58 protein-coding genes (1 of these 58 only partly in view) are annotated in these 54,606 nt (G+C 51.8%); 33 read left to right on the top strand and 25 right to left on the bottom strand.

The features are described from left to right. The 3 genes from QJQ48_RS01280 to QJQ48_RS01290 form a co-directional block, all read left to right on the top strand. On the top strand, positions 1-127 hold the 3' end of the coding sequence (locus QJQ48_RS01280) for an ATP-dependent Clp protease proteolytic subunit (protein WP_346289467.1). 554 nt of this gene lie to the left of the window's left edge; 127 of the gene's 681 nt are visible here — the last part of the coding sequence; the start codon falls outside the window, past its left edge; the stop codon is at positions 125-127. A gap of 81 nt (positions 128-208) precedes the next feature. Then, a complete protein-coding gene (locus tag QJQ48_RS01285; protein ID WP_346289362.1) occupies positions 209-826 on the top strand; it encodes an ATP-dependent Clp protease proteolytic subunit in 618 nt (205 codons plus the stop codon). A gap of 89 nt (positions 827-915) precedes the next feature. Next, positions 916-1,527 (top strand): J domain-containing protein, encoded by a 612-nt coding sequence (locus QJQ48_RS01290; protein ID WP_346289363.1) that lies wholly within the window; start codon positions 916-918, stop codon positions 1,525-1,527. A gap of 54 nt (positions 1,528-1,581) precedes the next feature. Here QJQ48_RS01290 and QJQ48_RS01295 read toward each other — a convergent pair whose 3' ends face one another. From QJQ48_RS01295 to QJQ48_RS01315, 5 genes are all read right to left on the bottom strand, one after another. Continuing rightward, on the bottom strand, positions 1,582-2,175 hold the full coding sequence (locus QJQ48_RS01295; RefSeq protein ID WP_346289364.1) for an RNA polymerase sigma factor: 594 nt from the start codon (positions 2,173-2,175) through the stop codon (positions 1,582-1,584). Between the two features lie 391 nt (positions 2,176-2,566). After that, positions 2,567-5,827, bottom strand: a complete 3,261-nt coding sequence (locus QJQ48_RS01300) for a PAS domain S-box protein (RefSeq protein WP_346289365.1) — start codon at positions 5,825-5,827, stop codon at positions 2,567-2,569. A 302-nt stretch (positions 5,828-6,129) separates the two neighbouring features. Beyond that, positions 6,130-7,119 carry an NAD(P)/FAD-dependent oxidoreductase gene (locus QJQ48_RS01305; RefSeq protein ID WP_346289366.1) on the bottom strand — a complete coding sequence of 330 codons (990 nt, stop codon included), beginning with the start codon at positions 7,117-7,119 and terminating at the stop codon, positions 6,130-6,132. A gap of 92 nt (positions 7,120-7,211) precedes the next feature. After that, positions 7,212-7,796, bottom strand: coding sequence for a TetR/AcrR family transcriptional regulator (locus tag QJQ48_RS01310; protein ID WP_346289367.1), 585 nt, complete (start codon positions 7,794-7,796; stop codon positions 7,212-7,214). Positions 7,797-7,872: 76 nt separating this feature from the next. Continuing rightward, the gene (locus QJQ48_RS01315) at positions 7,873-9,072 is read right to left on the bottom strand and encodes a sensor histidine kinase (protein WP_346289368.1); all 1,200 of its coding nucleotides are present in this window, start codon (positions 9,070-9,072) and stop codon (positions 7,873-7,875) included. 282 nt (positions 9,073-9,354) lie between these two features. Here QJQ48_RS01315 and glmS point away from each other — a divergent pair, with 282 nt between their 5' ends. From glmS to QJQ48_RS01330, 3 genes are all read left to right on the top strand, one after another. After that, positions 9,355-11,259: a glutamine--fructose-6-phosphate transaminase (isomerizing) gene (gene glmS, locus QJQ48_RS01320; protein ID WP_346289369.1), complete on the top strand. Its 1,905-nt coding sequence runs from the start codon at positions 9,355-9,357 to the stop codon at positions 11,257-11,259. A 185-nt stretch (positions 11,260-11,444) separates the two neighbouring features. Beyond that, positions 11,445-11,651 carry a Uma2 family endonuclease gene (locus QJQ48_RS01325; RefSeq protein ID WP_346289468.1) on the top strand — a complete coding sequence of 69 codons (207 nt, stop codon included), beginning with the start codon at positions 11,445-11,447 and terminating at the stop codon, positions 11,649-11,651. A 2-nt stretch (positions 11,652-11,653) separates the two neighbouring features. After that, positions 11,654-11,779 (top strand): hypothetical protein, encoded by a 126-nt coding sequence (locus QJQ48_RS01330; RefSeq protein WP_346289370.1) that lies wholly within the window; start codon positions 11,654-11,656, stop codon positions 11,777-11,779. Here the strand turns inward: QJQ48_RS01330 and QJQ48_RS01335 are convergent. After that, positions 11,733-12,362 (bottom strand): Uma2 family endonuclease, encoded by a 630-nt coding sequence (locus QJQ48_RS01335; protein ID WP_346289371.1) that lies wholly within the window; start codon positions 12,360-12,362, stop codon positions 11,733-11,735. The two genes, QJQ48_RS01330 and QJQ48_RS01335, sit on opposite strands and share 47 nt — an antisense overlap. Before the next feature lie 118 nt (positions 12,363-12,480). Here QJQ48_RS01335 and QJQ48_RS01340 point away from each other — a divergent pair, with 118 nt between their 5' ends. Both QJQ48_RS01340 and QJQ48_RS01345 read left to right on the top strand, forming a co-directional pair. Further along, positions 12,481-12,903, top strand: coding sequence for a hypothetical protein (locus QJQ48_RS01340; protein ID WP_346289372.1), 423 nt, complete (start codon positions 12,481-12,483; stop codon positions 12,901-12,903). A 141-nt stretch (positions 12,904-13,044) separates the two neighbouring features. Continuing rightward, positions 13,045-13,239: a hypothetical protein gene (locus QJQ48_RS01345; RefSeq protein ID WP_346289373.1), complete on the top strand. Its 195-nt coding sequence runs from the start codon at positions 13,045-13,047 to the stop codon at positions 13,237-13,239. 202 nt (positions 13,240-13,441) lie between these two features. Here QJQ48_RS01345 and QJQ48_RS01350 read toward each other — a convergent pair whose 3' ends face one another. Continuing rightward, on the bottom strand, positions 13,442-15,058 hold the full coding sequence (locus QJQ48_RS01350; protein ID WP_428843007.1) for an alanine/glycine:cation symporter family protein: 1,617 nt from the start codon (positions 15,056-15,058) through the stop codon (positions 13,442-13,444). A gap of 468 nt (positions 15,059-15,526) precedes the next feature. Between QJQ48_RS01350 and QJQ48_RS01355 the strand changes: the two genes are divergently transcribed. Further along, the gene (locus QJQ48_RS01355; protein ID WP_346289374.1) at positions 15,527-16,564 is read left to right on the top strand and encodes a fatty acid desaturase; all 1,038 of its coding nucleotides are present in this window, start codon (positions 15,527-15,529) and stop codon (positions 16,562-16,564) included. 133 nt (positions 16,565-16,697) lie between these two features. On the opposite strand, the gene QJQ48_RS01360 is transcribed toward QJQ48_RS01355, so the two are convergent. The 3 genes from QJQ48_RS01360 to queA form a co-directional block, all read right to left on the bottom strand. Beyond that, positions 16,698-17,054, bottom strand: a complete 357-nt coding sequence (locus QJQ48_RS01360; protein ID WP_346289375.1) for a hypothetical protein — start codon at positions 17,052-17,054, stop codon at positions 16,698-16,700. A gap of 111 nt (positions 17,055-17,165) precedes the next feature. Then, positions 17,166-17,729: a pentapeptide repeat-containing protein gene (locus QJQ48_RS01365; RefSeq protein ID WP_346289376.1), complete on the bottom strand. Its 564-nt coding sequence runs from the start codon at positions 17,727-17,729 to the stop codon at positions 17,166-17,168. Positions 17,730-18,022: 293 nt separating this feature from the next. Continuing rightward, positions 18,023-19,105 (bottom strand): tRNA preQ1(34) S-adenosylmethionine ribosyltransferase-isomerase QueA, encoded by a 1,083-nt coding sequence (gene queA, locus QJQ48_RS01370; protein ID WP_346289377.1) that lies wholly within the window; start codon positions 19,103-19,105, stop codon positions 18,023-18,025. Positions 19,106-19,291: 186 nt separating this feature from the next. Here queA and QJQ48_RS01375 point away from each other — a divergent pair, with 186 nt between their 5' ends. Next, entirely contained in the window at positions 19,292-19,684 is a 393-nt protein-coding gene (locus QJQ48_RS01375; protein WP_346289378.1) for a hypothetical protein, read from the top strand. A 138-nt stretch (positions 19,685-19,822) separates the two neighbouring features. Here the strand turns inward: QJQ48_RS01375 and QJQ48_RS01380 are convergent, their stop codons facing one another. After that, a complete protein-coding gene (locus tag QJQ48_RS01380; RefSeq protein ID WP_346289379.1) occupies positions 19,823-20,323 on the bottom strand; it encodes a TM2 domain-containing protein in 501 nt (166 codons plus the stop codon). A 110-nt stretch (positions 20,324-20,433) separates the two neighbouring features. On the opposite strand from QJQ48_RS01380, the gene QJQ48_RS01385 reads away from it, so the two are divergent. Continuing rightward, positions 20,434-20,850, top strand: coding sequence for a DUF4332 domain-containing protein (locus tag QJQ48_RS01385; RefSeq protein ID WP_346289380.1), 417 nt, complete (start codon positions 20,434-20,436; stop codon positions 20,848-20,850). A gap of 27 nt (positions 20,851-20,877) precedes the next feature. Here QJQ48_RS01385 and QJQ48_RS01390 read toward each other — a convergent pair whose 3' ends face one another. After that, positions 20,878-21,411, bottom strand: a complete 534-nt coding sequence (locus QJQ48_RS01390) for a GNAT family N-acetyltransferase (RefSeq protein ID WP_346289381.1) — start codon at positions 21,409-21,411, stop codon at positions 20,878-20,880. A gap of 265 nt (positions 21,412-21,676) precedes the next feature. Here QJQ48_RS01390 and QJQ48_RS01395 point away from each other — a divergent pair, with 265 nt between their 5' ends. Both QJQ48_RS01395 and QJQ48_RS01400 read left to right on the top strand, forming a co-directional pair. Beyond that, positions 21,677-22,402, top strand: coding sequence for a hypothetical protein (locus QJQ48_RS01395; protein ID WP_346289382.1), 726 nt, complete (start codon positions 21,677-21,679; stop codon positions 22,400-22,402). A gap of 35 nt (positions 22,403-22,437) precedes the next feature. Further along, on the top strand, positions 22,438-23,343 hold the full coding sequence (locus tag QJQ48_RS01400) for an alpha/beta fold hydrolase (protein WP_346289383.1): 906 nt from the start codon (positions 22,438-22,440) through the stop codon (positions 23,341-23,343). On the opposite strand, the gene tsaD is transcribed toward QJQ48_RS01400, so the two are convergent. Further along, entirely contained in the window at positions 23,315-24,355 is a 1,041-nt protein-coding gene (gene tsaD / locus QJQ48_RS01405; RefSeq protein WP_346289384.1) for a tRNA (adenosine(37)-N6)-threonylcarbamoyltransferase complex transferase subunit TsaD, read from the bottom strand. The two genes, QJQ48_RS01400 and tsaD, sit on opposite strands and share 29 nt — an antisense overlap. 159 nt (positions 24,356-24,514) lie before the next feature. On the opposite strand from tsaD, the gene QJQ48_RS01410 reads away from it, so the two are divergent. From QJQ48_RS01410 to QJQ48_RS01420, 3 genes are read left to right on the top strand one after another with little or no spacing between them, the layout of a single operon-like run. After that, complete coding sequence (locus QJQ48_RS01410) at positions 24,515-25,015, top strand: Photosystem I reaction center subunit III (protein WP_346289385.1); 501 nt, start codon at positions 24,515-24,517, stop codon at positions 25,013-25,015. Positions 25,016-25,054: 39 nt separating this feature from the next. Continuing rightward, entirely contained in the window at positions 25,055-25,177 is a 123-nt protein-coding gene (psaJ, locus tag QJQ48_RS01415) for a photosystem I reaction center subunit IX (RefSeq protein ID WP_346289386.1), read from the top strand. Positions 25,178-25,231: 54 nt separating this feature from the next. Next, on the top strand, positions 25,232-25,729 hold the full coding sequence (locus tag QJQ48_RS01420) for a photosystem I reaction center subunit XI (RefSeq protein WP_346289387.1): 498 nt from the start codon (positions 25,232-25,234) through the stop codon (positions 25,727-25,729). 78 nt (positions 25,730-25,807) lie between these two features. Here QJQ48_RS01420 and QJQ48_RS01425 read toward each other — a convergent pair whose 3' ends face one another. Both QJQ48_RS01425 and QJQ48_RS01430 read right to left on the bottom strand, forming a co-directional pair. Further along, positions 25,808-26,917, bottom strand: coding sequence for an ABC transporter ATP-binding protein (locus QJQ48_RS01425; RefSeq protein WP_346289388.1), 1,110 nt, complete (start codon positions 26,915-26,917; stop codon positions 25,808-25,810). Between the two features lie 142 nt (positions 26,918-27,059). After that, a complete protein-coding gene (locus tag QJQ48_RS01430; RefSeq protein WP_346289389.1) occupies positions 27,060-28,073 on the bottom strand; it encodes a type I glyceraldehyde-3-phosphate dehydrogenase in 1,014 nt (337 codons plus the stop codon). Between the two features lie 531 nt (positions 28,074-28,604). Between QJQ48_RS01430 and murC the strand changes: the two genes are divergently transcribed. From murC to QJQ48_RS01465, 7 genes are all read left to right on the top strand, one after another. Next, entirely contained in the window at positions 28,605-30,158 is a 1,554-nt protein-coding gene (murC, locus tag QJQ48_RS01435) for a UDP-N-acetylmuramate--L-alanine ligase (protein ID WP_346289390.1), read from the top strand. A 27-nt stretch (positions 30,159-30,185) separates the two neighbouring features. After that, a complete protein-coding gene (gene murB / locus QJQ48_RS01440; RefSeq protein WP_428843008.1) occupies positions 30,186-31,124 on the top strand; it encodes a UDP-N-acetylmuramate dehydrogenase in 939 nt (312 codons plus the stop codon). A gap of 79 nt (positions 31,125-31,203) precedes the next feature. Then, positions 31,204-31,548 (top strand): YbaB/EbfC family nucleoid-associated protein, encoded by a 345-nt coding sequence (locus tag QJQ48_RS01445; RefSeq protein WP_346289391.1) that lies wholly within the window; start codon positions 31,204-31,206, stop codon positions 31,546-31,548. An 11-nt stretch (positions 31,549-31,559) separates the two neighbouring features. Further along, positions 31,560-32,039 carry a low molecular weight protein-tyrosine-phosphatase gene (locus tag QJQ48_RS01450; protein WP_346289392.1) on the top strand — a complete coding sequence of 160 codons (480 nt, stop codon included), beginning with the start codon at positions 31,560-31,562 and terminating at the stop codon, positions 32,037-32,039. 163 nt (positions 32,040-32,202) lie between these two features. Beyond that, a complete protein-coding gene (locus QJQ48_RS01455) occupies positions 32,203-34,635 on the top strand; it encodes an ATP-binding protein (protein WP_346289393.1) in 2,433 nt (810 codons plus the stop codon). Between the two features lie 128 nt (positions 34,636-34,763). Continuing rightward, entirely contained in the window at positions 34,764-36,488 is a 1,725-nt protein-coding gene (locus QJQ48_RS01460) for a response regulator (protein ID WP_346289394.1), read from the top strand. 17 nt (positions 36,489-36,505) lie between these two features. After that, complete coding sequence (locus tag QJQ48_RS01465) at positions 36,506-38,299, top strand: GGDEF/EAL domain-containing response regulator (protein ID WP_346289395.1); 1,794 nt, start codon at positions 36,506-36,508, stop codon at positions 38,297-38,299. A gap of 13 nt (positions 38,300-38,312) precedes the next feature. On the opposite strand, the gene QJQ48_RS01470 is transcribed toward QJQ48_RS01465, so the two are convergent. Further along, the gene (locus QJQ48_RS01470) at positions 38,313-38,714 is read right to left on the bottom strand and encodes a 23S rRNA (pseudouridine(1915)-N(3))-methyltransferase RlmH (RefSeq protein WP_346289396.1); all 402 of its coding nucleotides are present in this window, start codon (positions 38,712-38,714) and stop codon (positions 38,313-38,315) included. 5 nt (positions 38,715-38,719) lie between these two features. Continuing rightward, complete coding sequence (locus tag QJQ48_RS01475) at positions 38,720-39,682, bottom strand: DNA-methyltransferase (RefSeq protein WP_346289397.1); 963 nt, start codon at positions 39,680-39,682, stop codon at positions 38,720-38,722. Positions 39,683-39,804: 122 nt separating this feature from the next. Between QJQ48_RS01475 and QJQ48_RS01480 the strand changes: the two genes are divergently transcribed. The 5 genes from QJQ48_RS01480 to QJQ48_RS01500 all read left to right on the top strand — a co-directional run bounded on the left by QJQ48_RS01480 (position 39,805) and on the right by QJQ48_RS01500 (position 43,518). Beyond that, positions 39,805-40,344 (top strand): hypothetical protein, encoded by a 540-nt coding sequence (locus QJQ48_RS01480; RefSeq protein ID WP_346289398.1) that lies wholly within the window; start codon positions 39,805-39,807, stop codon positions 40,342-40,344. A gap of 113 nt (positions 40,345-40,457) precedes the next feature. Continuing rightward, positions 40,458-40,898 carry a DM13 domain-containing protein gene (locus QJQ48_RS01485; protein WP_346289399.1) on the top strand — a complete coding sequence of 147 codons (441 nt, stop codon included), beginning with the start codon at positions 40,458-40,460 and terminating at the stop codon, positions 40,896-40,898. A 1,009-nt stretch (positions 40,899-41,907) separates the two neighbouring features. Beyond that, positions 41,908-42,606 (top strand): hypothetical protein, encoded by a 699-nt coding sequence (locus tag QJQ48_RS01490; RefSeq protein WP_346289400.1) that lies wholly within the window; start codon positions 41,908-41,910, stop codon positions 42,604-42,606. A 275-nt stretch (positions 42,607-42,881) separates the two neighbouring features. Continuing rightward, entirely contained in the window at positions 42,882-43,208 is a 327-nt protein-coding gene (locus QJQ48_RS01495; protein WP_346289401.1) for a hypothetical protein, read from the top strand. Positions 43,209-43,335: 127 nt separating this feature from the next. Then, positions 43,336-43,518 carry a hypothetical protein gene (locus QJQ48_RS01500; protein WP_346289402.1) on the top strand — a complete coding sequence of 61 codons (183 nt, stop codon included), beginning with the start codon at positions 43,336-43,338 and terminating at the stop codon, positions 43,516-43,518. 121 nt (positions 43,519-43,639) lie between these two features. On the opposite strand, the gene QJQ48_RS01505 is transcribed toward QJQ48_RS01500, so the two are convergent. Next, positions 43,640-44,383 carry a carbonic anhydrase gene (locus QJQ48_RS01505; RefSeq protein ID WP_346289403.1) on the bottom strand — a complete coding sequence of 248 codons (744 nt, stop codon included), beginning with the start codon at positions 44,381-44,383 and terminating at the stop codon, positions 43,640-43,642. A 213-nt stretch (positions 44,384-44,596) separates the two neighbouring features. Here QJQ48_RS01505 and QJQ48_RS01510 point away from each other — a divergent pair, with 213 nt between their 5' ends. Then, the gene (locus tag QJQ48_RS01510) at positions 44,597-45,073 is read left to right on the top strand and encodes a hypothetical protein (protein WP_346289404.1); all 477 of its coding nucleotides are present in this window, start codon (positions 44,597-44,599) and stop codon (positions 45,071-45,073) included. A gap of 20 nt (positions 45,074-45,093) precedes the next feature. Here QJQ48_RS01510 and QJQ48_RS01515 read toward each other — a convergent pair whose 3' ends face one another. From QJQ48_RS01515 to QJQ48_RS01525, 3 genes are all read right to left on the bottom strand, one after another. Beyond that, positions 45,094-45,711, bottom strand: coding sequence for a class I SAM-dependent methyltransferase (locus QJQ48_RS01515; RefSeq protein ID WP_346289405.1), 618 nt, complete (start codon positions 45,709-45,711; stop codon positions 45,094-45,096). A gap of 150 nt (positions 45,712-45,861) precedes the next feature. Beyond that, entirely contained in the window at positions 45,862-47,370 is a 1,509-nt protein-coding gene (locus QJQ48_RS01520) for an iron uptake porin (protein ID WP_346289406.1), read from the bottom strand. Positions 47,371-47,818: 448 nt separating this feature from the next. Beyond that, positions 47,819-48,100 carry a 4a-hydroxytetrahydrobiopterin dehydratase gene (locus QJQ48_RS01525; RefSeq protein ID WP_346289407.1) on the bottom strand — a complete coding sequence of 94 codons (282 nt, stop codon included), beginning with the start codon at positions 48,098-48,100 and terminating at the stop codon, positions 47,819-47,821. Between the two features lie 209 nt (positions 48,101-48,309). Here QJQ48_RS01525 and QJQ48_RS01530 point away from each other — a divergent pair, with 209 nt between their 5' ends. From QJQ48_RS01530 to QJQ48_RS01545, 4 genes are all read left to right on the top strand, one after another. Continuing rightward, positions 48,310-48,975, top strand: a complete 666-nt coding sequence (locus QJQ48_RS01530) for a response regulator transcription factor (RefSeq protein ID WP_346289408.1) — start codon at positions 48,310-48,312, stop codon at positions 48,973-48,975. Between the two features lie 62 nt (positions 48,976-49,037). Further along, the gene (locus tag QJQ48_RS01535) at positions 49,038-49,505 is read left to right on the top strand and encodes a CYTH domain-containing protein (protein WP_346289409.1); all 468 of its coding nucleotides are present in this window, start codon (positions 49,038-49,040) and stop codon (positions 49,503-49,505) included. Positions 49,506-49,639: 134 nt separating this feature from the next. Then, positions 49,640-50,308, top strand: a complete 669-nt coding sequence (locus tag QJQ48_RS01540; protein WP_346289410.1) for an HAD family hydrolase — start codon at positions 49,640-49,642, stop codon at positions 50,306-50,308. Beyond that, complete coding sequence (locus QJQ48_RS01545; RefSeq protein WP_346289411.1) at positions 50,308-51,717, top strand: MFS transporter; 1,410 nt, start codon at positions 50,308-50,310, stop codon at positions 51,715-51,717. Before QJQ48_RS01540 ends, QJQ48_RS01545 begins: the two co-directional genes overlap by 1 nt. Positions 51,718-51,763: 46 nt before the next feature. Here the strand turns inward: QJQ48_RS01545 and QJQ48_RS01550 are convergent, their stop codons facing one another. From QJQ48_RS01550 to QJQ48_RS01565, 4 genes are all read right to left on the bottom strand, one after another. Continuing rightward, the gene (locus QJQ48_RS01550; protein WP_346289412.1) at positions 51,764-52,003 is read right to left on the bottom strand and encodes a NifU family protein; all 240 of its coding nucleotides are present in this window, start codon (positions 52,001-52,003) and stop codon (positions 51,764-51,766) included. A 42-nt stretch (positions 52,004-52,045) separates the two neighbouring features. Continuing rightward, entirely contained in the window at positions 52,046-52,594 is a 549-nt protein-coding gene (locus QJQ48_RS01555) for a peroxiredoxin (RefSeq protein ID WP_428843011.1), read from the bottom strand. A gap of 74 nt (positions 52,595-52,668) precedes the next feature. Next, the gene (locus QJQ48_RS01560) at positions 52,669-52,869 is read right to left on the bottom strand and encodes a hypothetical protein (RefSeq protein WP_346289413.1); all 201 of its coding nucleotides are present in this window, start codon (positions 52,867-52,869) and stop codon (positions 52,669-52,671) included. A gap of 272 nt (positions 52,870-53,141) precedes the next feature. Continuing rightward, positions 53,142-54,581: a PP2C family protein-serine/threonine phosphatase gene (locus QJQ48_RS01565; protein ID WP_346289414.1), complete on the bottom strand. Its 1,440-nt coding sequence runs from the start codon at positions 54,579-54,581 to the stop codon at positions 53,142-53,144. Positions 54,582-54,606 lie beyond the last annotated feature (25 nt).

Genomic DNA, 54,606 nt, shown 5'->3' on the forward strand with positions numbered 1-54,606 from the left:
GCAGGTAATGAAAGATTCTGACCGCATGTTTTACATGAATGCGCATGAGGCTAAAGACTATGGCATCATTGACCGCATTCTAGAGAGTCCTTCAGAACTGCCGAAAACGCCTGCTGCTATCAGCTAGAAGCGGTTGCGGCAAAGTTTTCCGCCAGCTGCCTTTTCAACTTTCATTCTTGCTAACTCAGACAATTAAGAGAGAATAGCCATGCCTATCGGCACTCCCAAAGTTCCTTATCGTCTGCCGGGCAGTCAGTATACCCAGTGGATTGATATCTATACTCGTCTCAACCAAGAGCGCATCATTTTTCTCGGACAAGAGGTGACAGATTCGCTCGCCAACTCTATCGTGGCGGCCATGCTGTACCTCGATTCAGACGATCCCTCCAAGCCGATTTACCTGTACATTAATTCTCCTGGTGGCTCTGTCACCGCCGGGATGGCCATTTACGACACGATGCAGTACATCAAGTCCGAGGTCATTACTATTTGTGTGGGCTTAGCGGCTTCTATGGGAGCGTTCTTGCTGGCAGCCGGAACCAAAGGCAAGCGCCTAGCCCTGCCCCATGCTCGCATCATGATTCACCAGCCAATGGGCGGTACCGGGCAGCAGCGGATGCAGGCTACCGATATTGCGATTGAAGCCAGGGAAATTCTCCGCGTCAAGCGTGAGCTGAATGAGATGCTGGGCGATCGCACCGGCAAGTCCATTGAGCAAATTGAAAAAGACACCGATCGCGACTATTTCATGTCAGCGGCGGAGGCGATGGAGTACGGGCTAATCGATCGCGTGATTGAAGAAAAGAGCGAAGAAAAAGCTGTCTAGTTCAAACTGGGCAAAAACTGTAGCGAACGACTAACGAGTTGCTAAAGTGAATGGCAGAGTTATTTAGAATTCTGCCATCCTTCTAACGGATGACGCTTGCAGACGACTACCGAGTTTTGGGTTTAAGAGAGGGGGCCGCCTTTGCTGATGTCAAGGCGGCCTATCGGCGTTTGGCCCGGCGGTATCATCCAGACGCCAATGCCAATAATCCGCAGGCAAAAGAAAAATTTATTCAGGTGACAGAGGCTTACCGGGCGATCGCTCGTATCGTGCAGCCAGAGGCCATACCGGATAGTTCTGAGACGGACCTGCCTGTCGCCCAGGCTGAGCCTGCTATTCGGGTGAAGGCCCATCCCAGCCTGACACCGCAGGAGCAGGCTTTGAAGCAAACTTCCTTTGATCAGCTACAGATTCTTTTCAAGCAGCAAAAGCTGCCAAGAGCGATCGCTTTAGTAGAGGGCTTAGCCCAGCGTATGCCCCTTGATCCAGAGGTGAAGCAGTGGCAGGCCATCACCTATCAGCGCTGGGCCCATAATTTGACCGGCCAAAAAGAGTTTAGTAAAGCCCGCATTTATCTGAAAAAAGCGCTGCGCACCGATCCCCATAACCGGGCTTTGTGGCAAGCGATTAAACAAGATTTTGAACAGCTAGAGCGGGCTGCTGTGGGATCTCAGGCTGTTAACTCTAATCCTGAGGCTTGAGTTTTGAGAAAACGGTTCTAGACTGGCAGACCGATTGACAAACTAGCTAGAAATTTAAGCTTGGGCCTCACAGGTGTGATATAACTGCCGCAGCCGCTTTTTGGCGCGGCAGACTCGCTGCCGCAGGGCCACGTTGCTAGGTAAATCGTTAGCTTGAATCCAAAAATAGCTGCGAATTTCTTCCCAACTGAGCTGCTCAATAAATCTCAGCCGCAAAAGTTCGGCAGCAGCGGGATCGCTTTGGGCAAGGGTTTCCAGCGCCTGCCATAGAGCGCGGAGCTGAATTGAGAGATCGCTTGATTCAAAGGCATCTTCTTCCAAAGTCTGTGCCACTAGATCGAGACAGTCGGCATCCATCGTTAAGACGCGCTGGGCTTGACGATGGTGTTCACGAATAATATTGAGCGCCGTCCCCTTTAACCAGGCATGGGGATTGCTGATTTGCTTTCCCTGGCGGAGGGCTTTTCGACCACGCAAATAAGCCAGAGCTAAAATTTCAGCCGGTTCTGTGAATCGGTTTAGATGAAACTGGCGCAGATAGCGTTCGATTGTAGTCAATGTGGAATAGGCATAGGGATTTCCAGTTTCGAGGATTTCAGCAACGGCGATGTCTAGCGAATCATAAGACGGTGGAAAGATTTTTTTCATCGTCGTAGGGGGGCAAGCACCACTTTATAGTGGCAATCCTGACAAATTTGTGACAGGCTTGCTCAAATCACTATCCAGGTGATAAGTCGCTGATGTTGCGGCAACCCTACAATAGACCCATTCATCAGCCTTCTTCTCACGTATAGACCGGCCTATCTCCAAAAAGCTGGCATTGAACTGCGTTGCTTTACAAGCGTCGAGCCGTCAAAGCCATAGATTTTAGATAAAGTTATGGCCTCTCCCTTTCCTGGAATGGATCCGTAATTGGAAATACTTGGAAAATCCTGACCTTTGGCCGGAAGTGCAGAGTTGACTGACTTTGGCGATCGCTGATGTCTTCAGTTAGCGATCGCAGCTTCCTCTCTAACCGCGATCGCCAAATATTTCACCGTTATTCTGGAGCTGTGCTGGTAGGCCCTTGGCCCAGCATGGCAACCGCCTGAATTAGGGCTTGAGGTTCGATGGGTTTAGAGAGGTGCTGTTGAAAGCCAGCCTGCAATGCTCGCTGCCGATCGACATCTCTGGCGTAAGCGGTGAGGGCGATCGCGGGCACCCGACCGCCTTGATTTTGAGGGCGCGAGCGAATCTGCTGAATTAGCCTATAGCCATCCATTTTCGCCATACCCACGTCGCTCACCAGCACGTCGGGAATAGATCGATCGAGAACCTGCAGTGCTTCAAATCCAGAAGCAACAGCAGTTACCTGGGCACCGCTTTGTTCCAGCAGAAATGCCTGAAACTCACGAGTATCCGCATCATCGTCTACTACCAGAATTTTTAGGTTAATCAAAGAAGCCTCTGCTATGGCATGGTCATGCCGCGATTCTAACTCGCTGGACTGCGTAGGCCAGCTGAAGGGCAACTGTACGGTAAAGACTGCACCCTGGCCTTCTCCTTCACTCTCGGCCCGAACGGTACCCCCATGCATTTCCACAATTTGCCGTACGATGGCTAGCCCCAAGCCCAAGCCGCCGAACTGCCGGGTTGTTTTGGAATCTGCCTGACGGAAATAATCAAATACGTAGGGTAAAAACTGCCGTTCGATCCCTTTGCCAGTATCAGAGACTTGAATCTGAGCGAACTGATCAAGTTGCCGTAGTCCAATGGTCACTTGTCCCCCTTTTGGCGTGAACTTGACAGCGTTTGTCAGCAAGTTCCAAAGGACTTGTTGTAAGCGGGCGGCATCGCCGGAAACGGGAGTGATCTGAGTCGTTAAGTCGAGTGAGATTTGAATGTTTTTAGCTTCGGCTGCCAGCTTCACTGTTTCCACTGCTGCCGCAATCACCAATGTTAAATTGACAGGGGCGGCTGTTAAGCTCAGCTTGCCCTGCATAATGCGCGAGATGTCGAGCAGATCGTCAATCAGCTGCGTCTGTAATTTGGCGTTGCGCTCAATTGTTGTCAGGGCTTTGCGTTGACGCTCGGCGTTGAGATTGCCGTTTTGCAGCAAGTGCGTCCAGCCGAGGATCGGGTTAAGGGGCGATCGCAGCTCATGAGATAGCACCGTAAGAAACTCATCTTTGAGCCGATTTGCTCGTTCGGCTTCTTCTCTAGCAGCCTGTTCTTTGCGCAGCATCTCTTTGCGATCGCTTAAGTCAATCGCGAAGAAAAAGCCCCCCTCTGGGTTATTTGTAAAGCCTGCTCCACCCAGCAAAATGGGGACACGATGCCCCCGTTTATGAATGAAATCTTTCTCAAAAGGCGAGCAAATCCCGCGCAAGTCAATCTCAGCGATGGCTCGTTGGTCGCGCTCAGCCTGCTCTGGCGGAGTCAGTTCTTGCCAGCTGAGCCGCCCCTCGTTCAGGTCTTGTCGGGTGTAGCCGATAATATCGAGTAAGGCATCGTTGGCATCGGTAATGCAGCCCAATCGGGTCCAGATACCCATGCCAATCATATTGCACTCAAAGATGCGGCGAAACTGAGCTTCACTGAGACGCAATGCTTCCTCAGCTTGAATCTGTTCGGTGACGTTCCTGAAGTAGATCGTAATGCCATTGATAGCCGGATAAGCACGAGCTTCGTACCACCGATCATGATCGGAATAAAATGTCGTCAGCGATTCAGCTACGCGATCGCGCATAACGCGGCGGTGCATCTGCTCAAACTCACTGCCCTGTAACCCCGGAAATTCTTCCCAGAGATCTTTACCAATTAAATCGCCTGGCGTGCGATTGAATAACCGGTGAGCGGTCTGGTTCACATAGGTAAATCGCCAATCGTCATCGAGGGCAAAAAAGGCATCCGTAATGCTCTCTAAAATATCGCGGCTCTGCTTCTCGCTGACTCGCAGTGCCGCTTCTGCTTGCTTACGTTCGGTGATATCAATCGCCGCCCCATAAACAATTTGATCTTGTGGATAGAGATGAGCGTTCCATAGCAGCCAGCGATAAGAGCCATCTTTGTGGCGATATCGATTTTCAAACGCCAAAGTTGGACTACCAGAAAACAGGCTGTCGGTTTCTGACACCGATGAGTTGATGTCATCGGGATGAACAAAGGATCTCCAGGGACGAGAGGTCATTTCCTCTATCGTCCAACCGAGCAATCGTTCAAACGTGGGACTCACCCACTGAAAGTAGCCGTCTGTTCCAGCAACTACTTGTAAATCTGACGCGACAGCCAAGAATCGCTCTCGCTCTCGCTCAACCTGCTGTCGCTCCAGCTCAGTGGCAATTCGATCGGCAAAGACCGTTAGCAAAGACTCTACTAAATAGACCTGCTCCAGTGGTTTGCCGTCCATCACGCCCAATACACCTAAAGGCGTGCCGCTGGAGTCAAAAAAGGGAATCGCCATATAGCTTTCAATGGCAAGTTGCTGCAGCAGCGAATCGCGGGGAAAGTGAGCTTGCACATGGCGCGGATAGCAGCAAATTTGACGCTGCATAATCACTTCCCAACACGGTGTCCCCTGCAGCGGGTACTCCAGGTTTGCACTGGCTTGACCGTGGGCATGGAGGGCGATCGTTCGGAATACTTTAGGAACATCACCTTCTATGACGCTGATATAGGCATAGTTGACGTCCAAAACTTGGGCAAAGTGCTGCACTAGCGCCTTTAGAAAGTCCCCTCCTGTGGCCCTTGCGACGCCTTGGGTGATTGATCGCAAGGCAACATCGATTTGAGCGATTTGATGGGCTGCCAGTCTCAGTTCCAATTCATCGACCACCATAGCGGCCAAGTCAACTAGCGTGGCTTGCTGCTCTGGCGTTAGGGGGGCGCGAGGTTGGCTGTCGAGCAGGCAGAGGGTGCCCAGATTGAAGCCGTCATGACTGAGCAAGGGCGCACCGGCATAAAATCGTACGCCCGGCTCGGCCTGAACAAAGGGATTGCAGGCAAAGCGCTCGTCCAGCCGGGTATCAGGAACAATCAGCGGCTCATCAGTTAAGACCGCAAAACTACATAAAGTGGCATCCCGTGGCACTTCACTAGCCCCAAAACCAACACAAGATTTAAACCAGGCTCTCGATTCATCTACTAAGGAAATGAGGGCAATGGGACTGTCAAATAAACGCGCCGCCAACCGGGTAATGCGGTCAAAGGCTACTTCAGGAGGCGTATCGAGAATCTGGTAGCGGTGCAGCGCCGCTAACCGCTCAGTCTCATTTGCGGGGACAGGTGTAGTCAATGGCTTTGGCGGCAAAGTGTTGGACATCTTTAACCAGAGCGTGAATCAAAAACGAAGCGGGAACGAGGCATCGATAATCTTGATTGATTCGTGTTTTCATCATATAGCGGTGATGAATGTTATCGAGCTATGGACCTCGATCGAACTACGCTATGGCTCCGCTTCACACCCAAAACGCCAGTTGGGCAATGGGCAACTCCATTGGGCCCCTAGAACAGCCTCAAAGCCCAGGCTGCTCTAGGAAGCGCGATCGCAAAATCAGGTCTCAGCCCGTTCGACAATCACGGTCTAAATCGAGCTGCCAGCCAGCGGCGATCGCCCATCTTGCCTCAAGCGGCAGCATCAACGCGTGGGCGCCGCGTCCCCTCTACCCGGCGGATGTCGCGCCAGATTTGCGTCGCCGCCAGCGCCCCGTCAGATGCCGCCACCACCACCTGATTTAACCCTGCCTTGAGATCGCCAATGGCAAAGATGCGGGGATGAGAGGTGCGGCGCATCTCGTCTGTAACCAGGTTATTTCCCTGCTTTTCTAAACTCAGGCCCTCTAGATAGTCGGCATGGTAGCGCGACCCCATAGAAATTAGCCCCGCATCAAGTGACACGGTAGAACCGTCCGTCAGCTCAACCCCCGTCATCTGATGATTCCGGCCTAGGAACTGCTGAATGGGGGTTTCTACCAGGGTGAAGCCAAGATTTTCATAGTGCTGGCGCTTCTCTGGGCTGACAGAGAACTGGCCGTGGGTGAACAGGGTGATATAGGGCGTAAACCAGCGCAGTGGCTCAGCTACGCCTAGAGCGCCTTCAGAACTGGCAAAAACTCCTACCTGCTGGTCGGCAATCTCATAACCATCACAGATGAGACAAACGTGCAGATTGTAGCCCGCGTAGTCAAACACGTTTTGCATGTTGCTGAGCTGAGGCAGATTGTCGATGATGCCGCTGCCCGCAATTAGATAGCGCGTGCGGAATGTCTGTTCAACGCTATTTTTCCGCCCAATTTTCACTTTGACCAGAAAAGTTTCGCCCTCGTCAATCACCTCTTCTACAAAGGCGTTGAGATAGTCGCCGCCGACTGAGAGGTAATGCTCTTTGCCCTGTTTTAGTAAGTCTCGACCTGGCGTATCAGGGGGCAGTCCGAGATAGTTGTGCAGTTCCTGCATCCAAAACGAGCGGGCTTTCCCCTTGTCGATAATCAGGCTGTCAAGCAGATAGCGCTGCAGGTAGATACCAGCGGAAAGTCCGCCAGCTCCCCCACCAACTACGACGGCGTCATAAATGCGATCGCTGCGATCGGCAACTGTTTTCTTCGTTAAAAGCATTGTTAACCTCGAAATTGACTTTAACTAATTGACTACAAACTAATTGACTACAAAAACAAACCTTCTAGATGATAGGCAGGCAAACAAAATTTTTAGGCTCTCACACCCACCATCAGCATCATCTGCCGAATAATCGTCTCGTAGTAGGGCACACCGCCCTGAGCCCGGGCAATCAGCATACCGCCCTCTAACAGAGAGAACATCAGCTTGGCCATTGCTTCAATATCGCCCAAAAAAGCTAGCTCTCCCGCCTGTCGCCCCTGGGCCAAAATTTGAGCTAGCTGCCGCTCATTAGCCTGATAAAAGCCTGATACCCGCTGGGCCAAAGGGCTTTTCAGCGTCTCTAGCTCGGCCCCCAACATACTGCAAAGACAAGCCTGAGTTTGATCCCCGCATTCGAGCTTGGCGACAAATAGCTGACAGTATCGCTGCAGCTTTTCGACAGAACCGACATCAGCGCTCAAAATCGCCTCTAACCGCTTTAGAAAGCTTTCGTTATAGCGATCGAGCAGGGCTGCTACTAAATCGTCTTTAGTGGGGAAATGGTAGTGAATGCTGGCCTTGCGAATACTGATGGCTTTGCTGATGTCCTGGTAGCTCATAGCGTTGACGCCAACGCGCTCAATCAGCGCCTGAGCTGTGTCCAGGATTTGGGTTTTAGTATCGATTGCCTCCATGTCGCCATTCTACTAGAAGGTAGGTGAACAGATCAACCCTAATTTACCCTGCGGGCTGCAAGTAGCTCTTAAAGCATTAAGCCTGATTCAGCGATCGCGGAAAAGTTAGGGTGAAGGTAGAACCTTGATTAGGAACTGATGTTAGCTCAATCTGCCCCTGCAGCAGCACTACCAAGCGATTGACAATCGCCAGTCCTAACCCCGTTCCCTCTTCCTGTTCATCTAGTTCGGCGCTGCCGACTCGAAAATAAGGTTCAAAAATGCGCTCCTGCATCTCAGGCGGAATGCCAATGCCTGTATCGGCGATCGCAATTGTCCATGACTGCCCGTCTAGCTGTTCGCAGGTCATGCGAATGGTTCCTTTCTCGGTGTAACGCACGGCATTACTCAGCAGGTTGCTGATAATCTGTCGCAGCCGGACTTCATCCGTCGTCACTTCAGTCGGAGCGCGATCGCAGTCCATCACGACGGTCAGCTGCTTCTGCTGAGCCAGCGGCAGCGTGTTGGCAACCAAATCGTCTAGCAGCTCTCGCAGCGGAAAAGCGTCAATATCAAGCTCTTGCTGGCCCAGTTCAGATCGAGCCATGTCTAGGCTGTTGTTGATCAGCGCTAAGAGATGACGACCGTTGCGAATAACCCGCTCAATGTTTTGCAGATCGGCAGGGTGACTTTCCCCTTGCTCTGTGCGGCCCTGAAACTTTTTCAGCAAAAGACTGGAAAATCCTAGAATCGAGTTCAGCGGATTTTTCAGCTCGTGGGCTAGCTGAGAGAGCTGTTCCTGATGTAGCCGAGCCAAACGGTTTAGCTCTTGCCCGGTTAGAGAGAGCTGCTCCTCAATCTTGACTAAATCGGTCAGGCGCTGCTGAATGTAGCTCTCTAGGCTGACAATAATGACGTGATCGAGGACGGAATTGATGGTCCGCGCTGCGTTTAGGACCTCTATGGCCGTCCCGGTCAGTAAATCTTCTTCCAAAGCCGCAAAGATCACCTCTCGCAGCAGGCGATACTCACGGGCAATCTCTGAGGCATCAAAGCCCTGTTCTGCCCTGACAATGCCGTGCTCTAAGCTGTTGCAGTTGAGGCCATCCGTATCATCTTGAATGTCTTGGCTCAGCAGCGTGGCGATCGCCTCTAGTACCTCAGGCAGGCTATCGTAAATGGCTTCATGGGTAAGCTGCCGTACGCTGTCGATTTCGCCATCAGCCAAAACCGATACCATCCACTGCTTGGTAATAGGCTTCACTTTACGCAGTAGCGCCCGACCCAGATCCTTCATAGCTATACGGTGTGTCTATAAACTTCTAGATAGCTGCTAAGCGGCGTTGGAACAAAATGACTGGAACTTTGGCAGTCCAACGTAAAAACGGAAATACGGGCAACTGGCAGATCTCGCGTAGAAAAATCGAAGATGATAGACACAATCGCTGGCTGTGACAGGTAAAATCTTTGCCATTGACCACAGCGTGTATTCTATTGAGCAGTCAAGATTGTTGCGCTAGCCTTACAAGCTAAAGAGCAAGTATGTGATCTCCAGTTTACTGGGTAAGGAGTCAGTTTTATGTGCGGAATCGTTGGATATATTGGCACCCGGCCCGCTAGCAGCATCCTGTTAGAGGGTTTGCAAAAGCTGGAGTATCGTGGCTACGACTCGGCAGGAATCGCCTCGATCTTAGAAGGCGAGCTGCACTGCACGCGGGCGAAGGGCAAGCTAAAAAACCTGCAAGACAAGCTAGAAGGCTCTGAAAATCCAGCGCGCGTCGGTATTGGTCATACTCGCTGGGCCACTCACGGCAAACCTGAAGAATATAACGCTCATCCCCACACGGATACGGCCCGGCGCATTGCCGTGGTGCAAAACGGCATCATTGAAAATTACCGGGAACTGCGCGAAGACCTCAAAGCCAAAGGGCATAAGTTTCTCTCCGATACGGACACCGAGGTGGTGCCCCATCTGATTGCGGAATTTATGAAAAATCCGCCCCACGAGCTGAGCCCGCTGAGCCTGCAGTCACTATTTCTAGAAGCGGTGCGACTGGCGGCCAACTGCCTGGAAGGGGCTTTTGCGCTGGCGATTATTTGCGTAGATTTTTCCGATGAGTTAATCGTGGTGCGGCAGCAGGCACCGCTGCTGATTGGCTTTGGCCAGGGAGAGTTTTTCTGCGCTTCAGATACGCCTGCGATTGTGCCCCATACGCGGGCGGTGCTGCCGTTAGAGAATGGCGAGCTAGCGCGGCTGACGCCTATGGGAGTGGAGGTGTATACGTTTGCGGGCGATCGCCTCAAGAAGTTTCCCCGCACCCTCAACTGGAACCCCATCATGGTGGAGAAGCAGGGATTCAAGCACTTCATGCTCAAGGAAATCTACGAGCAGCCAGGAGTCGTCCGCACGGGGATTGAAACCTATATTGACGAAACCTGGAGCTTGGATAGCCACACCTCTCCAGTGCGCTTAGACCTAGACCCAGAGCTACTACAGGGGCTAGAGCATATTCAGATTGTGGCCTGCGGCACGAGCTGGCACGCCGGACTCATCGGTAAGTATCTGCTAGAGCAGCTCGCCGATATTCCCACAATGGTGCAGTATGCCTCGGAGTTTCGCTACTCGCCCTCGCCGCTGACGCCAAATACACTAACTATCGGCGTCACCCAGTCTGGAGAGACAGCCGATACGCTAGCGGCCCTGGCAATGGAGCTAAAGCGGCGATCGCAGCAGGCAGAGGTCAAGTTTCAGCCGCGTCTGTTGGGCATCACGAACCGGGCAGAAAGTTCTCTAGGGCGCATGGTGTCCCACATTATTGACACCCACGCGGGAATTGAGATTGGCGTGGCTGCTACCAAAACCTTTACCGCTCAGGTAATGGCTTTCTACTTTTTAGCCCTAGAACTGGCCTATATTCGCAAAACCCTGTCACCAGAGCGGTTCAGCACGATTTTGACCGAAATGCGCCAGCTTCCGGCTCAAATTGAGCTGATTTTAGAAAGCCAGGAGCGCTATATCGAGGAGTTGGCCCATGATTTTGCTGAAACCCAGGACTTTATCTTTCTGGGGCGAGGCATCAACTTCCCGGTGGCGCTCGAAGGCGCTTTGAAGCTGAAAGAGATTAGCTACATTCACGCGGAAGGCTATCCAGCAGGCGAAATGAAGCACGGGCCGATCGCGCTGCTGGATGCCAAAGTACCTGTAGTGGCGATCGCCATGCCCGGTTCTGTTTACGAAAAGGTGCTCTCCAATGCCCAAGAGGCGAAGGCCCGCGATGCTCAGCTCATCGGCGTCGTGCCCCTAAATGACCCTGAAGCCGAGGATACCTTTGATTCTTTGCTGCCCGTGCCCACCGTAGACGAGCTGCTCTCCCCCATCCTGACGGTGATTCCGCTGCAGTTACTGGCCTATCATATTGCTGCCCGTCGGGGTCTCGATGTCGATCAGCCGCGCAACTTGGCTAAGAGCGTCACGGTGGAGTAAAGCGATTATTGCTGAAGCTTTGAGGTCTGTAGCAACCTCTACAGACCTCAAAGCTAGGCTTCAGAGTGGCCAAATTTATCAACTGCAGCTTTCGCAAAATGCGAGGACAGGGCTGCCAGCCGGATATAGCTTTTTAGATTGGTCCCAACTTTCAGCTACCGCCTCAAGACAATGCGCCAATCAGCATAGAGCTCTATGGCCCACCGACTTTGACAGTCGAGCTAGGGGCCAGTTTTCTTAACGACGAACTAGGATTTAAGCGTTTACGCTATGAGCGCCTTGGTGTCAGAGAATATTGGGTGATCAATGTGGTTACCCAGGAGGTGATTGCCTTTTCTATCGCCGCCGGGCGAGCAGACAAATACAAATTTCTGAGGTGCTGCCAGGTTTGAAAATGGCACTGGTGGAAGAGGCGCTGCAGCGATCGCAGCATGAAGACGATAGCGCGATTAAGCCGCTGGCTGATGCCAACGTTAGCCTGAGTGCTGCTGCACCCACTGACGCACAGCCCGGCGGATAGCTCGACGGCCCTGACTGCGATATTGCTCTATTAGATGGGGCAGTTCCTGCAGGGGCAGACTGGGAAATGCCAAGCTACGATCGCTCACCTGATAGACAGCTCCGCGGAGCAAAAAGATTTTCAGCGATCCATCGTCATAGCACCACAGTTCAGGTACACCTAGACGGGCATAGATTGGCAGGCGAGCTAGAGACTTGCTGGTTAAATCTATCTCCAAAGCCAAATCAGGCGGTGGATCTCGCTCTAGATTGAACTCAAGCTGCCCTCGTACCTGAGCCTCATGCTGAATATAGAAGCAGTTATCCGCCTCAACCCCAGCCTTTTTCAGTTCCTGTCGGCAGGTTGCAGATCCGTAGCATTCGTAGTCGATATCCAGTTCATCCGCAATATCTTTAACCGCGTCGCCAATGACTTCCTTGTAATATTCATGCTCTGGCAGCGGCGTCATGATTTCTAGGGTCCCATTATCGTAAGCTAGCCGCGCCGATCGCTGATCGCCTAAATCTACCAGCAGACGCTCGAACTGCTGCCAGCTAATGTGGTGCAGTAAAACGCGATCGCTGCGAGGTTTAAGAGCGGTCATAGAGAGTGTTTTAGCTGAGCTGCTCCCCTTCAGGGTAGCTCGGTTCCTGTCGATAGATACAGGCTAGTTTCGCAGGGAGAACGCTAGGCTAGACAAAAGATGTATCACTCAAATTCTCATGCGTTCTCTTGGCTTAGATAAGCTCTTTTCTGGCCTTAACCGACTTCTGATGATTGGCCTGCTGCAGGTCGTTTTTTGGGCAGGCTGGGCGATCGCCTCGCCAACTATGGCCGTTGAGCTAAAGGCAGAATTGCTGGCCCAGGCTCAGCAACCTTTTAATCCAGAAAGTATCGACACGGCTGACTTAGAGTCTGCAGCCGATGTCGTCAAGCAAGCTGCTGACGATGTTTATGAGGGCTTGGAGACGACCAAGCGGATTAAAGGCAAAACCGAGCTACGCAATCAAAAGATAGAAGAAGGACGTGATGAAGCCAGCAGTAAGCTGCAAAATCTGGCTGAAAAGGCGCGTTCTGCCGAAAGCTTAGACGATTTAACGGTGCCTGAACAACGAATTTTACGCCACTATCATGAGGTCAATTAAGGCTAATTAAAGCAGCTTAATCGCGATCGCGCTGCTTTGGCGTTGGCTATGAATTTTATGCATAGCCGCTATCGATACTAACTTTTGATCTTCTAGCAGCGTATTCCTAGGATTGAGATACGCAGTTAAAGGAGATCAATCATGATTGGATTTACCGCTTCGGGCCTGGTTAAAAAGCAGCCATCCCCTTCCATTCGGCAGCGACTTTGGCGAGCTGCAAAAGGGTTTTGGGCCTTCAGCAATTTCTACGGCGAGTATCAGTCGTTGGCCCCTCACCAAAGACGCCAGCAGTTAGCCAAGCTGGAAGCTGACGCTAAGCGCTCTTTAGGAGCGTAAGCCTATCGGGCTGGCCGATACAGCCATTTTGCCGTACCTCTCAAAGCTGGATAACAAGTTGAATAGCGGGTCTGGTTTAGCCGCAGCTTCTATTGCAGAAGATGTCTGTCTAGCAACTGAAACTGCGGCCAACCGATCAGCAGCTACATTTCCAGAACGCCTAAACTAAGCTGACATTAACAAGACAGAGAAAATCTGGCGTTTACTCTGATGTTTCAAAAGCAGGCTGTTTGTCATAGGTCGGCATTTGCCCAGACGTTAAACGCTGCCAATAATCTTTGAGATCGCCGGCCACTTCATTGGATAAAATGTAGCAGCCAATTAGGTTAGGAAAAGCCATTCCTAGGAGCATTAAATCACTGAAGTCAATAATGAGTCCTAAGCTGACCAAACAGCCTAAGAAAGTACAGACCACGTAGATGCACTTGAAAATAATAGTGCTGCGTTCGCCAAATAAATAAGCCCAAGCTTGAATGCCGTAGTAGCTCCAAGAAATAATAGTCGAGAAGGCAAACAGGCAAACGGCGATACTTAAAACGATAGGGAACCAGCCAATCACGCTTTCAAAAGCGCTGGAGGTCATCGCGACGCCGCTGAGTTCTTCGCCAGTGTCCTGATAGGCTCCGGTGAGCACAATGGCGATCGCCGTCATATTGCAGATAATCACCGTATCGATAAACGGCTCTAGCAGCGCTACAATGCCCTCTCGTACGGGTTCATCCGTTCGGGCCGCAGAGTGAGCGATCGCGGCAGAACCGACGCCAGCCTCGTTAGAAAAGGAGCTGCGGCGAATCCCCTGCACCATGACGCCGACAACGCCGCCCACAGCCGCGCTAGGAGCAAAAGCTTCGCTGAGAATAGTACCAATAGCAGCCGGTACCTGAGCAATGTTGACAATGATGACAAATAGGCAGGCGATCGCGTAGATAGCAGCCATAGCTGGTACCAGCTTTTCGGCAACTGCGCCAATCCGACGGATACCGCCAATAATCACAAACGCGGCTAGCGCTGCCAAGACAACGCCAAACAGCCAAGCAGGCAGTCCGGGCACCAGGCTAGAAATCGCGGCATAAGCCTGGTTGGACTGAAACATGTTGGCCCCACCCAAGCTGCCGCCTAAGCAGAGAATACAGAAAAGAACGGCCAGTCCTTGTCCCAGGGGCCGCATCCCCTTTGGAGACAGTCCCCGCGTCAGGTAATACATCGGCCCACCCAAAACGGTGCCATCTTCCAGGATGCGGCGATATTTAACGGCCAGGGTACACTCCACAAACTTGGTCACCATGCCAAAGAGGCCCGCCAGCGTCAGCCAGAACATAGCACCGGGGCCGCCGAGCTGAATGGCGACTGCCACACCGGCGATATTGCCTAAGCCGACCGTGCCTGAAACGGCAGTTGCCAAAGCTTGAAAGTGAGAAACTTCTCCCTCATCGTGGGGATCGTCAAACTTGCCCTGCACCACCTGGATAGCGTGCTTGAAGCCGCGAAAATTGATGAACCCCATGCGCAGGGTGAAGAAAATTGCGGCCACAAACAGCCACAGCACGATGAAAGGAAAGCCATTTTCACCCCCGATCTTGAAAAAGAGGAGGGTAGCCATGAAGTCCACAATCGGCTGAAAAATTCGGTCAACTCCGGTTGCCGCTTCTTCTTGGGCCATTGCGCCCGGCGGAGATAGTAAGATCCAGGCCAGCAGGCAGGGCAGCAGCAGCCAGAAATTTTTGTGATGTAGAACGCTTAAAAGCTGACTAAAACCGCGACTCAGGGGCGATCGCGGTGGAGTAGGGCTGAAATCAGCTTTCCAGGGATGATTGCTCATATTCAGATATCACTCATTCAAAATGAGGGGTTTAATCCCTAGTAGGCATATCATCTTCTCAAAGGGCAAGTTGTTAATTTAAGTACGCCTATTCGCTAATGACAGTTAGCCTAATATTTGCTAACCCTGGCCCAGGTTGGCGATCGCAATTTGCCAATCTGTAGCAATCCTTGGCAGGCACTCCAGCCGCCTATCGCAGATTGGCCTCAGCAACCGCTCTGATATCCCAGGATCAGGCTCGCCTGCTTCCTACCAGGACTGACAGCCGCGTGGTATAACTGTAAAGGTTTTTTAAGTTGTCCTCAGGCATCTGCTCGGTTCCTCAGGATAAACCGGCCGTCTATAGTTTTTCAGGCTACGCGCACGGCAATTTTTCCTGCCATGTGTCTCGTGAGAGCTGGCAGGTGTTTTTTTGCGCATTTTTAACGCCGATATTCACCCTTCCAGTATGGAGATCTAAGCTCATTCATGACTGCAACGACGGATAAACTAGCCAACCAGTCAGTTTTCTCAACCTCAGCAGCTCCTCAGCTCAGGACTATTATTCAATCTTTGCCTAAAGAGTGTTTTGAGAAAAACCGCCTCAAGGCATGGCTTTCAGTGCTTGTCAGCGTCAGTGCTGTGGCTTTGGGTTACGGCGCGATCGCAGTATCGCCCTGGTTTCTCTTGCCGCTAGCCTGGTTTTTTACCGGCACGGCCCTGACCGGATTTTTTGTAATTGCCCATGACTGCGGGCACCGCTCTTTTGCTAAGCGCCGTTGGGTCAATGATCTCGTCGGTCATATTTTAATGATGCCGCTGATATATCCGTTCCATAGCTGGCGGCTGCTGCACGATCATCACCATATTCATACCAACAAGCTAGAAATCGACAACGCCTGGCAGCCCTGGACGCCGACAGCGTACCGAGAGACGCCCTGGCTGGTGCGCAAGTTTTACGAAGTGCTGCGGGGACGGCTCTGGTGGCTGGCATCAGTTGCTCACTGGGCCAAACTGCACTTTGATCCCTCTCAGGTGGCTGAGCGCGATCGCCAAAAAGTTAAGTTTTCGGTTGCAGTGGTGGCTATCTTTGCTGCCGTTTTCTTTCCCACTCTCATCGCCGTTGCCGGCTTGTGGGGCGTGGTTAAGTTTTGGCTGATGCCGTGGCTGGGCTATCACTTTTGGATGAGTACGTTTACGCTCGTACACCATACTGACCCAGATATTCAGTTTTATCCGGTAGAAACTTGGGATGCCGTTGAGGCACAGCTAGCCGGAACGGTTCACTGCACCTATCCTCGCTGGGTTGAAGTGCTGTGTCACGACATCAACGTCCATGTACCGCACCATATTTCCACTGGAATTCCCTCCTATAACCTGCGTCTGGCCCATGCCAGCCTGAAATCTAACTGGGGCAGCCGCATCCAAGAGCGGCAGTTTTCCTGGACTTTGATGAAGCAAATTGTAGACCACTGCCATATTTATCACCCAGAAGTGGCCTACCAGCCATTTCGAGCAGTGAAATAGCCAGGAGTTCTGGCTCATACGGCCATAAAAAAGCAGCCTTCTTAGGGAAGGCTGCGGAGTGCTACGTGGTGTGAGGAACTAGCTAGCTTTAATATGCCGCTCCCATATGACATTTCTATGACGGTCGTATACTTTAGCGATGTTGGTTTGCCGAAGTGACTGGCCGAGCAATACCAGTATCGGCTGTCACACCTTCCCCATAGTCCACATGAACTGTTTCGATGGCTGCGCCAGCAAGCTGAAGCGTGCTGCGGATCTGCCAGATATCGGCGCTGGTGAATGAGGCGAGCTGGGCACCAATCAGAAATGAGGGAGTTTTACGAGCGGGGCAGTCGTCTATATGGGCCGTAACCTCTCCTCCTTCCTGCTGTAGTCGATCGCGCAGCCAGTCGGCGATCGCCTGCGGCTGCTTTGTATAGGCTGTCAGCAACAGCGTTTTACGCTGCGTTGCGACACGAAGCACTAAGCGAGTCGGTAAGCAAGGTTTCATAAAAATTGCCTTCTCGGCGGTTAGCCCAAACCCAATACATTCAGGTTGCCTCTAGAATGCCTTGCTTTGCTCAATTTGAGTAAAAAGAAACGGTAAATTTATTGACTTGAACTACGCAAACTCACTGACAAGCCGCCAGTCTGCTTCAGGCATGGCTGCCTCAGCGGTTGCTGCATAAAGGCCGTTGGGCATCAGCGTGTAGTCTAAATTGACCTCGGTAAGCACAGTTTCGTGCAGGATAGCCCCCCGCAGATCGGCTCCCCGCAGATCGGCCCCCTGCAGGTTAGCAAAGCTGAGATCGGCCCCCCGTAGGCTAGCACCGCAGAGATTAGCGCCATTTAGACAGGCATAGCTGAGCTGCGCCAGGCTGAAATTCGCTCCGGTCAGAGTTGAGGCGCTGAGTAAGGCATTCCTGAGGCAAGCCCCCTGAAAGTTAGTGCGAATTAGCTCAGCCCCAATCAGATTAGCGTAGGCGAGGTTGGCGTCTTGAAAGTTAACGCGCAGCAGTTCTGCCCCTGGTAAAAAAGCTTTGGTTAAATTGGCACCTCTGAAATTTGCGTCAACTAGCTGCACAAAAGGTAGCCTGATGCAGCTGAGATTGGCCTGAGACAGATTAATTTGATCAAAGGTCTGCTGCCCGCTTTCAAAAGCGTCGATGAGCTGACTGGGTTGCATAGGGACTCCTCAAGAAGGCAAAATCCATTTCTGCTAGCCTGGGCTGAGCCAACAAAAACGCGGAGAGGTAGATACGCCCCTTAATCCTGACAGTGGCGCTTGCAGGCGCTACCACCGCCGATATATAAACACTTGAAGATGCAGTCTACGTAGAAATACGAACGCTTATTCAAGCTTGATAAAGCTCGTCCGTATGTCTGACTAGTGTAAGCCTAGCTTAAATAGGGCTAGTTCAGGATCTAACCAGAGCGTTATTTTCAAGAACCTTTACCTGACAATAGGCTTAGGCTCGGCTAGCTGGTTTTTGCCTCTGGCAGAATCAACATAGCATCACCAAACGAGTAAAACCGATAGGTCTGAGCGATCGCCTCTGCGTAAAGCCGCATCAGGCGCGATCGCCCTACCAAGGCGCTGACCAGCATCAGCAGGCTAGAACCGGGTAAATGGAAGTTAGTGATCAGGCCGTCTACCACTCGCCAGCGATAGCCCGGATAGATAAATATATTAGTTTTGCCCTGAAAAGGACTTAGCTCACCGGACTGAGCCGCCCCCTCTAGAGCGCGAGTGACGGTCGTCCCGACGGCAATGACCCGACCACCCTGGGCTTTGGTTTGCTGAATCTGACTCACTACAGCCGCTGAAATGTCAATCCATTCTGCATGCATGGCGTGAGTGGTAATATCGCTTACCTCAACGGGACGGAATGTACCGAGACCGACATGCAGGGTTAAAAAAGCTCGGTGAATTCCTTTTTGGTCTAAAGCCTGAAATACGTCGGGCGTGAAGTGCAAGCCGGCGGTCGGGGCGGCTACGGCTCCCGGCGTTTCAGCATAGATAGTCTGATACTGCTCTGGCGTAGCCTGAGAGTCAGTAATATAGGGCGGCAGTGGCACCTGGCCTAACGCTGCGATCGCGGCGGCAAAAGAGAGTCCGGTTGGCAGCTCAAACTGCAGCAGTCGCCCCCCTGTGCTTTCGTCTACGGCCATCACTTGGGCCACTAGCTGAGGTGCCTGCTCATCGTCTCCAAATACAATAGTAGCCCCCGGCTTGAGCCGCTTACCCGGCTTGACCAAGGCTAGCCACTGCAGCGGTGCCCGCGCTTCCAATAGCAGAATTTCCACCGCGGCTCCTCCGGTCTTGCGCCCGTACAGGCGGGCCGGAATCACCTGGGTGTTGTTGAACACCAGCAGATCGCCAGGTTTTAGCCAGCTAGGTAAATCGTAGAAGTGGCTATGGACATGATGACTAGGGGAGTCCACAACCATGAGCCGGGCGCGATCGCGCGGTACAACCGGGTTCTGAGCAATGCGTTCGGCGGGCAGGCTGTACTGATAAGCGTCTAACAATAGGTCAGCAGAAAAGTCGGCAGCGGTCATAGTCAAGAAGATCTGGTAGTGAAATGGGGGGCTAAAGCCAAAGCTAACGCAGGGAATGCAGGCTTCACCCTACCGCAGATGTTTGCTTTTGGGGAGAACCCCTTATAGGAATCGGGGGGGGTTCCCCTACTCGTCAACAGGGCTTCTCGTAAGAATAGAGATGTCGCACCCGATAGAGCAAAACCTATGGCTGACTATCTCTACTATCTTGCCAATGCTAGCCTGACGATTCGGGTAGCTGAGCGACTACACCAAGCATCCCGCTTCCCGCTAGAGTTTATGACAGTTATTCACCAAATCGATGGCTGGGTGGTGAAAGTCAAGCTAGTAGACGGCGTCGATGCTGAAAGCTTAGAAGATTTTCGCGCCTTTTTAGACGAATTGGGCATTCCTTATCAGCCCGGCATTCGAGTGCGAATGGCGCTTTGGGGTCTAGAGACAGGCCAAGCGCCAGTAGATGTCATGCGGCGCTATCAGGTAGCCGTGGTTTCTCATGGCCGCCCCGATCGCGAAGAAATTGAGGCTTTCCGCAGTCAGTTTGTCAGCGGTTTAGGCTATTGCCCTGAAACACTTGCTTAAAAGTGCTCAGGTTTACCGCAATTGATTCTTTAAAAGTTTTGATGGCGCGTTCTGGATTGAACGCGCCATCTTTTTAAATAAATTGGCAGCTATCAGCAACATTCACTGGATTTGAAAATAAACTTCTCTCCAATTTTGCTAAAGACCTAAAACACTGTAAACGACAGCTCCCGTATGGGGATCGTTATCTATGTGAGCATACCCCGCCTTGAGCAAATCTTTGAGCGCTGTTTCTACCGCCGCAAAATCAGCCCCTGTTGCTAGAACTCCTTGGGGAACCGTAATTTGGCCGCCGCGGGTCTGAGCTGCTTGAAGTAGCTGAACCGTCAGTGACTGCTTGGCCGCGCCGACAGTATCCTGGACTAAACCCGGATGAGCAGCATTCTGCGAGGACAAAAATTTGTGACTATCTCGCAGATCTTTATCCCGGGCCATCCCTGGAATCAAGAAAAGATCAACGGCTTGGCCAAAGCCAAAGAGTCCCCAGGTGAACAGCCACAGCAGACCAGAGCCAATTTTGCCGTTGTAAAGACGGTGCAGTCCCGCAAAGCCCAAGAAAGTGGCGAGCCAGAACAAATAGCTGATAGCCGTACGCTGACTATCGTGGGGTGAATGAGTAAGCGAGCGAGGATGAGCCATAATTGTTAAGACGCTAGAAGGCTTTTAATGGCGCTGGACTAGGTCAAGAAAGAGCTAGCTTTTCTACAATCGTAGAATCACACTATTGCTTCAATCATAGCGGGTTAAATATGAAGGCTAGCAACTGGGCAATCCCTCAGCTTCCAGGTCTTAGTTCCCAGCAGTCGGCTGATCTAGAGGCTCAAAATATTCACACGACTTTACAGCTTATTCGCCAGGGCAGCACCCAGGCCAAGCGCGAGCAGCTAGCCGCTCAGCTACGAATTCATATTCAGCACGTCAATAAATGGGTAGCACTAGCTGATTTAGCTCGCATCCCGGCGGTAGGCTGTCGTTACTGCGGGCTGCTGCTCCATGCTGGCATCAGTTCCTCAGCCCACCTAGCCCAAACTTCTATTCACAAACTCTATCCCCAAATTCGCCGCTTTTACGCCACTGTCTTGCATCAGATGCAGGCCTGTCCCCCTGCCGATGAAGTCAACCAGTGGATTCAGCAAGCCCGCGCGATCGCAGGGTATTCCAGCTAAGGCTGCCGACAAGCCGACCTCGCCCCCTTAATCGGGATACCAAAACATGCCCTTGATTCCCTCCGGATCAGGCATAAACCCTAAATTACGATAAAAATCTACGACCTGAGGATCGGCAAATAACGTCACGTTGCTGATGTCTTCGCTGCGCAGCTTCTTGATAAGCTGCTGCATCAGCGCTTTACCTAGTCCCTTACCCTGATAGTCAGGATGAACAACCACGTCCCAAATGGTGGCGTTAAAGGCGTGGTCTGAGGTGGCGCGCGAAAAGCCCACCAGCCGTCGCCTGTTGGGCTGTTGCTCCCACATAGAGACAACGATAAAGCTATGCTGAATCGCTTTGCGAACCTTGCGAATTGGCCGACGAGACCAGCCCACGGCGTCGCACAGCTCTTCTAGCTCATACAAGTCAATATCTCGACTCGTACTGAAGAAGATGCGAGAGCCAGTGCTACCATTAGAAGCTTCAGAGACCGTTTCAGCAAAGTATTCCTCAGAGTGAGTTAGCTGGGAGGGCGCGGAAACCTCGGAGCTGCTAAATAAGCTTTTCCAAAAACCCATTCAGGCGCGATTGATGTATATAAGTAACGAAAAGACAATAACTAGAGTATACGCCTTAAAAACCGTCTCTCCTATGGAAAACTTGCGGTAGTTTGCAGAATTCTTTCTCCAAAAGCTGAGCTTGACCAACCATATCAGGGGAATTTGCCCGATGACAAGTCTTAGGTAGGTAGCCTAGAGTTAGATTTTTCAGGCTGATTAAAATTTTGCCTTTATCTATATTTGCAGTTGTTCCTGAATATACGTCAAGAGTTCCTTGCCAGCTATGGTTGCGGGTTTAAAACCATCTACTTTAGATTTGCTCAAACGCTTCAACCGGGCGTTCCCAAAATTCTATGAGCAATTTGTCAGCAGTGAGATTCAGCTGCAAAATCTACGACTGGCCTATCAGCTTTACAAAAGCAAGCAGGCCGTGATTGAGCTGAAGCCAGAGGGCAATCGGAGCGCGCTCCATTTTGCCTACCGCAATCAGTCTTTCTTGCTCAGCGATATTTTTGGCGTTTTGGCTGCCTATGGCCTCACAATTCATAACCTCAGTCTCTACGGGCAAATTTATCCCCCCATGCTGGTGTTTATCAAGCTGGTTGTCTCTAGGGGCGGTAAAACGCTGATAGACAAGACTTCTGATAATGTGTGTCGAGCCATTCGAGAAGCCCTAGCCGGTCGCTTTGAAGTAGAAGAAATGCTGACGGTTGAGTTCAACCTTGATGCCGGTCTCGAACAGGTCGAGACAGAATTTTATGTTGATCCGGTGTTTCACCTGCCTGCCCTGCTGATTGAGGCCGATAACCAGCCCGGACTTTTCTATAAAGTCATGTACGCCATTTGGCAGGAAGACCTGCTGGTAGTCAACGCTAATTTGCTGGTTTGGCGCGGGCGCACCCGGCTAATTCTGTACCTGCTAGGCCCTAACGAGAGCTTAATTCCGGAATATCTCGGACAAAAGATTGCCGAAAGCGTACGTTATCGCCTGCTGGGAAAGCATCTTTAAAGACAGCCTGACCCGCTTCAAGATACGATTAAAGCATGGCTAAGGTGAATGTTTTGGGTGTTCCTCACGCCTATGAGCTGACAGCACCCAGTCCCCCGACAGAGGTTTTAGTATTTATTCATGGCTGGCTGCTCAGCCGTGCCTATTGGCAGCCGCTGGTAGCAGATTTAGCTCATCAATATGCCTGTTTAACCTACGATTTGCGCGGATTTGGCGATTCTACTCAGGCGGTCGAACAGCGCCGACAAGGCCACTGTCACTGCTCGCTGCCGTCCGAAGCGACGCGATCGCCCTACGGCCTAGCGGCCTACGCAGAAGACCTAATTTGCCTACTCAATCAGCTCAATATTCGCCGGGCTTGGCTGCTCGGCCATTCTTTAGGCGGCAGCATTGCCCTCTGGGCGGCTCATCTCGCCCCCCAGCAAATTAGCGGCGTCATCTGTGTCAACGCCGGAGGAGGGATCTATCTCAAAGAAGACTTCGATCGCTTTCGTTCAGCCGGCCAGCAGATTGTGCGCTTTCGACCTAGCTGGCTCCGGCGACTGCCCTTACTAGATTTGGTCTTTGCCCGCGCGATGGTCGATCAGCCGCTATCGCGGATTTGGGGCCAGCGGCGACTCGATGACCTTGTTAGCGCCCATCCCCAGGCAGCTCAGGCGGCCTTGCTAGAATCTACGACTGAAGCTGAGGTGCATTTGCTGCCGCAGATAGTGGCTTCGTTAGAGCAGCCTGCTTACTTTGTCGGCGGCCAACAAGATCAGGTGATGGAGCCTCAGTATGTCAATCATTTAGCCAGCTTTCATCCGCTCTTTCGCACACCCGAAAGCAATGTAATTGAGCTATCCCAGTGTGGTCACATGGCGATGCTAGAGCAGCCACGGGCTTTGGCCAAAGTGGTGCAGGAAATTTTGGCTAAGCATACAGGGCCATCGCCTGGGTGATAGGCATTCTGGACTGGGCAGCGGTGGCTAGGGTAGAGGTATGACCCAGGCGAAAATGCTCGGCAGCCGCGCAGGCAATCATGGCGGCGTTGTCAGTACAGTATTTGAGGGGGGGAAAGAGGACTTGCAGGCCATGTTTGCTAGCTTCAATCTGAAGCTGCTGACGCAGGCCGCTATTGGCCGCCACGCCACCCCCGACGGCAATAGTTGAGATCTGGTGATCGAGGGCGCAGCGCAGGGTCCGACGGGTGAGCGATCGCGCAACAGTAGCCTGGAAGCTGGCAGCAATATCCGCTACCGGCAGTTCAGTGCCTTCCGCCCTCAAGCGCTCGGTCAGCCTCAGCACCGCTGTCTTCAAACCGCTAAAGCTAGAGTCGTAAGGATGAAAGCCGCCGCCTGGCAGGGAAATATTGCCCTCCGGCAAAGGATAGGCTTGGGCATTGCCCATCTGCGCCAGTTTGTCAATCACCGGGCCACCCGGATACCCTAGCTCCAACAGTCGCGCCACTTTATCAAAAGCTTCGCCGGCGGCATCATCGCGGGTCTGGCCCAAAACAACGTAGTTACCACAGCCTTTGACCTGAATCAGACTCGTATGTCCGCCAGAAACCAATAGACACAGATAGGGCGGATTGAGTTCAGGATGACTGAGATAGGACGCATAGAGATGTCCTTCCAAGTGATGAACCCCTATAAAAGGCTTATTGTGTACTAAAGCCAGAGTTTTAGCGGCGGTTAATCCCACCAGCAAAGCACCGACTAGGCCAGGGGCGCAGGTCGCGGCGATGCCATCGATCGCTGACCAATCTAGCCCTGCCGCTTCAAATGCCGCCGCTACAGTCTGACCGACATTGGCAACATGCTCTCTAGAAGCTAGCTCTGGCACAACGCCGCCATAGGGCTGATGGGTGGTAATTTGCGAGGCGATAATACTGCTGAGTACCTGACGATCGCTCACAATTGCGGCGGCTGTTTCGTCACAACTTGTTTCAATTGCTAAAATCTTCGCCATAAACTGATATTTTTCAGGATGTTAACCCCTTGCAATAAGTTGCTTTACGGCGCTTTGGCAGGGAGGTATGATGCCTGAAAGTTGAGTACATTCTTGTACAAATAACTTAACGTTTTTGGATCAAAAACGCTGATTTTACGTAATAAAGGGAAACAATTTATGCGACGGTTGTTTGCTCTAGTTCTAGCCGTTTGTCTTTGGATTGGTTTTTCGCCTGCTGCGATGGCAGGTGTCGCCGGAGATAACGTAGCCGGACTAACCCCCTGTGGCGAGTCTGCTGCCTTTCAGCAACGCGCTGCCAATGCTAAAACCGATGCCGCCAAAGCTCGTTTTGAGCTGTACGGCAATTCTAGCCTGCTCTGCGGAGAAGATGGTCTACCACACCTCGTGGTCGATGGCGATCTCTCCCATGCGGGCGAGTTCTTAATTCCGAGCATTCTCTTTCTATACATTGCCGGCTGGATTGGCTGGGCCGGACGCTCTTATGTCATCGCTGTACGCGGCGACAAGAAGCCAGAAGAGAAAGAGATTATCATCGACGTGCCGCTAGCGATCAAGTGTTCTCTAGGGGCAGCGGCTTGGCCTTTGGTTGCCTTCAAGGAAATTGCCAGCGGTGAGATGTTTGCCAAGGATAACGAGATTACCGTTTCTCCTCGCTAGCGTCTGTTTTTGAAAATTTAGGCTTAGGAGTCCTTCCCTATGGATAATTTTTTGAAGTATCTGTCCACAGCACCCGTGATTGCGACCGTTTGGATGTTTATTACGGCTGGGATTTTGATTGAATTCAATCGCTTTTTTCCAGACCTGCTCTTACATCCGTAGCCGCGCTTGGCTTTAACCGTGCTGTGTTTTGAGTCGTTGGAGAATCCGAATATCATGGTAGATGTTAGTCGTTCTAATGAGGTTGTGCATCCGGCTGAGGATCCTCAGATTGGCAATCTCAAAACCCCCATCAATTCTTCTGCTTTGTCAAAAGCATTTATTAACAACTTGCCGGCTTATCGGGCCGGCCTTTCGCCGCAGCGACGCGGTTTAGAAGTGGGCATGGCTCACGGCTATTTGCTCTATGGCCCCTTTGCTTTGTTAGGTCCGCTACGAGATTCTGACGTGCCAGCGCTGGCCGGACTGCTGGCGGCCATTGGCTTAGTCGTGATCTTAACGGCCTGCCTTTCCCTTTACAGCGGCGCAGGGGTGAAGAAGCCCATTGCAACCGTGACAACGCCCAATCCACCCAAATCTCTGGCAACTGAAGAAGGCTGGAGCGAGTTTGCTGGCGGATTTTTGATTGGCGGTATCGGCGGCGCGGCCTTTGCCTTCCTGCTGGTATCCAATATGCCCTTACTACTCAACGTCGTTTCAGGCGGCCATAGCTAGCGCTTGTTGACGCTCGCTGATTTTAGGTGTGGAGGTAGGCAATCTACCTCCACTTTTTTTAGCAGCTGTTTTGGGCGACTATGGCAGTTTGGGGGGAGCCGGATAAACTCGCGCTCCGGTGGCCGGATCGAATAGAAAAAGATGATCCAGGGCCAATCTGACGCTGAGGCGATCGCCCGTTTTGACTTTGAGCGCAGGCGGGGCGTGAAACTGCAGGGTCTGGGCCGCCGCCCGATCGTGATTAGGCACCACTGCCCGCACCAGAATTTCCCGTCCTAGCGGCTCTATCACATCGGCAATCACCTGTAGGTGAGCCTCTGAGGGGCTGAGCTGGACATGCTCCGGGCGAATCCCTAAACAAACAGCCTGACCGGACTGTTGCTCAAGTCGATGGACTATTTGCGAGGGTAGGTCAAAAGCCTGACCCTCTAGTTTGAGCTGGTTATCACCGTAGTGAGCTGATAAGAGATTCATGGGCGGACTGCCTATGAAGGCGGCCACCATGCGGTTTGCAGGCTCAGAGTAGACCGCCTGGGGGGAATCAATCTGCTGAATTCTGCCTTGGTCTAGCACCACAATGCGATCGCCCAAGGTCATGGCCTCCACCTGATCGTGGGTGACATAGAGGGTGGTGATGCCAAAGCGCTGGTGGAGCTGCTTCAGCTCGGCGCGGGTTTCATCGCGGAGCTGGGCGTCGAGGTTAGAGAGCGGTTCATCTAGTAAAAAAGCCTGGGGCTGCCGGGCGATCGCCCGGCCTAAGGCTACGCGCTGCTGCTGTCCGCCTGAGAGTTGGCGAGGTTTGCGGCTGAGTAGGTGGGCAATGTCGAGAGAACGGGCTACCGTTTCCACGCGCTGCTGGATTGTGTCAGCGGGCGTTTGCCGCATTTTTAGACCAAAGGCGAGATTTTCAGCTACGCTCATGTGAGGATAAAGAGCATAGTTTTGAAATACCATCGCTACGTCTCGATCGCGGGCAGGTACGGCGTTAACCAAGCGATCGCCCAGATAAATTTGCCCCTGCGTGACGGTATCTAATCCAGCGATCGCCCGCAAGACAGTTGATTTACCGCAGCCAGACGGCCCTACCAGTACCCAAAATTCGCCATCGGGGACTGTAAAAGTAATCTCTTCTATGGCAACCGTGTTGCCATAGCGGCGCGTGAGTCCTTTTAGTGCAACTTCAGCCACAGCACAGCCGTCTTCAACAAAAATCTCATCGACTCAAACAGTCTGACTCTATTTTTCCGACTCTCTTCAAAGTAATTGGGGGCCTCACCCTTGGCAAGACCCCCAATCATTTTTGAGCGCAGTAACTTAGAAAATTAGAAACCTAGCTCCACTTGCTGGCTACTAGCTCAGCGAGGTCAACTACGCGCTGGCTGTAGCCCCACTCGTTGTCATACCAGGCTACAACTTTCACTAAGTCATCTCCCATCACCATCGTCAGGCTGGAATCCACAATAGAAGAATCATCCGTCTTACGATAGTCGATAGAAACCAGCGGCAAATCGCTGTAGGCCAGGATTCCCTTCATCGGGCCTTCAGCCGCCTCTTTCAGCGCCTCATTTACCTGCTCGGCAATAGTGGGCTTTTCAACCTGAACGACGAGATCAACGACAGAAACATTTGGCGTCGGTACCCGTAGCGCAATTCCGTTGAGCTTGCCCTTAAGCTCAGGAATTACAAGCGCAACCGCCTGAGCCGCCCCCGTTGAGGTGGGAACAATGTTGAGCGCTGCCGCCCGGGCTCGGCGCAGATCCCGGTGACTGGCATCCAAAAGCCGCTGATCCCCTGTGTAGCTGTGGGTCGTCGTCATGGTCCCCTTGACGATGCCAAACTTGTCGTTGATGACTTTGGCTACGGGAGCGAGACAGTTGGTGGTGCAGCTAGCATTGCTGACAACATCAAAGGCACTGGGATCATAGTCTTCGTGGTTGACGCCCATAACGTAGGTGCCGATGTTGCTGCCTTTGCCCGGCGCGGTGATGAGGACTTTTTTAGCGCCAGCTTCGATGTGGCGGGCTGCCCCTTCCTGAGTTCTAAAAACACCCGTTGACTCAATTACTAAGTCAATATCCCAAGCTTTCCAGGGTAAGTTGTTGGGGTTACGGTCAGACGTGCATTTGATGGTATTGCCGTTGACAGTGATGGTGTCAGTATCAGCGCTAATGTCTGCATCAAGACGCCCTAGCATAGAGTCGTACTTGAGCAGATGCGAATTCGTTTTCGGATCAGAAGTATCATTAATAGCCACTATCTCAAGCTGGCTGTTCTCACGGGTCAACCAACACCGTAAAAAGTTACGCCCGATGCGTCCAAAACCGTTGATCGCTACTCTAACCACTGCGCTTTACCCTCTGTCTTAATTTAATCAAGTTAAGTTTGATGTAAACGACATCATCATACACATTAGCTGGAACCCAGGGCAATTACCTTAAGGCTATCGGCTGCCTGGATCAGTCTTGCCTAGGGCCACTGATCGAAAGCATTGCGGCTGATTAGGGAAACAATCACTGCCCTAACTTAGGCAGAAAAAATCAGGGCTATTTTTCTCTTTGACAAAAGAAAATTCACTCAGCCCCAAAGCTGATTAATTTCCATAACCCCAATTCTGAACTAATATCTGACAGTAATACGGCAGTTTGCCCTAAAACTCGCAGATTCTTACTGAATTGCGCTGGGGCGGCTGAAGTTTCTAGGTATAGACTATCAGTCAGTTCACTGAGTTATTTAACTGAACTTGCGGATGAACCAGCAGTAGGGCTAGATCTGCGTTAGCTTTGCCGGGTCGCTAGCAAGAGAATTCAGGTATCAGGATAATTCCTGGTATGATATCGCGTGATATTGGTGTGGTGTGGTGTGTGAGGAAATTAGAATGCTGAATTCTGTAGATTTCAGCGGCAGGCCCTTCCATTTCGTTGGCGTTGGTGGAATCGGCATGTCCGCGCTTGCCTACATCTTGGCCAAGTGTGGTTTACCCGTTACTGGTTCAGATGTTCGTCTCAGTCACATTACAAAGCGACTGCAGAAGGAAGGGGTGCACATTTTCTGGCAGCAGCAGGAATCCAACCTGTCGTTTTTTCAAACGCCTCAGGCGATCGCGGCCTCAGCGCCACGGCAGAGTTCATCGTCACAACTAGGCCGTAACTTGGGAGTTACTGCGGCAGTTCAGGCAGCAAAACAGCCGTCGGCTAGCGCCGATCTCCTACCGCAGGTCATCTGTTCAACGGCTATTGATAAAAGCAACTCCGAGTACCGGGCTGCCCTGGAACTGGGCTGTCCTATCTTTCATCGTTCCGATCTTCTAGCCGCTTTAATGTCCCACTACAGCGGCGTTGCTGTAGCTGGCACCCACGGCAAGACAACCACCAGCAGCCTGATTGGATATCTGCTGCTCAAAGCTAATCTAGATCCCACCATCATCGTCGGCGGAGAAGTGGCAGCCTGGGAAGGCAATGCCCACCTCGGCCAAGGAGACTATCTGGTGGCAGAAGCGGATGAGTCCGATGGCTCCTTGGTTAAGCTCTCAGCTCAGATAGGCGTCATCACCAATATTGAACTGGATCACCCCGATCACTACAGCACCTTAGAACAAGTCGTCGGCATTTTTGAAACCTTTGCTCGTCGCTGCCAAACGGTAGTGGGCTGTATTGACTGCCAAACTGTCAAACAAGCCATTCAGCCGGACGTTTCCTACAGCCTCAACCCCGAGACTGATGCTGACTATGTCGCCGATGACGTGACGCACTATGCTGGCGGCACCCTCGCCACCATTTGGGAGCGAGGTCAGCGTCTGGGACAGCTGCGCTTACCGCTACTGGGTCGCCACAATCTGAGTAATGCCCTAGCCGCGATCGCGGTGGGGCGTTTAGTCGGTTTAGACTTTGCGCTGATTGCAGAGATTCTCAGTAGCTTTCAGGGAGCGCGGCGCCGGTTTGAACAGCGGGGATTGCACAAGGGCATTTTGTTTGTTGATGACTATGCCCACCACCCCAGCGAAATTCGAGCGACCCTTTCAGCCGCCCGCCTCAAAGCCAGTGAGGAACCAGAGCAGTTTCCCCAACGCCGCGTCATCGCTATCTTCCAGCCCCACCGCTACAGCCGCACCGCCACCCTGCTCTCGGAGTTTGCCGCCGCTTTCAGTCAGGCCGATCAGGTGATCGTCACCGATATTTACAGCGCTGGTGAAAAGAACGTGTACGATATCGGCGGCTATGCGGTGACAGAGGCGATCGCCCAGCATCACAGCCAGGTTAAGTACCGAGCTTCTTTAGCAGAAGTGACGCAAGAGCTGACCCAAGAACTACAGTCGGGCGACATCGTTTTATTCCTCACGGCTGGCAATCTCAACCAGGTGATTCCTGACGTAATGGACTACTATCAGCGGCAGACCCACCCATCTTTAGCTGAAGCGGCTCAGCTTGCCTAAAATTCTTATATCGAGGTGCATGGAGTAATGTTGTTGACGGCTCGATATGCTATGGCCCCAGAGACTCACCCGATCAGCGAAAACTGTGCCATTCAGTCTCAGGTACCGCTAACTGGCTTGACTTCATTTCGAGTCGGTGGCCCGGCTGAGTGGCTCGTTTTTCCGCGTCAGCTTAGTGACCTGCAGGCTAGTCTGGAGTGGGCTAATGACCGCAATCTGCCCGTCACTTTTTTGGGGGCAGGATCAAACCTGTTGATTAGCGATCGCGGTTTACCCGGCTTAGTTATTTGTACTCGCTATCTTCGGCAGGCTGACTTTGATGAGTCCCAGGGCCGTATCTTGGCTGCCGCTGGCGAACCCTTAGCAACGCTGGCCTGGAAAGCTGCCAAGCGGGGCTGGCAGGGGCTAGAGTGGGCCGTTGGCATTCCAGGAACGGTTGGCGGAGCGGTGGTTATGAATGCCGGGGCACATGGGGCCTGTACGGCTGACATCTTAGTTTCAGCGGCAGTGCTGGACTCTGACGGCAAAACCTCTCAATTTTTGCCCGCAGATCTCAACTTTCGCTATCGGACCTCGGTTTTGCAGGGAGATACCCGACTAGTCACCCATGCCGTTTTTCAGCTTCAACCGGGAGCAGAGCGGCAAGCCGTGATGGCAGCTACTGCCGCTGACCTAGAGCAGCGCCGCACCACCCAGCCCTACCATTTACCTAGCTGTGGCAGCGTCTTTCGTAACCCCTCTCCCCACAGCGCTGGCTGGCTAATTGAGCAGTCGGGCCTCAAAGGCTACCAGATTGGTAATGCCCAGGTTTCGACTCAGCACGCCAACTTTATCCTGAACTGTGGCGGCGCTACCGCCAGCGACATTCTGCGCCTGATTCGCCATGTTCAGCAGCAGGTCGATACTCGCTGGTCTTTGCGGCTGAAGCCTGAGGTTAAGATCTTGGGAGAGTTTCAGCTCGCTTAGGCTGAAATTCACATCAGCGCTAGAATGATTAGGATTCAAGCGGTTTAATATTACTGTTTCGTAAAGCACTAAATAGATCATGACAAAAGGGCAAGGATTTGGCTTCGGCTTGGGCAAAATGAAGGAGCTGACAGAGGCTTTCAAGAAGGCGCAGCAGGTTCAAGAAGGGGCTAAGCGTCTGCAAGAAGAACTAGAGCAGATGGAAATCGAGGGGCAAGCCGGTGGCGGACTCGTCAAGGTAGTGCTGAGCGGCAACCAGGAACCTCGCGGCGTCACGATTGCGCCAGAAGCGCTCAATGAGGGAGCTGAGGTCTTATCTGATTTGGTGACAGCCGCCATGCAGGATGCCTACGTCAAATCCACCGCAACCATGCGAGAGCGGATGGAAGAACTGACCGGCGGTCTTAACCTACCCGGACTCTAGGCACCGCCATCATGGTGACGAAACTGCTATTTGTCTGCTTGGGCAATATCTGCCGTTCGCCCTCTGCTGAAAACATCATGAACCATCTGATTGAGCAGCGGCAGTTGGGCAGTTCTATCATCTGTGACTCGGCGGGTACGTCGAGCTATCACATCGGCAGCGCACCTGATCAACGCATGTCGGCAGCGGCCCAAGAGATACTGCAAATTCCTCTGAGCGGTAGAGCCAGACAGTTCCAGGCAAAAGATTTGGCAGAGTTTGATCTGATTCTGGCAATGGATCGGGAGAACCGCCGCGATATTCTGGCGTATGATCTCACGGGCCAATATCAGCATAAGGTGCGCCTGATGTGCGATTTTTGTCGGCATCATACTGACAAAGAGGTGCCCGATCCCTACTACGGGGGAACTGAGGGTTTTCAGTATGTCATTAACCTTTTGGTAGATGCCTGTGACGGTTTACTGGAGTATCTTTTAATACAGAAAAGCTAATGTAGTAAATGTCGGTGAATGTCGGCTTCAGTAGAAGTCCTCGACCTTGGCGGCAATCCACTGTCTCAGTAGTGCATCAAAGCAGCAATTATTTATCTGAGTTCAGACCAAGTTCAGATCTCAAGAGCGAAACAATTTACTGGCAAAAAGGATACTCTGTGACATGGGAGTTGGAGTACTTTTACTAGATGCCGACAGTAAGATTTCAACCGCTAATCAGTCGGCAATTACTCTGCTCAATTTACCCTCTGACTGTCAGGGGCTTGTCTTTGGTCAGCATAGCCAGTTTATCAGCAAGAATGGCGAGCTGATTGCAGCGCACCAACTGCCGGTGCAGCGGGCGATCGCCCAGCAAAAATCCGTTTATGACTGCACGCTGGGGCTGCGTTCCAGCCATGCCGACACCGAGCGCTGGCTGTCCGTTGATGTAGAGCTACAGCCCGCTGCTGACGCTGCCGAACTCTGCGCTATCTGTACGCTGCGAGAGCAGGCAAAACCAGCGGAGTCTGCCCCGGCCTCCCAGGAACAAACCCAGTCGGAAATGGCCTCTTTGCGCGTTATCCAGGCCATGCGTCAGACTCTGGACTTGCAGACAATTTTCAACTCAACGGTTGAGGAACTGCGCCAAACCCTGAGCGGCGATCGCGCGGCGATTTACCGATTTAACGCTGACTGGAGCGGCGAATTCGTCGCCGAATCGGTTGCCGACAGCTGGTCGTCACTGCTAGTTCGTCAGGCGGAGCAGCCGGAATTGAAGCGAGTCAGCAGCGATCGCCCAGACTGCATCGTTCAGCAAATCAACACCCCTGTCGGCTTTGTCAAAGATACCTATTTACAAGAAACAGCAGGCGGTATCTATAACCAGGGCCTAATCTGCCGCAGCGTTGCCGATATTTACGCAGCCGGTTTTGATCGCTGCTATTTGGAGCTGCTAGAACGGTTTCAGGCCAGAGCCTACATCATCGTGCCGATCTTTTGCCACGAAATCCTTTGGGGCCTGCTCTCGATCTATCAAAACGATCGTCCCCGTCATTGGCTTGCGGCGGAAACCGACATGATCGTGCGAGTTGGCAATCAGCTAGGCGTCGCCGTCCAGCAGGCCGAACTGCTGCGGCAAACCCGGCAGCAGGCAGCCGCGCTCCAGCAGGCCAAAGAAGCTGCAGACAGCGCTAGCCGAGCCAAAAGTGAGTTTTTAGCCCACATGAGTCACGAGTTGAGGACACCCCTCAATGCCGTTTTAGGGTTTGCTCAGGTTTTGCAGCAGGACAAAAAGCTGGGCCTCAGTCAGCGTCAGTCGGTAGAGATCATTGCCCGTAGCGGCGAACATCTGCTGACTTTAATCAACGATATTTTAGAAATGTCAAAAATTGAGGCAGGGCAGGTCAGCCTCAATCAGGGCAGTTTGAATCTGGCTAGCTTTCTAGATGATTTGGAGGAGATGCTCTGTCTTAAGGCCAGCAATAAAGGCTTATCGCTCAGTTTTACCTGTAATGCTGATATTCCGCCGCAAATTATCGGCGACAAGGGCAAACTCAGGCAAATTTTGCTCAATCTGCTCGGCAATGCCATCAAATTCACTGAGACAGGTTTTGTCCGGCTCACTGTACAGCGATCGCCCGCTGCCGACTCTGAGAGACTGCAGTTCAAGGTGGCCGATAGCGGCCCAGGCATTGCGCCAGAAGAACAAAGCCGCCTGTTTAAAGCCTTCAGCCAGACTCAAAGCGGCATGCAGGCTCAAGCAGGAACGGGGCTAGGGCTAGCGATTAGCCAAAAATTTGCCCAGCTCATGGGCGGCCAAATACAGGTTGAGAGCCAGGTAGGCGTCGGTACCTGCTTTACCCTAGAAATTCCGCTACAGGTGCCGGTGACGGTGCCTGCCGCTAGCCCTGCTTCAGTCCGTTTACAAGGTCAAGTCGTGGGACTGGTTCCCGGCCAGCCAGCCTATCGCATTCTGATTGTGGATGATGACGTTTATAACCAGCAGTTGCTGAAGGAGCTGCTGGGGCAGATAGGCTTTCAGGTGACTTTAGCGAGTAACGGGCAGGAGGGAGTTGCTTACTGGCGGCAGTGCCGGCCCGATTTTATCTGGATGGACATGCGGATGCCGATCTTAGATGGCTATGATGCCGTTCGCCTGATTCGCTCTGAGCCGGACGGACAGACAGTGCCCATCTTGGCTTTAACGGCCAGCGTTTTTCGAGAAGAACGTCAGGAAATTTTAGCGGCAGGCTGCAACGATATTCTTTGCAAGCCTTTTCAAGTTGAGGATTTACTGACAGAGCTGCAGAAATATCTGAATGTGCGCTATCTCTATGCGGCAGACAAGTTACCAGAGGCCGAGCCAGAATCCCAAGCGACTTCTAGCTCCCAGTTTGCTACGACTCCTAATACCGTCAGCGCGTTGCTAGAGATGTCTGCGGCCTGGCGGCTTGAGCTTTATCAGGCCGCCTCTCAAGGTAGCGATCGCCTCGTGTGCGCTTTGACGCAGCAGCTGCCGCCGACTCAGGCTCCCTCAGCAGCTCAGCTCACCCACCTCGCTAACAACTTCAAGTTCGAGGAAATTATTCAGCTAGTCGAGCAGGCCAATAGTCAGTGAAAATAACGCCGCTTTTGAACAAAATGCGGGCACCCTAGGGTAGAAACCCTGAGAACCTTTTAAATTTTTGGGCATAGCCAGCGTCCGGTATCAGAGAGTTTCGGGCCAATTTTGAACTAACTAGCTTCATGCAAAGAATTGCCGCTGGTGTACTACTCCTCAATCAGGCAGGACAAATAACATTTGCCAATGCGGCGGCGATCGCCCTGCTAAATCTACCGGAAAACTATATTGGTCAGGTATTGGGCCAGCAGCAGTTTATCAACCCGCAGGGAGAACCGCTGCCACTTGAACATCTGCCAGTGCAGCGGGCTTTAGCCAGCCACCAAGCCTGTCTCGGTACGGTCTTAGGACTCCACATCGCCAATCAGGCTGTTCCTCGCTGGATTCGCCTGGACGTAGAACCTCAGATGAACACGGCCAGCGCCAGCGCCTCAGTCAGTCAGCTTGTCTGTACCTGCAGTGAGGTAGCTGGCTTTCTAGATCAGGCACCTTCGCTGGGCAATGAAGCCCTGCTGGCTTACATGGGTCATGAACTGCGATCGCCCCTGAACGCCATTTTAGGATTTACCCAGCTGATGCAGCGCGATACGACAATGGCACACAGCCACTTGGAGCTATTGCAAATTATTGAACGCAGCGGCGAGCAACTGCTGAGTCTGATTGGTGATTTGGTTGAGCTAGGTAAAATTCAGGCGGGGCAAGTCGGCCTCAGCCATACTGCTATCCATTTGCCCAACCTGTTATCAACGCTGGAACAAATGCTGCGCCACAAAGCTAAGGCCCAGGGTCTTAGCTGCAGCTTCTGCGCAGCCACGGCAGTCCCAACCCATATCACAGCTGATGAAAGCAAGCTACGCCAGAGTTTACTCAGCCTGCTCGGCTGCATCATTAAGCTTTCGCAGGCAGAACCGATTCAGATCGAGGTGCAAACCGTAACGGCGGCAACCCAGACGGTTCTGCGCCTAGAAGTTTCTAGCTCAGCAACCAATGCGCTGCGGGTGCGATCGCAGCTATCCGGCGCTGCGGGTGCCGCCAGCTCTGAGAGCTGGAGTCTGCAATTAACCATTAGTCGTCAGCTCATAAAAGCGCTGGGCGGCACGCTACAGATTGGCTTATCGGGCAGCTTAATTGTGGCCTATGAAGTGCCGATCCGACTGATGGAGATCAACCACCGGACACCGCAGCCCCAGACCCAAGATCCTATTGTGGGTTTAGCTCCCGGCCAGCCAGCCTATCAAATTCTGGTTGTCGATGATGATCCGGTTAGTCGCCTGCTGATGGCTAGGCTACTAGGCGAACTAGGATTTCAAGTTAAGCAGGCCATCAACGGACGCCAAGCCCTACAAATGTGGCAGCAGCAGCCCCCCCATTTAATTTGTATGGACATGCAAATGCCCCAGATGAACGGTTACGAAGCGACACAGCGAATTAGGGCACAAGCGCCTTCTCTACCCATTTTGGTGATGACGGCAAACCGACCAACGCCAGAGCAGCTCCGAGCAGCTCAGTGGGACGACTTTGTGCCAAAGCCAATTCGCCGACATGTCCTGCTTGAAAAGCTGCAACAGCATTTAGGACTGGCCTACCAGTATGAGTCAACCCTGTTAGCAGAGTCAGCGGCAGCACCGCTAGGGCTTCCAGTTGCGATGCTGCAGCAAATGCCTGATGCTTGGCTCCAGGCGCTCTACCAGGCGGCGGTTCAGGGCAGCGATCGCCTGGTTTACGATTTGGCCCAGCAGATTCCTGACCCCTATAAGGCTCTGTCGCAAGCCTTGATCGCTCTAGCAGATGAGTTTCAGTTCGAGCAGATCCTGCAGGACCTGCAGCAAACTAGCGTAGAAGTGGTTTAACCCATCCCCGTAGACTTATGCAGCGTTCCTCTACCCCTGGCAGCATTCTGATCGTGGACGACAATCCCGATAATCTGCGCTTGCTTTCCGAGGTGCTGACCCGGGAAGGCTATGAGGTGCGCAAAGCGACCAGCGGCACGATGGCGATTAAATCAGTGCAGGCACTGCTGCCAGATTTAATTTTGTTAGACATTTTGATGCCAGAAATAAGCGGCTATGAGGTCTGCCAGCAGCTTAAAGCCAGTGCCCAAACGGCCGCTGTGCCCATCATTTTTCTCAGCGCCCTAAATGATCCCTTTGATAAAGTAAAAGCCTTTAATGCCGGTGCTGTTGACTACATTGCGAAACCTTTTCAGTTTGAGGAGGTGATTGTCCGGGTGCGCCATCAGCTAGCCCTGAGATTTGCTAATCAGGAGCTAGAATCGCTCAACCTGGTTTTAGAAGAGCGCGTCAGGGAACGCACCGAGCAGTTGGAGCTAGCAAACACCCAGCTTTTTCAGCTAGCTTTTCAGGACAAACTCACCGAATTGCCGAATCGGACTTTGTTTATGCAACAGCTTGAGAAAAAGCTGCTCCAGTCTCAGGCCACGGCAAACTATGCTTTTGCGGTGATGTTTATAGACTGCGATCGCTTTCAAACTGTCAACGACGCTTTGGGCTACGAGGCAGGCGATCGCCTGCTTAGAAACGTTGCTGAGCGAATTCAAGAGCACCTGTCCGAGAATTGTCTGCTCTCTCGGTTTGCGGAAGATAAGTTTGCTCTCCTGCTCACAGATAGCCCTGATCCTCAGGCCGTTTTGCTGCTAGCAGACAGGATTTTAAACGCTTTTACCCAACCTTTCAGCCTCCGCGAGCGAGATATTTTTCTCGGCATTAGTATTGGCATTGTCCTGGGCAGTGAAAACCATACTCAGCCTGAACATTTACTCAGAGAGGCCGATAGAGCTTTGCGTCAGGCTAAACTGTCTGGTCAGGGACGCTATCACCTCTTTGCACCCGATTCTCACCAGACAAGTTTGCAATTTCTCAATCTAGAACAGGATTTGCGGACGGCTTTAGAACAGCAGGGGATCACGGTTTTATATCAGCCAATTGTCAATTTGCAAAATGGTAAGATAGCCGGACTGGAAGCCTTAGCCCATTGGGATCGCCCAGCGGCAGGTGCTGTATCACCGGGAATTTTTATTCGTTTGGCCGAAGAGACGGGCCTGATTTCAGAAGTAGACTTCTTAGTTATGAAGCAGGCAGCCTGGCAGCTCAAGAGCTGGCAAACACAGGCGCTAGTTGATAGCAGTTTATCTATTAGCTTTAATATTTCACCTCAGCATTTAGCCCAGAATACGCTGCTTCATCAGGTAGATTACATCCTAAAAGAAACGGGTCTATCACCTCAAAATTTCAGAATAGAAATCACTGAAAGCTCCGTCGTCTTTGACACTGATTTCTCAATTTCAATGCTGCAGGCATTGCGTAGTCGCGGCCTCAGACTCAGCCTAGATGACTTTGGCCGCAGCTACTCATCTCTGCAGGCCCTACAAAAACTGCCTGTCAGTTTTCTCAAAATTGATCAGTCTTTTGTGCAGGATTTAGTTGATCAGCCGCTTGAAGATAGCGTTGCCGCCCTAATTATGAACATTGCTCGGACAATGCGCATGGACGTGGTGGCAGAAGGTATCGAAACGGCCCAGCAGCTCGCCCTGATTAAAGAGCTGGGCTGTGAACTGGGACAAGGCTACTTTTTCTCAAAGCCTCAAAATGGGGCAGCGACCTTGGCGCTCATCAAGCAAGGCGATCGCTTATTTGATATCTAAATTATGGGTGCTTTCATTTGTGGTACTGGCTGCCCTGCAGAATAGTTTTAGCTCGATAGAGCTGTTCTACCAAAAGCAGCCGCGCTATCTCATGGGGAAAAGTCATTGGGGATAGACTGAGAAGCTGAGTGGCTGACTGTTTGAGCGCTTGGCTCAGACCTGTTGCACCGCCAATGATAAAGACCAAACTATTAGAATTAGCTTTGGCTAGAAAATTGGCCAGCTTCAGGGAAGAAAAAGTTTTTCCCTCCTCGCTTAGGGCAATGAGGCGATCGCTGCTCTTGAGCATAGACAAAATTTGCGTTCCTTCCTTTTCTGGATTTGAATCCTTAATCTCTATCGTTTCTAGTTCCGGCAAACGCTGATAGTAAACAGCAAGGCCGTCCCGCAGCCAGCCTTTTTTGACTTTGCCCACGGCAATTAATTTGACTTTGGGGAAGCTTTGCATCGCTGATGATTCAGAGTATTGCGTTCCCAGAAATAACCTTCTGAATAGCCTTGAATAGTGCGATCGCCCGCTGCCAGTTCTAACCGTTTTTCGGCTAAGCAACAGAAATATTCGTCAATTTCAATGCCAATGTAGCGCCGTCCTAACTTTTTGGCGACAACGGCAGTAGTACCTGATCCCAGAAAAGGATCAAGCACAATATCGCCTGGCTGGCTGCTGGCTAAAATCAGTTTGGCTAAAAGCTTTTCCGGTTTCTGAGTTGGGTGACTGGTATTCTCAGGCATTGACCAAAACGGCACAGAAATATCAGTCCACAGGTTTGAAGGATGGGTGATGCGAAAGTTGCCTACGCGGGTTTCTTGCCAGTCTTTAGGCTGACCGCTGCGATCGCGGTAGGGAGCAATAACTTTTCGCTTCAGCTTGACGGCTTCTACATTGAATACATACTGATTCGAGAGCGTGCAAAACCAAATATCCTCGGAACAGTTTTTCCAGTTAACTTTGGCCCCGCGCCCCTTCTCGCGCTCCCAGGTAATGCGGTTTCTTACCTTGCAATACTGGCTAATAACGCGATGTATTGCGGTAGAGGACTGCCAATCTCCGCAGAAGTAAATGGAAGCCGTAGGCGTCAGCAGCGGCAAAAGCTTTGAAAACCAGCTGTCTAACCAACCCTCATAGTCCTCTAAAGATTTGCGGGTGAAGCGCTGATGGTTGAACTGCTTGGTTAGGTTGTAAGGGGGATCTAGAAATAGGAGCGCGACTGACTGCTGCGGCAGGTAGGGCACCGCCTTAAGAAAATCTTGGTGCAGCGTCCGATTGGCGATCGCTTCCAGCGTCACTGGCGACTGCAGCGTTAGTAACCGTGATCGATAGCGCTGGCGATCGGCTGCGCTTAGGGTCAGGGTTTGATTGCGAGGGGCTAGCGGTTTGTTCACAGTCGCTGTCAAGATCCCCTATACCTTACAGCTTTTCTCGCTTCATGCGGGCGATCGCGCTGGAGTACTGTTTTACATCGATTAAAATAGTTCATGTTTACTAAATACAGCCTGTATAAGGCATGGTGCTTACTTCACCGGAGCTGCAGTTTTTAATGCGGCTGCTAGCCCACCCAGACTACCGCGCTCCGCTCAGCCAGCTAGCGCCTACCAAGACACCCGCCGCTCAGCGCGATCGCCTCTGTCGTCAGTTAGGCCAAAAAGGACTGGTAGACTACACCGAAACAGTCAGTCGATTTTCCCTATCTGCGGCGGGTCGGACCTTACTTAAGCTAGATAATTACAATTTGCTGGTCACGCCCGACGAGCTGCTAACGCTGAAATCAGCCGCTAAGGGCAGTTTATCCCCAGGGCAAATTCACCCCAAAGTTGCTGCCTCAAGTCGTCAGCAGATCATTCAGGCGCTCGCGACTCGTAAGCTTGTCAAAATTAGCCAGGTGCAGCTACAAGAGGCCTGGCTGACCAGTCAAGGCCAAAATTTTTTGCGCTACCATTACTGCCCGCAAGGCAGCACTCCAGCGCTGACGTTGACGATGCTGGGCAACTACCTCAAATTCATGCGGCAGCCTCCCTGCGCCCCAGACTTCCTGAAGCCTAGATGAGAATTTCCTCATAGCGTCATCAGTCAGTCAAAATCTTCTGCTCATCTGCGGATTAGGGTATTCCCAGACAGCCTAACTACAGTCATAGCTGTAGATTCTCTGAAACCTAGATCATGCAGCTATTTACAACTTTTGGCCTAGCAACTGCCCTGATACTCAGCAGCGGCACTGCCCACCTAGCGCTGCCGGTAGCGCAAGCTGAAACCCTTCAGATTGCGCAGGCAACCCCGCAGTCCAGTCAGTTTGTCACCGTCGATCGCAGCCATAGAACAACGGGGATCGCCCGTATTGTCACCGAGAACGGCCAGCAATATCTGGAATTTGACCAGCAGTTCAGCACCGCCAGAGGGCCTGATGTCGAGGTTATTCTCTATCGGGATCGCACAGTACCAGCGGCTATTGCTGAATCGGACTATGTCACTCTGGCCCAGCTCCAGCGCGTTCGAGGCGCTCAGCGCTACGCGATCCCCGACAATATCAGCTTAGATAACTACGGCTCGGTCGGTATTTGGTGCCGTACTTTTAATATCACCTTTGGCTATGCTTCTCTCTAGTCGATAAATGCTTTCTGTTTGGAGAATGGCAGCAGGTAGCTTTCTACCTGCTGCTTTTGATTTGGAGCAAGCTGAGCAATACCCGCAGGGGGTAAAATTAAGCACACTCAGAGCGATCGCCGAGAGAGCCATCACTGCCCGTCTAGGTAACGGCCAGTGACGACCAGTAAGAATGACCGCGATCAAGCTCAGACCGCTGCAGCTAACGCGACTCCTCCAAAAACGCTTCTAGATGTCGCTAGCCGCTTCTTTTTTTTAAAGCATGAAGCGCCTTCCGTGAGATCACTAAGATTTTCGAAAATTAGACAAATTTCTCTTAAAACCTCTCCGCACAATCGGTATTCTCGTGATAGGGTCTAGGTAGAATTTTAGATAGAGCGTTTCTTCTGGAAAAAGTCTGCATAAGCGCCTCAGGAGCTTGTCTAGACACCACTGCAGTTAAGTCATTTTGTAAGGCTTCTCAGCCCTAGTTTTGAGATCTTCCTAATGTGGCCTCAGCAACTGCTACCGCTCTGTTCGATTCATTTAAACTCAAAACCTCTCTCTAAGCTGCTAAAGGTAGCCAGCAGGCGGTTGAGGCTCTGAAACTTGCTAGTTTTTGACTACAAGCAATTTTGCCTCAAACAGTTTTGCTTCTCTTTTTCTAGGCTAAATTTTAGTTGCTATGGTTAGACGGAATTGGAGTCTAGGGTCAAATAATTATTGGCTTGAATTAGCTAGCTAATTGTTGGCATAGCCGAGAATTTGATAAAGAGCTCTAAAACAGTTCTTCACCTCATTTTGATAGGGCTACGACCATCAGGTAACGTTTAGCTTCTTTAATCAGCCATCACGGTGCTCGCAGGTACTGCAGGTCTAAGCACGGTTTAACCGATGCTTCGATAGACCTGCACTGTAAGGCCATCTATCTAAATAGGCGCTAAAGCGCTTAAAAAATTAAACTAACTTTCCTGAAAAGGTTGAGATGAAGTCGTTATTAGGTAATCAGGGTATCTCTGGAGTAGCTGGAATGGGGCGACGAATAGGCAGAATGAATGCTTGGCAGATTAGCGGGCTAGGTGCTGTCTTAGCCGGAGCGATCGCGTTTGGCTGTACGGGCGCAGCTTCTAGGTCTGAAGAAACCCCTATGCCAACATCGGACTCAGCAGCGGGCTTGGTTACAGCCGCGCCAGTTTCCGCCCAGTCAAACTCGGTTCCGGAGACTGTATTGACGGCTCAGGTGGGGCCAGTAGATTTTACTGTTTGCTATGAGGCAGAGGACTGGCAGCGCCCTGACACTGATGTTCAGATTAAGCAGCTAGAAGACATGGCGCGATACGGTAGCGCTCTGAATGAAGACCCCCTGCAGGAAATTTTCCAAAAATTCTGGACGCATCAAATTTTCACTTTTACAACTTATGGCCTCAGCGCTCGGATGGAGCCAATTTACTTTTCAGGGTTATGGACAGTTGTAGAAGATGTGTGGAACTGCTATGAAGGAACAGCCGCAGAGCAAATCAATAGCGGAGAAGTCGCTGAGATTTGGCTCATTGAGCATCAGATTGAGTCTATTGAATGGACGGGCGATCGCTATCAGGTAGTTGTAAATCCCGTCGACAATGGAGTGCAGTTTGTGCAGTTTTCTCGCCGCGATACCGCCACAAACCTTCCTGTTTCAGTCACCACTACGACAGGGACGTCTCTAACTGCTGTATCGGGCGACTGGTAGCTGATATAGTTGACGGTGTATTTATTGGCTGCGTTTTTATTTAAGCAAGATATTTAGATACTTTAATTTTCTTGCCAAAAAAGGATTAGCTACTTTCAAATAGCCCCTATTTTTCTCTCAATAAAAGTTAGCTTCAGGAACGCTGAATCAGCAATAAACTCTCAGTTTTCTCAGGAAAGTTTAAGCCTGGGTTAATAAGAATATCAGCAATCCATCAGACTCAATCACCATGCTTGTGAATACAGGATGATTGAATCCAAAACGGAGTTAACATCATGAAACGCATTATCCTTTCTCTACTTTCTGCCGCCATCGCGGTCTCTCTCGTTGGTACGGCTGCTGTCAATGCCAATGCAGAAACCAAATTCGACCAATTACGCCGGGATCACTTAGACAATAAAGAAGAAACCAAGTTCGATCGTCTACGCCGAGAACATTTGGACAATAAAGAGGAGACTAAGTTCGATCGCCTCCGCCGAGAACATTTGGATAACAAGGAAGAAACCAAGTTCGATCGTCTACGCCGAGAACATTTGGACAATAAAGAAGAGACTAAGTTTGATCGCCTCCGCCGAGAACACTTAGACAACAAAGTTATCTAAACCTAGACGGTTTTCAGCGATGAATGGCTGTCCTCAAAGGATTGCTCACAACAACTTACTCGACGTATTTCAATCACCCCCTTTGCAATTATTTTTGTGGTGAAGGGGGTTAGCGCTTTAAAGCTTGATGCGTTGGCTCCTTGTGATCAATCATCTGCGCATCAAGGCTCTAGCTAATCAGCTAGAGCTTTCTTTCATCAGCGCGATCGCTGTGATCTGCATCAGGCTTAAGCGCGACTACCAGCAGGTTTGTGGCAGGCAGAGATCACACCCGCTTTGCGATCGCGTCACACCAGGATTAGAACAGTAATTCCATAATGGAGCTATACAAGGAGCTTTTCTGTTTCAACGCGAGGATAAATTAAGACATCTCTTCTCCACATACAAGCCCTCAGCCAGTCTGGGGGCTTTTTTGTCGGTCAAACAGTTCGCTAAGCCCGCAGTGTTTGAGATCCCCGGTAAATTCGCTCTGATTGACTGCGCGATAAGCGGGAGAATCCTGGCAGATGATTTTGGGCAACGCTGCCGCCGCCGACCACTGGTTTTTGAGTGATAGAGCTGAAAGGAGGTACATAGGCGTGTTCTTCGGCGTCGTAGGCCAGAACCTCACCATTCTCGATATTGTAAATCCAAGCGTGAATTGATAAATCGCCGCGATGCAGCTTGGAACGAATGACCGGATAAGTCCGCAGATTGTCGATCTGCGTCAGGACATTCTCACCCACTAACATGTCCAATCTTTCCGCTTTCTCTAGATGGCTGTAGTTTTCATTCACTAGCCGCCGCGTCGCTTCAGTATGCTTCAGCCAGTTATAAACTAACGGCATTTCTTCTTCCAGTTTGCCTAGCTGCAGCAAGCCCTTCATGGCGCCGCAGTTGGTATGGCCGCAGACAATAATCTGCTTAATATCTAGGGCATGGATCGCATACTCAATGGTGGCACCTTCGCCACCGTTGGTCGATTCATAGGGCGGAACAATGTTGCCTGCATTGCGAATAACAAAGATTTCGCCAATTTCTGCTTGCGTAATCAGCGCGGGATCAACCCGTGAGTCAGAACAGGCAATGAATAGGACTCTAGGATGCTGCCCCTGAGCCAGTTCTTGCAGCATGGCCTGATGGCTAGGAACATAAGTACTTTGAAACTGTCGTAGACCGCTAATTAGCTTTTTCATCAGGTGCTATCCTCTTCAACTCGGTTAGGCGCAAGTGAGCCATGTCGCTTCTCCTGTAATCGTTATCTCATATAATTCAGCCGATAGGCCCAAAGCGTTGCTTATCGGTACGATTGTGACAGCTTCTTAATAGGCGATCGCGTTTAGGATGCGATCGCCTATTAAGCCACAACTCGCGCTAAAATTTATAGTACAAAATTACTGGCAAACGTAATGGTGCAATATACGCTGGCCCAGACACCGGACGTTTTAATTGATATTCCTGGCAGAGATTCTAAAAAGAATCGAGAAAAAGCTATGGATCAGCTCATAGAGCTGATGGATGATGGTAAACTCCCCACAGCTTTAGCCGACGGCTTCGGCCCACAGCAGTTTATTGAAGTGAAAGAACCCAATCCTACGCCCCAGCTCGAACAAGACGAGAACGCCGTTGTTGAAGCGGTGCAAATTCTCAGCAATCTGGCCAACTTGAAGGTCAAGGTGCAAGATGCCCGCTCGGATGCTCTCAAGGTGCGCGAGCTGATTGATCTTCTGTTCACTGACGAAGTCCTTACCGAATCACAGCTCAGCGAGCTGAAAGACGGTTTCAAAACTTTGAAGACCTTTGCTCAAAACAACTTAAAGTATCACGATGCGCGATCGCAGGCCGAAGACGCACGGCAAGTGTTAGACAATGCCCTCAAGCCTTAGCCCCACTACAGCCCTGGGAGCTAACGTTTTGGAGTCGCTATGCCTCGATAAAAATAGCTGGCAATTTTGGGAAAGCCTGGCTGATAAAAGGTTTCTAGCTGCTGTAGATCAAAGCGCTGTTCAACTAGCTGCCGTATTTGTCGGTTGAGATGGCAGCCATCGGCAATTACCTGCTGTACCGGCGTCAGGCGATTCTGCCAGGTTTGTATATTTGGCTCAGGACTGAGGCCATGCTCAATGAAGAAAAAGCGACCTGCTGGCTTCAGCACGCGGGCAATTTCGGCAAGGGCCTGCTCAACCTGAGGAATGCTGCACAAGGTCCACGTACTCACAACGCTATCAAAGGCCGCGTCCGCCATCGGCAGCGATTCCCCACTGATGAGCTGGCTGTTAACTTCAACATCTGAAGACTGAATGCGTTTTTGCGCGATCGCATTAACCCCAGGATTGGGATCAACAATAGTAAATTGCTCAACTGTGTCAGGGTAGTAGGCTAAATTCAGCCCGGTACCGAAGCCGATTTCTAGGACCTTGCCAGTTACATCCTTGAGCAACTCCCGGCGGTGAGCCGCAAACGCCTCACCAGACATACTCCAGTCCAACAAACGCGGAAAGATAACACGAGAATAGAAGCCCATAGCTAGGATTTTGCCCCCTTTAAGGCAATACTAGATCTATTTTGCTCCCTTCAGCTTCGCTCAGGGAGTAGCCAAAATTATCGCCATAAAAAAAGCCCTGCCTGAAGCAGGGCTTTATTCAGCTTACGCAGCTAAGTAGTGATCAAGTTTCTAGAACTTGAAGAGGGCGCGGATAGCACCAAAGACAGCTTCGTCATCATCACCAGCAGCCAAACCTTGCAGGTCACCGTCTAGATAGATAACGGAAGGCGTAATCGTCAGGTACTCACTGATAGGAATACCGTAGTAAGCCTCGGCGTAGAACGGATCTTCGTTATCAAAACCGCTGATCAAGGTAGGACCGCCGACATCTGCATCAGGTAGAACGCCAGCGTAAATACCTAGCTCGTCACCTTCAGCAAAGAGGTCAGGTAGAGAGATACCACCCATGTAGGAGATATCATCGTTGTTGTTGTCATCTTCGTGATAAGCAAAGTAACCGCCTAGAACAAAGCGACCGAAGTCTAGACCGAGCAGACCACCGTAGGTATCGGTGTAGTTTTCGTTACCGTCGCCACTGCCGTGCATGTAAACCAAAGCAGCGCTGAGGAATTCCTCGCCTAGGTAGCTGAGCTGACCGATGTAGCTCTGGTTGTTGGCACCAAAGATACCAATCTCAGGGTTAGAACCTTGAGCATCGTCAAAGGAGTAACCAGCATCAAAGACGATGCTGTTGGTGAGCGCAACGCTTACACCTAGACCAGCCGAACCGCCCATGTCGAAATCGTAAAGGACGGGACCACCCATGTCAGCAACGCTAGCACCATCAAAAGGCACGATGGTGGAGGTGACAAAATCGTCGGTCTTGATACCGTTAGCTGCAACGATTACGTCGATGCGATTGCCAACGGGGAACAGATAGTAGAAGTCATCAACGTTGAAGTCGTTGTCATCATTAGCCGCCGCGTCTTCAAAGCCGGTAAAGCCAAGAGTTTGACCCAAACCATCGGAGCCAGTACCCGTTTGAAAGCGAATCCGCAAGCGGTCTTCGCCGGTGAAGCTGGTGTCAAAGTTCAAGCGAGCGCGGGCGTTGAAGAGGGTTGAATCATCTAGGTCATTACCGCCAATCTCACCAGTTTCAAAGGGAGTAGCTACGTTAGCAGCCACTTCACCGCGTAGCTTGGTGGTGGTGGAGAACTGGTTAGCTTCTAGCTCAGCTACGTCAGCTTCCAGTGCATCTACCCGACCGCGCAAAGTCGCCAGTTCAGCCTGGAACTGCTCCTGCAGGCGACGAATGGTAGCCAGATCGTTGGTGTCAACATCGCCGCCGCCAATCAGCTGCACGATGGTGTCCAAACAAGCATTCAAACCAGCGGCAAACTCATAACGAGTCATCGCCCGGTTACCCTGGAAGGTTTGGTTGGGATAACCTTCAATACAGCGATACTCTTCAACTAGACGCTGCAGCGCTGTGTAGGCCCAGTCAGTCGGGCGCACATCAGAAAGCTCAGAAACGCTGGTGACCTGCGCCAGTTGCACAGACTCGTTGGAGTAGCCAGAAACCTGATCCAATACAGAGGCTTCAGCCGTTTCAGCAGCCATGCCAGCACCAGACATTACGAGTGCTGCGCCCACTGCTGCGGGGCTAGCCAGTAAAGACTTCCACAGTAGATTAGACATTTTTACCTTTTTTCCTCACACCTGAATAAGGGGCAAATTGGTGCCCTAAAGACAATACAGTCAGAAGGACTGAAACTTAATCCCTATCCTGCAGTTAGCTAGTCCCTTTGAGCTATGACTCAAGGCATAACTAACTGCCCTCTAGCTGATAGTAGCAGATCTAAATTTAGGCCGCTAGATGCTCAGCTAGAAATATTGGACGATGCTGGTAAGCGCAAGTTCCTTAATTTGCCTGTAGCCACGAATAACAGCCGCTATCAGTCAAACAAGACAGCCGTTTAGAACCGAAAGACTGCTCGGAGCGACCCAAACAGTCCAGCCGTCATTTCTGAGTTAGCAGTATTCGTAACCCCATCCCCATTTAGAATTGGCATTCGTTAAAATTGGCATTCGGCATGAACTGCCTTGTATAGGCCAACTCAGCCCGCGCTGAGCGGCCACTAATCACCTAGCTGAGTTGCGAAATTGTATTTGCCATTTCAAAGTCATTTTCGGTCAGACCGCCAGCGTCGTGGCTGGTTAGCGTGATGGTGACTTTATTGTAAGAAATCGCTAAATCGGGGTGATGTCCGGCTGACTCAGCTGGTTCAACTAGCTTGTTAACAAAATCGACGGCTTCGACAAAGCCATCAAAAGTTTTAACCGTCTGGATTGTCTTGCCCTCAACGCTCCAGTCTTTAAGCTGAGCCGCTTTCTCTTGAGCCTGAGCTTCAGTTAATACAGTTGCCATGATGCTTTTTTGCAGTTGTGCAAATAATTTACATAGACATCCTAAAAGGATTTACAAAAACTGTAGATATGGCGGGGCGGCTGGCGGGGACTGGACAATGTAAGCTTTCGCAACAATATATGTCTCTCCTTGAACTTCAGCCCGCACGGCCTATGGCTGCCTGTAAACTTCATCTACGCTAGAAACAGCGACCTCAGCCTACAATCCCTATGCCACTGACCATTTTAGTTGTTGACGATGAAGAGGGGACTCGTCTCTCAATCGGGGAATTTTTGCGACTTTCGGGCTATTCAGTGATTGCGGCAAGCAACGGACGTGAGGCGCTGAAGCTGGTAGAAAAACAGCAGCCTCATCTGATCATTACTGATATTGCGATGCCACAGCTAGATGGCTACGAGCTGATTCAGCAGCTACGACAGTATCCCTCTTTTCGTCTGCTGCCCGTTGTCTTTTTGACCGCTCGCAATCAAACCCAGGATCGGGTGCGTGGCTATCAGCTAGGCTGTGATGCCTATTTGCCTAAACCTTTTGAGCTAGAAGAATTGGTGGCTGTGGTGCGTAATCTGCTAGAGCGCACCCAAATCATGCAGAATTCTTGGCTGCAGCAGCTACAGGTTTCCGCCGCGTCTCCGCAGCTCACCCACGCGGCTGCGGTTTCAGATATACCGACGGCTTCGCTGCCTGAGTTTACGCCCAGAGAACAAGATGTTTTAGTGCTGCTGGCCGGAGGACTATCCAATGCTCAGATTGGCGATCGCCTGTATCTCAGCCCTCGCACCGTCGAGAAGTATGTCAGCAGCCTGCTGCGCAAGACCGAAACCAGCAACCGAGCCGAACTGGTGCGATTTGCCCTAGACCACCGCCTGATTACCTGACGAGCCATTAAATCGCCGCTAAAGTTAAAGGCGACAGAGCTTACCGACAAGCAGGCAGCAGTATGGGCATTGAGATTGAGCGCAAATTTTTAGTCAAAGGCGATCGCTGGCGTTCTCTGGGCACGGGTGAATTTTACCGCCAAGGTTACTTAGCCACGGCTCAAGCGGGAGCGACTGTGCGGGTACGAGTCGCGGGCGATCGCGGCTACATTACTGTTAAAGGCGCAACGGTAGGCAGTCGTCGGGCTGAATTTGAATATAAGATTCCGGTCAGCGACGCCCAGGAAATGCTCGACACCCTCTGCCATCAGCCGCTGATTGAAAAGACTCGCTATAAAATTCCGCTGGGATCGCTGATTTGGGAAGTAGATGAGTTCGCTGGTGCAAACGCGGGCTTGATCGTGGCTGAAGTTGAGCTACAGGATCCTCAGCAAGCGATTGAGTTACCAGACTGGATTGGCCTAGAAGTTACAGAAGACGCGCGCTATTTCAATGCTTACCTGGCACAAGTCCCCTTCAGTCAGTGGTGAGCGTAGGCAATCCGGTAATTTCTATCTGAGGAAGCAAGACAGGGCCACGCGAAAAATTTAAGCTAAGGGGCCATTAGTTGAAGCTGCTCAGGGTTTAGGGCAGCTACCTTTACTGACAATAAGGAAGATTCTTCATGCCCCAGGTCGCTATTTTTGACATCGACGGTACGCTGGTTGATTCGGTAAATTTTCATGCCGAAGCCTGGGTTGAAGGCTTTAGGAAGTTTGGTCACACGGTTGAGTTTGCCATCATCAAGCAGCGAATTGGCAAAGGCAGCGGCTATATTCTGGAAGAGTTTCTGACCGTAGCTGAGAATCAGCAGTACGGTGCCAAACTCAACGACTATCGCCAGCAATACTTCCACGAGCAGTTTCTGCCCCAGATTCAGCCCTTTCCCCAAGTTCGCGCCTTATTTGAGCGACTGCGACAAGATGAGGTTCAGATTGTCTTGGCCACTTCAGCCGAACAGGAAACAGCCGACCACTACCGCGAACTACTAGGGGTGAAAGACCTGCTAGACGGCATGACCTGCGCCGATGATGTTGAGAACGCTAAACCTGAAGCAGATATTTTTCAGGCAGCGCTTAGCAAGGTGCCTCCGGTCGCGCCAGAAGCGGTTGTTGTGGTTGGCGACAGTCCCTATGACGCGGAAGCAGCTCAAAAGCTTTCGTTGCCAACCATTGGACTGCTCAGCGGCGGCTTTTCTGCCGAGCAGCTACAGGAAGCTGGCAGCGTTGCTATCTATAAAGATCCTGCCGATCTATTAGCTCACTACGCTGACTCGCCACTGGGTACGGCCTAATGGCGATCGCCGCCTCAGCCCCCTCCTTTGAGCAGCGCCTAGACCAGTCGCCACTGACCCGACCGATGTGGTTTCTGTGGGGCTTATCAGCCGGACTCATTGCCCTAGATGGCTTTGACTTTTTTATCATCGGCGTGGCGCTGCCCTTTTTGCAGCGAGATTTTGGGTTAGAGGCAGCAGGCACCGGCGCGATCGCAGTAGCTGCGATCGCCGGATCGCTGGTGGGCGCTTTGATCCTAGGGCCGCTAACCGATCGGGTAGGGCGGCAGCGTATGCTGGTTGTGGATATTGCCATTTTCGTCCTAGCTACGGCTGGAACAGCGTTAGCCTGGAACCCGGCATCTCTCATTGCTTTCCGCTTTCTGGTGGGGGTGGGCATAGGCGCAGACTACCCTATCAGCGTCGCTTACATCACTGAAAATGTGCCGACACGGCTGCGCGGGCGCATGGTGATTGGCGCTTTTACGTTTCAGGCTGTCGGGGCCTTGCTAGGGGCGCTGACGGGACTGAGCGCGATCGCGGCTTTCAATCATCTCTATCCCGGCGATCTCCAGCCTGCAATTCAGTATGCCTGGCGCATCATGCTAGGGATTGGGCTGCTGCTAGCGATCGCGGTAGCGGGTCTGCGGCTGAGCTTTTTGCTCGAAAGTCCGCGCTACTTTATTGCTCAGGGCAACTACCAGGCCGCTTCCAAAGCCGCCTCCACTCTGCTGGCTAGCCCAATTGAAATTACGGCAGACACCGACCCCCCGGAGCGAGAACCGCAGCTAGCTTATAGCGCTCTCTTCTCAGCCGCCTATCGTCGGCGCACTCTGCTCGCCTCGGTTCCCTGGTTTCTCCAAGATATTGCCACCTATGGCATCGGCATTTTTACGCCCACTATTATCGGCGCCTTGGCCTTCGCAGATCAGGAAAACTTTCTCCTGCGGGAGATGGCAGCAGCGAAAGGAGCCGCTTTTGTAGATTTATTTTTGATTTCTGGTTTTGTGCTGGCGGTTTGGCTCGTCGAGCGGGCCGGACGCATTCGCCTGCAGATTGGCGGCTTTATCGGCATGGCGGTTGGACTCAGCATTCTGGCCCTATCTAATCTAGCTGACCCCGGCAGCGGCCTGAAGCTAGCGCTGGTCTTCGCGGGCTTTGTGCTATTTAACCTGCTCATGAATGCGGGGCCTAACGCCACCACATTCTTGCTGTCAGGAGAAGTTTTTCCCACCTCAATTCGGGCCAGCGGCGCTGGTTTTGCGGCGGCATTTGCGAAAGCCGGGGCCATAGTCGGCGCTTATGGCTTACCTGTGCTGCAACAGGCTTGGGGCGTGCCAGCGCTGCTGCTACTGCTGGCCGGGATTTGCCTGCTAGCGGCGCTCATTACCTATTTGACTCGGGTAGAAACGGCAATGCGATCGTTATAAGGGCAGATCCTGCCCCTATAAACTGGATTATGCGCTATCCCAGCGGCTACATTACCTGCTCAACTTCAGCAATTTCAGGAATAAATTCCCGTAGCCGCCGCTCAATCCCCATCCGTAGAGTCATGGCCGAACTAGGGCAAGAACCACAGGCTCCCTGCAGCCGTAGCTTAACCACCGGACCGTCAATTTCGACTAGCTCCACGTTGCCGCCATCTGCCATCAGATAGGGGCGCATTTCGTCTAAGACCTGCTCCACATTTTCAGATGTTAAAGCCAATGTCTGCATTGCATTACCTCGTGAATTAAAAGACTGTTTCTATTGTACGAATTACGTCGCTTCCGCTTGGAGTTCATCAAGCCTTGCTAAAACTTCCCGGCTATGAATGGCCGGACGAACCCCCAGAAAGCGCTCTCGCATAATACCGTCAGGATCGATCAGATAGGTGTGTCGCAGCGATCGCGCTCCGAGCCAAGAGCCGTAGAGCTTACTCACGTCTCCCTGAGTATCTGCTAATAAGGGAAATACCAGACCTTCTGAATCGCAAAAGCGGGCGTGAGAACCAACATCGTCCGCACTCACGCCTAAAATTTGGGCATTGCGTCTCTGATAGGCCGCTAGATCTTGCTGAAATCGCTGGGCCTCCAAGGTGCAGCCAGAGGTAAAGTCTTTGGGATAGAAGTAAAGCACCACCCACTGCCCCCGGTAGTCTGAGAGCGAGACGGCCTCTTCTCCCAGGTTACTTGGCAGGCTGAAATCGGGAGCCTCAGTACCTAAAGGCACCTGAGGGCCACCCATAGCCCAGGCTGTAGGGCTGAAAAGAAATAGGCTAGCTAAGCAAGCTAACAAAACGGCTTTGAGCAAGCTGCGGCGCTGAATCATAACTCCGTGAATATAAACTCTTAACAGAAGTTTATATTCCGGCGCGGCTCAATGGCTAGCCTCGTCAGCTACTAGCAAACATTGCTCAACTCCGGCGTCGCCGTTTGCAAGGCGGGCAGCCAGTCAGTCACTTGAAGCTGATAGCAGGTATAGGGGGGCTGAGGCGAATGATCTAGATCCGACGGTAAGATCGTTACCCACCGACCCGACTGCGGATCGCGATAAGCCTTGAACGGATTAGACTTGAGTGGTTTGCTGCAAGGTATTGGCATTGCTGGATAAAAGATGTAGTTTGCTGAGCCCTGAATCGAAATGATTGTCTAACAGCCCCACTAACAGGACTAACTAGACAAATATGACCCTTATTTTCTCAGGCGAAAGACCGCTCTAGAAGCAAATTTGCCTGTAATTAGGCTAAGAGTACATTAAGATTTCAAACATCCTGCCTGCCTGCAGACGGATTTGTCATCAGCCAAACTGCGGAATCCCCAGTTTAAGTACCACCACTGGGATTCAGCTCAAATGCCGGGGCGATATCGCGCGGCTAACGCTGCAGCAGTTCTGGCTTAACTCGCATCACAATCAAGGTCGTATCATCTTCGTTCTGCCGACCCGAACCGATGAATTTCTGCAGCAGGCCAAACAGATATTCTAAAATTCCCTGAGCGCTATCGCAGTTACGGCAGGCCCACTTAAACGCCAGCAGCAAATTTTCTTCATCAAAACGGCTGCCGCTAGCGTTAGCTGCATCGGTAAAACCGTCGGTGTAGTAAATGACGGTATCACCTGGCTGGAGCTGAATTTGCTTTTCGTGATAGCGGGTTTCCATATCTAAACCCAGCAGCATACCCACTGTATCTAGGCGCGTCACGGTGTTGGTGGCGGCCTGCCAGAGCAAAGGGGGATTATGGGCCGCATTGCCATAAGACAGCAGCCGCGTTTGAGGGTTGTACTCCGAATAGAACAGCGTCACAAAGCGATTGGAGTTTTCCAAATCGGAATGCATGACGTGGTTGAGATGCTGCAAAATGCGGGCTGGCGAGTGCCCATTGAGCACCTCAGCTCGCAACATGCCGCGCAGCATTGTCATAATCAAGCCTGCGGGCACCCCTTTGCCCATGACATCGCCAATCGCCATGCTCCAGGAACCTGTTGACGGCTGTTCAGAACTAGGGAGTCGAAGCTGCTCATAGGTAGTGGGAATAAAGTCGTAGTAGTCGCCGCCAACCTTATTGGCCGTCTTGCAGGCAGCGGCTAGGTCAACCCCCTCAATGACCGGACACTGACGGGGCAGAAGCTGTAGCTGGATTTCGGCCCCAATTTCCAGTTCTCGGTCCAGCCGCTCTCGCTTGCGCAAGGCGACGGTTAGCTCACTGTTTTCAATGGCGACGGCGGTTTGGTCGGCTACCAGGCGGACTAGCTTTTGGCGCGTATCAGTCCAGGCATAATCTGGGTCACGGCTGAAGACGTAAAGCCGTCCGCGCTCAACGTTTTTGACAATAATGGGGGTGCCAAAGATTTGCAGGTCGGCATCAAGGTAGCGATGTACCTGTCGATCAAGGGCAGACATAATATTGCGCGCCACGGTCAGGGTGCTATCGGCAACGGCGGCAAAGGAAGCCGTTACCTGACGAGTTGCAGCTTCTAAGGCCCGCCGCACATCTTGACAGTGCTTGCTGCCCTGGCAGTAGAGGTGCTCTAGGCGCAGCTGTCCGTTGGGCTGAAATAGAACCAAGGCGCCACCGGAAGCATCCGTCACCCGACTGGCAATCAGCGGAATAAGTTCTAAAAACTGATTGAGATTGTTGAGGCTTCTTAGAGCAAAGCCCAGAGAACTGAGTAAGTCCTGAATCTTATACTGTTCGCGCTGCAGACGACCCACCAGCTCCTTCAGCGCAAACACGGGAGTCGCCTCAGGTAGAGGGCTACTACCCGGCTGCTCAAAAGGCGAAGAGGATCTCGGTGGCATAGGAACAGCGGTCATGCGGCTTAGATGCAGATCTTACTTA

It is taken from the genome of Sphaerothrix gracilis Ecp01, assembly GCF_030405905.1.
Taxonomy (GTDB): Bacteria; Cyanobacteriota; Cyanobacteriia; order Phormidesmidales; family Phormidesmidaceae; genus Sphaerothrix; species Sphaerothrix gracilis.

What these genes read in the sequence shown, in the direction of transcription:
- QJQ48_RS01345 (WP_346289373.1), top strand. Translation starts at nt 13,045, where the DNA reads ATGATTGGATTTACCGCTTCGGGCCTGGTTAAAAAGCAGCCATCCCCT.
- QJQ48_RS01465 (WP_346289395.1), top strand. Translation starts at nt 36,506, where the DNA reads ATGCAGCGTTCCTCTACCCCTGGCAGCATTCTGATCGTGGACGACAAT.
- QJQ48_RS01375 (WP_346289378.1), top strand. Translation starts at nt 19,292, where the DNA reads ATGGCTGACTATCTCTACTATCTTGCCAATGCTAGCCTGACGATTCGG.
- QJQ48_RS01500 (WP_346289402.1), top strand. Translation starts at nt 43,336, where the DNA reads ATGCGTTGGCTCCTTGTGATCAATCATCTGCGCATCAAGGCTCTAGCT.
- QJQ48_RS01310 (WP_346289367.1), bottom strand. Translation starts at nt 7,796, where the DNA reads ATGGAGGCAATCGATACTAAAACCCAAATCCTGGACACAGCTCAGGCG.
- QJQ48_RS01290 (WP_346289363.1), top strand. Translation starts at nt 916, where the DNA reads ATGACGCTTGCAGACGACTACCGAGTTTTGGGTTTAAGAGAGGGGGCC.
- QJQ48_RS01285 (WP_346289362.1), top strand. Translation starts at nt 209, where the DNA reads ATGCCTATCGGCACTCCCAAAGTTCCTTATCGTCTGCCGGGCAGTCAG.
- QJQ48_RS01490 (WP_346289400.1), top strand. Translation starts at nt 41,908, where the DNA reads ATGGGGCGACGAATAGGCAGAATGAATGCTTGGCAGATTAGCGGGCTA.
- QJQ48_RS01355 (WP_346289374.1), top strand. Translation starts at nt 15,527, where the DNA reads ATGACTGCAACGACGGATAAACTAGCCAACCAGTCAGTTTTCTCAACC.
- QJQ48_RS01445 (WP_346289391.1), top strand. Translation starts at nt 31,204, where the DNA reads ATGACAAAAGGGCAAGGATTTGGCTTCGGCTTGGGCAAAATGAAGGAG.
- QJQ48_RS01515 (WP_346289405.1), bottom strand. Translation starts at nt 45,711, where the DNA reads ATGGGCTTCTATTCTCGTGTTATCTTTCCGCGTTTGTTGGACTGGAGT.
- QJQ48_RS01400 (WP_346289383.1), top strand. Translation starts at nt 22,438, where the DNA reads ATGGCTAAGGTGAATGTTTTGGGTGTTCCTCACGCCTATGAGCTGACA.
- QJQ48_RS01460 (WP_346289394.1), top strand. Translation starts at nt 34,764, where the DNA reads ATGCAAAGAATTGCCGCTGGTGTACTACTCCTCAATCAGGCAGGACAA.
- QJQ48_RS01520 (WP_346289406.1), bottom strand. Translation starts at nt 47,370, where the DNA reads ATGTCTAATCTACTGTGGAAGTCTTTACTGGCTAGCCCCGCAGCAGTG.
- QJQ48_RS01365 (WP_346289376.1), bottom strand. Translation starts at nt 17,729, where the DNA reads ATGCAACCCAGTCAGCTCATCGACGCTTTTGAAAGCGGGCAGCAGACC.
- QJQ48_RS01335 (WP_346289371.1), bottom strand. Translation starts at nt 12,362, where the DNA reads ATGACCGCTCTTAAACCTCGCAGCGATCGCGTTTTACTGCACCACATT.
- QJQ48_RS01560 (WP_346289413.1), bottom strand. Translation starts at nt 52,869, where the DNA reads ATGCCAATACCTTGCAGCAAACCACTCAAGTCTAATCCGTTCAAGGCT.
- QJQ48_RS01420 (WP_346289387.1), top strand. Translation starts at nt 25,232, where the DNA reads ATGGTAGATGTTAGTCGTTCTAATGAGGTTGTGCATCCGGCTGAGGAT.
- QJQ48_RS01455 (WP_346289393.1), top strand. Translation starts at nt 32,203, where the DNA reads ATGGGAGTTGGAGTACTTTTACTAGATGCCGACAGTAAGATTTCAACC.
- QJQ48_RS01350 (WP_428843007.1), bottom strand. Translation starts at nt 15,058, where the DNA reads ATGAGCAATCATCCCTGGAAAGCTGATTTCAGCCCTACTCCACCGCGA.
- QJQ48_RS01315 (WP_346289368.1), bottom strand. Translation starts at nt 9,072, where the DNA reads ATGAAGGATCTGGGTCGGGCGCTACTGCGTAAAGTGAAGCCTATTACC.
- QJQ48_RS01540 (WP_346289410.1), top strand. Translation starts at nt 49,640, where the DNA reads ATGCCCCAGGTCGCTATTTTTGACATCGACGGTACGCTGGTTGATTCG.
- QJQ48_RS01300 (WP_346289365.1), bottom strand. Translation starts at nt 5,827, where the DNA reads ATGTCCAACACTTTGCCGCCAAAGCCATTGACTACACCTGTCCCCGCA.
- QJQ48_RS01545 (WP_346289411.1), top strand. Translation starts at nt 50,308, where the DNA reads ATGGCGATCGCCGCCTCAGCCCCCTCCTTTGAGCAGCGCCTAGACCAG.
- QJQ48_RS01295 (WP_346289364.1), bottom strand. Translation starts at nt 2,175, where the DNA reads ATGAAAAAAATCTTTCCACCGTCTTATGATTCGCTAGACATCGCCGTT.
- QJQ48_RS01360 (WP_346289375.1), bottom strand. Translation starts at nt 17,054, where the DNA reads ATGAAACCTTGCTTACCGACTCGCTTAGTGCTTCGTGTCGCAACGCAG.
- murC (WP_346289390.1), top strand. Translation starts at nt 28,605, where the DNA reads ATGCTGAATTCTGTAGATTTCAGCGGCAGGCCCTTCCATTTCGTTGGC.
- QJQ48_RS01340 (WP_346289372.1), top strand. Translation starts at nt 12,481, where the DNA reads ATGCGTTCTCTTGGCTTAGATAAGCTCTTTTCTGGCCTTAACCGACTT.
- QJQ48_RS01380 (WP_346289379.1), bottom strand. Translation starts at nt 20,323, where the DNA reads ATGGCTCATCCTCGCTCGCTTACTCATTCACCCCACGATAGTCAGCGT.
- QJQ48_RS01525 (WP_346289407.1), bottom strand. Translation starts at nt 48,100, where the DNA reads ATGGCAACTGTATTAACTGAAGCTCAGGCTCAAGAGAAAGCGGCTCAG.
- QJQ48_RS01535 (WP_346289409.1), top strand. Translation starts at nt 49,038, where the DNA reads ATGGGCATTGAGATTGAGCGCAAATTTTTAGTCAAAGGCGATCGCTGG.
- QJQ48_RS01305 (WP_346289366.1), bottom strand. Translation starts at nt 7,119, where the DNA reads ATGCTTTTAACGAAGAAAACAGTTGCCGATCGCAGCGATCGCATTTAT.
- QJQ48_RS01485 (WP_346289399.1), top strand. Translation starts at nt 40,458, where the DNA reads ATGCAGCTATTTACAACTTTTGGCCTAGCAACTGCCCTGATACTCAGC.
- QJQ48_RS01330 (WP_346289370.1), top strand. Translation starts at nt 11,654, where the DNA reads ATGGCACTGGTGGAAGAGGCGCTGCAGCGATCGCAGCATGAAGACGAT.
- QJQ48_RS01550 (WP_346289412.1), bottom strand. Translation starts at nt 52,003, where the DNA reads ATGCAGACATTGGCTTTAACATCTGAAAATGTGGAGCAGGTCTTAGAC.
- QJQ48_RS01530 (WP_346289408.1), top strand. Translation starts at nt 48,310, where the DNA reads ATGCCACTGACCATTTTAGTTGTTGACGATGAAGAGGGGACTCGTCTC.
- psaJ (WP_346289386.1), top strand. Translation starts at nt 25,055, where the DNA reads ATGGATAATTTTTTGAAGTATCTGTCCACAGCACCCGTGATTGCGACC.
- QJQ48_RS01495 (WP_346289401.1), top strand. Translation starts at nt 42,882, where the DNA reads ATGAAACGCATTATCCTTTCTCTACTTTCTGCCGCCATCGCGGTCTCT.
- QJQ48_RS01480 (WP_346289398.1), top strand. Translation starts at nt 39,805, where the DNA reads ATGGTGCTTACTTCACCGGAGCTGCAGTTTTTAATGCGGCTGCTAGCC.
- QJQ48_RS01385 (WP_346289380.1), top strand. Translation starts at nt 20,434, where the DNA reads ATGAAGGCTAGCAACTGGGCAATCCCTCAGCTTCCAGGTCTTAGTTCC.
- QJQ48_RS01450 (WP_346289392.1), top strand. Translation starts at nt 31,560, where the DNA reads ATGGTGACGAAACTGCTATTTGTCTGCTTGGGCAATATCTGCCGTTCG.
- QJQ48_RS01410 (WP_346289385.1), top strand. Translation starts at nt 24,515, where the DNA reads ATGCGACGGTTGTTTGCTCTAGTTCTAGCCGTTTGTCTTTGGATTGGT.
- QJQ48_RS01390 (WP_346289381.1), bottom strand. Translation starts at nt 21,411, where the DNA reads ATGGGTTTTTGGAAAAGCTTATTTAGCAGCTCCGAGGTTTCCGCGCCC.
- murB (WP_428843008.1), top strand. Translation starts at nt 30,186, where the DNA reads ATGTTGTTGACGGCTCGATATGCTATGGCCCCAGAGACTCACCCGATC.
- tsaD (WP_346289384.1), bottom strand. Translation starts at nt 24,355, where the DNA reads ATGGCGAAGATTTTAGCAATTGAAACAAGTTGTGACGAAACAGCCGCC.
- QJQ48_RS01505 (WP_346289403.1), bottom strand. Translation starts at nt 44,383, where the DNA reads ATGAAAAAGCTAATTAGCGGTCTACGACAGTTTCAAAGTACTTATGTT.
- queA (WP_346289377.1), bottom strand. Translation starts at nt 19,105, where the DNA reads ATGACCGCTGCCGACTTTTCTGCTGACCTATTGTTAGACGCTTATCAG.
- glmS (WP_346289369.1), top strand. Translation starts at nt 9,355, where the DNA reads ATGTGCGGAATCGTTGGATATATTGGCACCCGGCCCGCTAGCAGCATC.
- QJQ48_RS01395 (WP_346289382.1), top strand. Translation starts at nt 21,677, where the DNA reads ATGGTTGCGGGTTTAAAACCATCTACTTTAGATTTGCTCAAACGCTTC.
- QJQ48_RS01565 (WP_346289414.1), bottom strand. Translation starts at nt 54,581, where the DNA reads ATGACCGCTGTTCCTATGCCACCGAGATCCTCTTCGCCTTTTGAGCAG.
- QJQ48_RS01510 (WP_346289404.1), top strand. Translation starts at nt 44,597, where the DNA reads ATGGTGCAATATACGCTGGCCCAGACACCGGACGTTTTAATTGATATT.